Here is a 40,693-nt window from a genome sequence, read left to right as displayed (position 1 = left end):
AAAATATGTATCTAGAACCTCGTTAAATCAAGGCTATTTTCAAGTAATCATAACCTAATCTTGCTGTTTGGTACGTAGATGATATCCGCCACTATGAATTACCACTAGGAGATGCGGACAAATACTTGGACTCAAATTGAGTCAGGAGGATGTTAATGTACTCTCATGAGGAACGATTGAAAGCCGTAAAATTATATATAAAATATGAACACTCACTAGCAGCTACTATTCAAAAACTTGGATACCCTTCTCCAAAAGCTTTATATAATTGGCATCAGGAATATTGTGAAAATGGAGAACTTCGTGATTCATCTATTAGAGGTACTAAATTTACTCTAAAAGAAAAAAAGATAGCTGTTGAGCATTACTTTGAATATGGTCGGAATTATTCTCGGACAGTTCGAATGCTTGGCTATCCAGGCAGGGAAACATTAAGACAATGGTGTGAAGAATTAGCCCCAGAAGCTCGTAAAATTCGACGGAGTGCGCTAAACTATACGCAAGAGCAGAAAAAAGAGGCTGTAATCAGGCTCTTTAGCCGAAATACTTCTGCCAAAAAAATCGCAGAACAGACAGGTGTTGGTAGAAAGACGCTCTATGACTGGAAAAGTGATTTAGTCGGAAGGGATTTTCCTCTAACCATGCTAAAACAACCTATTGAACAAACGGTAGATACACTGAATTCAGAAGTCGATGATCTGCAAAAACAAGTCTACCAGTTACGAATGGAAAAAGAGATTCTTGAAAGAGCAGCTGTTCTAATAAAAAAAGAAACAGGCATTAATCCAATAAACTTAACAAATAGAGAAAAGACTATTTTGGTTAATGCCTTACGTACCAATTTTCCTTTAAAGAGCTTATTTCAACAATTAGAGCTACCAAAAAGCAGTTATTTTTATCACAGAAATCAATTAACTTTGACAGATAAATATGAAGAAAAACGTCTTTTACTAACAGAGATTTTCAATGAAAACGATGCAAGATATGGCTACCGTAGACTGCATGCAGAAATGAAAAATAAGGGTGTCCTATTGTCAGAAAAGGTTGTTAGAAGGCTGATGAGAGAAGAAAATCTTTCTGTTAGAATAGCGCGGAAAAAGAAATATAGTTCTTATGCTGGCGAGATTACACAAGCAGCCCCAAATCTTTTGCAACGAAATTTTAAGGCAGAAAAGCCGAATATGAAATGGCTGACTGATATTACAGAATTTCGCATGCCTGCTGGAAAGGTCTATTTGTCACCTATTATTGACTGTTTTGACGGAGCAGTCGTAAGTTGGACAATTAGTACTGAACCGAACGCAAAGTTAGTCAATACAATGTTCGATAACGCTGCAGAAACACTAGGAGTTAATGAGCATCCAATTATTCATTCTGATCGTGGCGCGCATTACCGATGGCCAGGATGGATAGAGCGAATAAAAACCTCCGGTTTGACACAATCCATGTCCAAGAAAGGTTGTTCTCCAGACAATTCTGCCTGTGAAGGCTTCTTTGGGCGCTTGAAGAATGAATGGTTTTACGGGGTATCCTGGAAGGACATCAGCATAGACGAATTCATGGAACGTCTAGACCATTATATTCATTGGTATAATGAAAAGAGAATCAAAATGTCATTAGGTGGAATAAGTCCTCTTCAGTATAGACGAAGTTTAGGATTAGCTGCTTAAACAGTCCAAGAAAACATCCGCATCCCCTCTTATGTGCAAAGTTCTTGCAAAACACAACAGGTTCTGTCGTATCATCTTGAAGAACAATAGCGTCTGCTGTGGGACTACAACCTCCTAGCAAAAGAGAAGTAGCAATCAAAAAGGAAAGCATATATTTCTTAACGTTCATTTCATTGCTCCCTAATAATATATACCAGTTATTTGTTTATTTTATTATGCCTATTGGATCATCTAATATAAACAAATTATGTTTTATCCATTTTAACTCTTCTTTATTTAATCCTCTTGTTTTTCCTGTTTCATAATCTAAACCTAAAAGTAATATTTCTTTAGAAAATATAAGATTCTCTCCATTAACGATTAAGCTAATCAAAAGGTTTCCTTTTTTCAGTAGCCCTTTATCATCTACCCAAGCATCAATAGAATCTGTTAATGATCTAACATCTGCTGAATCTACGTCTAAATATTTTTCAATAATAATTATATCTCTTAAATCGTTCCACTCAAATGTCCGCGAGATAACTAAATTATTTTTTATTTCTATTTTTATTGCATAAGACATTTTAAAATATCCTCCTATGCTATTTATTATCATTTAATAACCTGAATAATTCATACTTTTTCTGAAACGCTCTGGAAAAACTGTTCTAACGCTAGTTTGAGTTAATTTTATCAGCACCCTTTGGGTGTGCAAAAAGAACCCCAATCTGCTATGGTTAAAGCGACTAAACATAACCAAAGAAAGGGGTTCTCTCTATGGCAACTTTACATGAAAATCGTTTACTTTTCAATTCAAACATTACGGTATCTCACTCTGGGGGTAATTTATCCTCAGATTCCGGATTGATTTTAGTTAAGGAATTCATGCACACCATTAATTTCTCTAACATTTTGAAACAAACCCTCACTATTAACGATGATCGACTTTACTATAACCATGCTAATCATTCAATTATTGAACAAATTCTTTTTCAATTGATTGCTGGATATCAAACGGATTCCTTGGCTGACGTTTTATCAAAAGATCCCATTTTCCAGAGCCTATTAGCTAAAGAGCAACTCGCTTCACAACCCTCTATTTCTCGTTTATGGGATCGGTTAAGTCAGGAAAACATTTCCCAATTACAAGAAGTCAATCAAATCCTGATTGATAAAGTACGTACTGCTCGTAATACAACTGAAATGATTTTTGATCTAGACTCAACACATTCGGATACCTTTGGCAATCAGGAGAAATCGGATTATAATGCCCATTACCAAACGAATGGCTATCATCCACTTGTTGCCTTTGAAGGCCTGACCGGCGACTTTTTGAAAGCAGAACTTCGTTCTGGTAATGTGTACACATCCAATGGTGTTGCAGATTTTGTCCGGCCACTTTTTGACCATTACCAAGAAACCGTACCTGTATGTTCTATTCTAGTGCGTGCAGATAGTGGTTTTGCAACTCCTGAATTATATGAACTGTGTGAAAAACGTCAAAATTTTTATGTTATTCGATTGAAATCGAATCGTAACCTAGGAAAAATCGCTGAGCAATTTGTATCGATAGATGACCAGCAGGATTGGGATAAAAAAGAAGTTCATTACGCTTCTACACTCTATCAAGCGAAGAGCTGGACACATCCACGAAGAATTTGTATTAAATCTACGCGCGAAGCAACCGAATTGATTGCTCGACATGAATTTATCATAACCAATTTATCAGAGAACCTTTCTGCAGAAGCGGCCTTTCAAACCTATTCTAAAAGAGGCACCATGGAAAATTACATTAAAGAGGCCAAAAATGGATTTTATTTCGATAAAACCGACAGTCCTCGTTTTTTAGAAAATCATGCACGTATGATGGTGAGTGTACTAGCTTACAACATCGTCAATTTTATGCGTACTCTTTGTTTTACGAAAGAAACCAAAGGTTTTCAAGTTTCAACTATTCGTTTGCTCTTATTTAAAGTAGCGGGTAAACTTGTTCATTCTGGACGAAAAACCTTTTTAAAACTCAGTTCCTATCACGTTTACTATGAACTATTCCATAAAATCTTGCGGAATATTCAGCATTTCAAATGGCAGTAGCACTCACACCTAATGGAATAGTTTAAAAAAAAGGCTAATTTCAAGGGATTAGTATGCCTAAAAATCTTAATTTTCTGACAAAAAAATGAGTGACTTGGAAATTTTAAGTAAAATAAGTAAACCTATCAAACTAATGATCTGAAAGAAGTGAAAAATGCACCAATTATTAATTTTCTTAAAAGTATGAATCATTCAGGAATAATTCTAACACTCATATTTATACGTTTATGAGTATTATTTTATTAAATAAGTTGAAACAAAATGAACTAGAAAAGATTTAAGTAGTCTTTTATTTGGATTTCATCAACATCCAGTTTCTCATAAATAAATCCAATATTAGACTCTCTTAATAGTTCTAACTTTACAGGTATAAATGCTGAACCATGTTGATCAGGCAGCTTATTTTTAGTATTCTTAATTATCTTATTTGAATAGTAAGCATGATTACTTAGTATATGATTTTTTAAATCATCTGATTTAATTACTAAAGTATAGTCTGGTACAATTTTATCTTGTATGAGAGTTGATTTATTCTCATCGAATTCACTAATATTTAATTTATTGTTATAAAAAAATACTATCAAATAATCCAAATAATCCGGAATAAAATGCTTTCCTTTTTTTGCTATTTTTACATTATTTATCTTTTCAAATTCAGAAAAAATATCTAGCTGATCTTTATGATTAATACTTATTCCATCTATAAATTTGTACGCTGAGATGAAATCGACTCTTAAGTCGCCATAACTACTAAGACTTTCTGAGTATTGTACATCTATTTTAATATCATCTTTCACTAATAAATCTACACTGCTATAATCTATTTGATTATTTTTTTCGACTGCTATATTTAAATTATTTAACAGATGAATTGCCATTAATTCTGTAACCTTATTTTTATTATCGTTATAAGTATTAGCCATGGCTTGTAGCTCCTTTACTATCTACTTCAGATTAGAATATACAAAATCTACTAAGTGATCTATATTACTTGAATCTTTAACAAAGTTAGAAACATATTTTTTAGATTCAGAACTATTATTTAAAATATCAGTAATGATCTTTTTCTGATAGGATTCTTCAGCACGATTAGGTGTTAAAGCTCTATGACAAGACGGGCAAAGTTTAACTAAATTCTCCAATACATCTCCTGACTTATCTGCACCAAATGATATAACATGATGCAATTCTAAATAGTATCTGCTATTATCACGAATTTTAAAAGTACGATTCTCTATTTTATATTTATTTTTACAAGAAAAACATTCATCTGGTTGAGAAATAGTTACCAAATTAACAATTGCTTTATTTCTAGATTCTTTTGAATTTATGCTATTATCAGTTCCTAATTGATCAAAGTCTAATACTTTTCTCAGCTCAGCAATTTTTTTATTAAGTGTTTCTTTAGTTAGTTGTTTAAATAAGAATTCTTGTCCAAGTATTCTTTCTTTATAAAATAATGCTCTTTCAATGAATCCTGAAGAAAACTTTTTACTGAATGTTGATAACGATATGTTTTCTTTTTTATTTTCTAAAATATTCGCTTTATATAAGTTAATTTTTTTGAAATCTTTGTAGTATCTATTGTAAAACCATTTTAAGTTAATTCTTAATTGAGTATTTCTTTTTATTCCTTCTATAAATTCTGGCTGTAATTCTCTAAAATTAATATTTAATTGATTAATATCTTCAAGAGACATTAATATGCTTAACAAATTATCAATATAGTCTTCAGTAATATTCTTATTTAATATGTCAACAGAGTAGTATGAACGATTTAAATCTATACTACCACGTGGGATGAAAAATGAATTTATTATTATTCTTCCAAAATCACTATCTGTATAAACAAATCTTAATTGCTGGATCTTCGAATTAATTAAACTTAAAATAGAGTTTCTATCTAAACTCATATCATTATCAATAGTGGCCCTATGAGAAGATTCTCCAGTTAATTCAAATGATAAACCAGTATATTCCTTTAACAACTTATTATTCTCTTCTACGATTTTTCTATCTAATTCTATGCTCGCAAATTTAGAAGTTTTATATAAGACTTTCAAATTGAATCCGCTCTCTGTTTCATCAGATAGGTTAAAGAAAACAAAACTTAAGGTCTGTAAATTTTTACTATTCAATATATCGCTAAGTAATTTCATAAATATACCTCTTCCTCTTGTTATTTATTATTTTGAGGGTTATAATTTCAGTACCTCAAAAAAAATGCAGGAGTGATTATTTTTGTTTAAATATAAAATACTAGATTTATTTTCTGGTGCGGGTGGATTTTCTTATGGACTAGATCAATTAAAAGAATTTGAAACAGTTCTTGCAACAGACTTCAATGAAGCAGCTCTTCTTACTTTAAAAAAGAATATACCAAATGCTAAAACTATTTGTGGAGATATACTTCATTCTACACTAAAGGAAGAAATCATAACATCTGCAAAAGATTTAAATGTAAATATGATTATAGGTGGGCCACCTTGTCAAGGGTTTTCTAATAAAGGGAAAAAGTTAGGACTAAGTGATCCTAGAAATTACCTTTTTCTAGAATATTTAGATATTGTAAGACGTTTAGAACCTGAATTATTTATTATTGAAAATGTAAAAACGATGCTTACTGCTTCAGATGGTTACTTTATTCAAGAGATTAAAAAGCACATTAATGAGCTTGGTTATGTTTTAAATTATAAGGTTCTAGATAGCTCAGACTATGGTGTTCCACAAAAAAGGAAAAGAGCTATATTACTTGCTCATAAAAAACAACTCTTAAATTTTCCTTTGAAAAATGATATCTCAAATACTGTTAGAGATGCCATTTCAGATTTAGACTACTTAAATTCTGGGGAAGGAAAAGAAAATAGTCAATACTTAAGAGAAATTCGCTCACCTTATCAAGAAAAAATGAGAACAGATAGTTATGAATTGTATAATCATATAGCTACTAATCATAGTGAATTAGCTTTAAAAAAACTATCTATGATTCCACCTGAGAAAGGAAAAGAATATCTTCCCAAAGAGTACCATGGGAAACAAAAATTTAAGACTACTTGGAGCAGACTTGAGTGGGATAAGCCTAGTCCTACTATTGATACTAGATTCGATACACCATCTAATGGAAAAAATTCACATCCTTTTTTGAACAGAGCAATAACGCCTAGAGAAGCTGCTAGAATTCAAAGTTTTCCAGATACATTTAGATTCTATGGTAATAAAACGGCAATATGTACTCAAATAGGCAACGCTGTTCCCCCTTTGATGGCTAAGGCTATAGGTGAAAGTATAATTAACACATTGAGTAAAAGAAGCTCAATATTTACTGATCAATATCAATTATATAACGGAGATGCTTATAAAGTAATAGAAGAACTTATCAATAGTAAAAGAACAGTTGATCACGTAATTACTGATCCACCCTATAATATTTCTAAAAAAAATAACTTTGACACTATGAATAATGCTAAAAGAAAGGGTATTGATTTTGGAGAATGGGATAAAGAATTTGATTTATATTCTTGGATTGAACTATATTCATCAATATTAACTAAAGATGGATCTTTTATTATATTTTGTTCTTACCGATATATTAGCTATATTTGCGACGCAATGGAAGCTAATAATATAATAGTTAAAGATGTAATTAAATGGGTAAAAAGTAACCCTATGCCTAGAAATATTAATAGACGGTATGTGCAAGATACTGAATTCGCTATCTGGGGAGTTAAGAAGGGTTCGAAATGGATCTTTAATAAACCAGATAACCATCCTTATTTAAGACCTGAATTTAAGACTCCCACTGTTTTAGGAAAAGAACGTACAGCACATCCTACTCAAAAATCTTTGAATTTAATGGAAAACCTTATAAAAATACACACAAATCCTGGCCAAACGATTATAGATCCATTTATGGGTTCTGGTACGACAGGCGTAGCCAGTATTTTGCATGGTAGGAAATTCATAGGAATTGAACTTGATGAACAATATTATAATATTGCCATAGATAGAATAGAAAACAAAAAAAAAAAGATCCTTACAGACTGAGTTACTTTAAAATCATAGATTTTTTAACATAGAGAAAGAAAGGATTAATGAGCATTTTATCGCTAATTAAGCTTATTAAAACAGGTGTTAATATGAAGATTATAGAACTATTAAAAAAAGAGAATATTAAATATAAGGAAGTTGAGTACTCGAGAGAAGCTACTATTTTTAATGTTAATAATAAGCTAAATCTTGTAGTAATATATGGGAATAATAATAATTTCATGATGGAAAGAGAACTATTTTACTACCTAAATACTCATAAACTACATTATGCTATCTGTTTAGTAAATAAAATTGAAAAGCGTTTATTTCTTTTAACATTTAAAATAAAACATAATTGGCTTCTTTCAAGTTTTTCTGGAACTGATAAAGAAAGGTTACATCTTGGAAAAATTGTTTTAAATAATCCAATAAATGAAATAAATTTGGTTAATTTCTTACTAACTTATAACTAAAAAATAATACTTTATATTGTTATTGGAGAATATCTACTAAAAATAGAGATTCTCTTTTTTAGATTTAATTACTAGCTTCTAATTGCTATACCATCTTGATATAACAATTAAAATATATCATCTACTTTAGTAAGATCATCTAAATCTACTACATAACATGGTCTTCGGACATCATAGTTTACTTCATTTGAAATTTCTGGAATTCTGCTAAATTCTGCTCCACCTGTTATATGACCTATAGTGCATTCGTCAATATCAAATTTATTACTCGGTATCTTTCCATTTATAAACATTTGAACGACGTAATGAATATTAAAATCAATATTATAGTCATACTCCCGCACATTATATAAAAGATTTAGTCTATTATATCCCTTCGAGTTATAATAAGCTGATGTTTTAGTTTCTAACTTCAAATTTCCGATCTGAAAATATCTAGCATAATCAGAGCTCTCAATTTGTTGGTAGTTTATTTTTTTACTCTTCAAATATTTTTCAAAAACTAGTTCTCCTAAAACAGCTGTTAAAATCATGCTATATTTATATCCCGGTTGAGAAATAGGTTCTTCTCTAAAACTATATTTCATTCTATTTTCTGTTCTCTTTAAAGCTTCTTTCTTAAGAACCTCATCTATTACTATCACCTTAAGGACCCCCTCTTACTTTATTTTATTACAATAATTATATCATTACCTTAAAGAATACACTAGTTTACAAATATAAATATTTCTAATTGCTTCACTGTTTGATTATCCTATATTAAAAGGAGATGATTACATTGATTAAAAAAATAAAGAATTGGTTCGTGGAAGATGTTGATTTTTTATCAAAAATAGTAAGAACGATATTTATAGTAACAGTCTTAAGATTTTGGTCTATACGATTCTACAATTACTATCTCTTTATCGTATAAAATTATAGAGCTTCTATAGGTTGATCCGCTTGGTTATTTGCTTTTTACTATTTTTTATTCTTTCAAATTGTAGTTCTCAATTTTATTTATTGGTAAACACACATGAATGATAAATATTTATATTATCTGTCATTATTGAATCATTTAATCGACACTTGTATTTGACATTAAAATCTTAATAGTAACAAGACCTTGTAACTGTAGGCTATAGGTACACTTTAAATCGACAGTACATATATTTATTTAGATAGTTCAGGAGCTACAAGTTCTACTTTTATCCTATCTGGATCTTCAAAGTACACCGCGTAATGATTTCCACCTCCGGAAAATGGGTGTTGTTTTGTATAAAGAATAGGAATTCCTTTGTTTGTTAGTTTTTGAGTCATATCATCTACGTGTTGTCGTGAACTGGCATAAAAAGCTAAATGATTTAACCCTACATTTTTTCTATGGTACGAATTATCTGAAAAAGGCTCTTTTACTTGGACAAACACAATGTAAGTCTCTTCCAATTTCCAACTTTGTCCATTTTCCCATTTTTGAAAAGAATGATATCCTAAATCCTCAAGAAACCATCCCCAAAAATCAGTAGATTTTTTTAAATCAGAAACATAGAGTTCAATATGATGAAGCAATCCTTTTGACAAGAACCCCACTCCTTTTTTTATTATTTTAATACATGAAATTACATAGAATCATGTATTGTAGGTGTTTAGTTTATTTTTAAAGTCATTTACGGATAAAAGACCTTATTTTACTCTAAAAAAACGTTGGAAATTTAGCAGATTAAGGTTCTTGATTTGTACAATGCTACTTTACAGTCTTAAAAAATTATTTGAAGATTTAACAAAGGAATTAATTTCGTTAGAAAACCTTTATTTTATAAAAAAGTTAGTTTGAGATATTCTTTTAATGATGAAACCTCTAATATAGCATAGTTTTCGTGTCCATTAACATGCAATACAGGACGCTTTTTCCCATCATAAAAAGCTACATCTTCAGGTAGATCAGTCAAAGCGTCATCTCCCCAATCAAATAAGGAGTTGGAAACTTCTAATAAAATATTTTTTGTGGTTTTGTTTAATTCATAAAAGTAAATATGACCAATAATTGGACTATCTACAATCTCATTAGATAACCATTCATTAGTTGGATAAGAGTCCACTAAAAACTCAGTAAGACTTTCTATTAACCTTATTGATCTCTCACTAATCCCCACATCCTTCCTAGTAACAAAAGAAAATACTGTAGATGATTCACTAACCCAAATTAATAATCGTTTATATTTGTTTCCTTTTATATTTTTCTTTATATTCTTTTCCATTTTAAGCCGTTTTCCCCCATAAAAATAATGTCCTACAGATTTTTTCCGAGGATTAGTATGATTGTGTCTAAAGTAACCAGTTTTATTTTTAAACATGACATATTTCTTATTTACTAATGATTATATCAGAATGGAATTAATTTATTTCAATACATGAAATTGTATAAAAACGGGTATCCGGAATCCTATTCCAATAGGGTTCTTTTTTTATAGGGACCTCTAATACACGATTATGTGGTATAATAAACAAAATCATGTATCGATTTTGTGAGAGGAGAGGGCTTTTAAATGAGTTACAACGTCCAACCATTAAGAACGCAGCAAGAAATAAACGACTTTTTATTCTGTTTGAGGCGAAATAAAAACTCAGATCGGGATGTTTTTCTGTTTTTGATCGGCATTAATAGCGGTTTACGTATGTCAGACATCATTAAATTAAAGAAAAAAGACCTGATTTCCTCAAAAAATCCCCGCATTGTCGAAAAGAAAACCGGAAAAACGCGTATATTGTATTTGAGTAGTTTGCAGGACTTGATCCAAGCGTACACAAAAGACTTAGACTCAGAGAATTATTTGTTTCCAAGTACTAAAGGTGGTCATTTGGAAGTCAATACAGTCTATCAGATGTTTCAAAGAGTCGCTGCACTGCTAGGAAGAGACGATATAGGCACGCACACGCTGCGTAAGACGTTTGGCTACCACTATTACAAGAAAACTAAAGACGTAGCCACTCTGATGGAGATATTCGGTCATAGCAGCGAGAAAATCACGAAACGCTACATCGGAATCAATGAAGATGAAATCAGCGAAACGTTATTAAACTTTCGTTTAGGTTTTTAACTAGTGATTTCATCAGGAAATAAAAAAATTAGGAGCTGATAAAATGAAAAATGAAAACTATTATAAACTAATCGAAAGAGATAATACAAACCCAGAAAATCATGAACGGAGAGCTTTGTTCACTATTTTTAGTGAAAATAAAGAGCTGTATGCAAAGATTGATAACCTGTATGATTTTGAGGAACATTGGATTAAAACAGATTGTTTTGAGAAAGTCGATTTTAGTAGTGGAAATAGAAAAATGGTCGAATTAGCTTTTAATTTATATAATAATTATGATTGCTCCACACCATTAGAAATTTTTTCACTTCTTGATAATGATAATTATGAGTTAGCTATGAAAGCCGTTAACATTCGATTTAATAAGTAACTATATGACTTTTTTTAGACTGATCTATTGAACTAAAAAAGGATTATACCACTTAAAAAAACAGTATAATCCTTTTTTAGTTTAGTTGTTTTCCCTTACTAAAAGATGTCATTTAGAAGGCGATTAAATAAAAAAGTCGTTATTAATAAAACATTATCTGCCTGAATAATTCATACTTTTCCTTTAAACCTTTTAAACTGCCTAACGGTAGGCTTAAATTATAAAGTCCTTACCACCTGTTAAGTGATAAAAAAAGAACCCCTTTCTGCCATGGTTAAGGTGCTGAAACCAACCATAAGAAAGGAGTTCTCTTAATGATCAGCTTACACAAAAACATAGTAAAATTTAATTCAAATATCTGATTTTCTGCTAATAACCTCATTACTCTTCTATTATTTTGATAGAAAATTGAAATATATAAAATGACCCTAAAAAAGTTGCTTTTAGGGTCACTACAAATCCATTTTCTTGTTGTATTACTTTTGTTCTTCAAGCATTTCCAAAGCCTCTTCAAGACTCTTCCCGCTATAATTTTGAGCTTCGATCCACTGTCCAGTGAATCCTTTGGGTACAAAGGCGCCGATGATCATTCCGGGGATAACGGTCTCCACGTCATGCGGTGCTTTTTCTCCGCCCAAGTCTGTTTTGATCCAGCCGGGGTAGACGGAATTGATCATGACGTTTTTGGCTTTCAGTCTCCCAGCGTAGTCCTGGGCGAGTTTGTCCAGCGCGGCTTTTGACGCAACATAAGCCCCTAGCGCCGGCTGGTTCTTGACGACGCTGGTGGTGTTGATGATGCGTCCGAATTTTTGTTCCAGCATGCCCGGCAGTAACTTCTCTAACAGGATCATTGGAGCGATCGCGTTGATCTGATACGTCCGGACATACTCACTAGCATCCACTTGCCATTGAGGGTTCTGAAACGTTGACATGACGCCTGCATTGTTGAACAGGATGTCCACCGTTGTTTTTTCTAAAACCGTATCGGCCATTTTTCTGACTTCTTCTTCATTAGACAGTTCCGCAGCGACAGCAAAGACGTCCACACCAAGCTTTTTGATCTCTTCGACCAGTGATTCTGTATGCGCAAGATTCCGACTATGGACGATGACGTTCGCACCGTTTTTGGCCATCGCTAAAGCGGTCTCCCGTCCGATCCCTCGACTAGCTCCTGTAACAAGTGCCCATTTGTTTTTGACATCCAACATATTTGTTTCCTCCTGTAAAAGATATTTTAGTAACAAAGCGTTCGTGTCACTGGTTTCTGCCACTATAAACTAGTGACAGGATAAATACTGACTATTTAATATTAGTATACGCTTTCATAGGCGTTTGAGGCAAGGTAAGAGCTTTTTGATCTCATAAATCTCATGTAGACTTTTGAAGATATCAAAAAAGGCACGAAACCAAAAAAGAATTGATTTCGTGCCTTTTGCATATACTATTTAATCGTTAGAGACTCAAACACAACACTCTACCAAATTTCAGTGAGTGGAAATAAAATTACAAAAGCATACTCCCCATCTATTGTGGCTTATACAGGAAGCTTTACAAAGGCAGAACTAAAGTTAGATAGTTCTATTCAATCTACTTACTACTTGAAAAAAAAGGGGGGGTTATTTACAACTTCAATAAATTTAAGAGCAAAGTTATTGTCTAATAAAATTTCTATTACTTATTAATTACCCTAAATACTCAACAGTAGTTGTTCCCCAACTAAAAATATCACTTAAAATTCCATAACCGGTAAATAAATTATAGGCTATACAACAAATACATGCTACGTAAATGAACTTATGTAGTGTATTTGTTTTTTTATTTCTAAAAATTAGAATAGGAGAAGTAATTAAACCTAAAGGTGTGATTAAAAAGCCCAAAAAAGAAAGAACTAATAAAATTAACCCTTCATCTTTTTCACTTGATCCACGAATAAAAGCTAATTTTTGAACATTTTCTTCAATCTTACCTTTATTTTCTTCTATTTTTTTTTTGAGTTCTTGATTTTCTTTCAATAATTCGTCAATCGAAACTTCGTAATAGGTACTCAACTTTACTAGATTATCTAAATCAGGGTAACTATTTCCATTTTCCCATTTCGAAATAGATTGTCTTGAAATATGTAAATGATCTGCTACATTTCCTTGCGAGTACCCTTTATTCACTCTACTTTCTTTCAATCGTTCTCCTAATGCTATTTATCTTTTTCCTCCTTCTTTTTCTCTTTGTTCTATCATACCGAAAGTAAAGATCATTGACTATCAGCTATTAGTTGCTTTTTAGCACCTAATGGTTGCTAAGATGTAAACCACTGCGTTCTTTTCGTTTTATAATATTAGATAGATAATTTGATTATGAACTACTAGATTAAGAGAATGGTTATGGGAGATATTATAATGAAAAAAATAACTAAAAAAAATGGTTATCAATTTTTGTCTATCCTTATTTTTAGTGTTGCTATTTTAGCTGTGTTTACCGGAAACATTATTTTTGGGTACGTTTTAATTGTTTTAGGCTATTGTTTCCTTCGAAAGTCTGATTTAGAAGATTAAAAACACCTTATTCCTCTGTTAGCACCTAATGGTTGCTAGCATGTAAACCATTGCGTTCTTATCAATATATGTTAATTGCGAGATAATATTATTATCAATTTAAGGAGGATAGCAGGTATAAAAATCATTTAATTTATTATATACTTTAGGAGGAAAAAATTTATGTTAAACAAAAAGAAAAATTTTTTATTAGTTTTTGCAATCCTAGCTTTTGTTGTGTGGGCTTTTCCTGGTAATGTGTATGCTTCAGAGTTGTCAGAAATAGAATAAGCAAACGAAATTTTAAGAAATCCAGAAAATTATAGTGAGTATTTAAAAAATTACTCTGTAGAAGATGCTTTAAAAGCTGGAGTAGACCCCGAATATGCAGAAACTGCAAGTGAAGATGCTTTAGAACAATTAAATGAATTTCAACTACTTGATTACAATCAACAAATGGAATTTCTTGATTCTATGAAACAACCTTTTGAATCTTCTGAAGAAATAATTACAGAAAAACCTTCAGTACAACAATATCAAGCAAGAGCAGCCTCTAATTCAAGAACCGTTAGCCATACATCTACACTAAGCTCATTCGGTATAAATTGGACTACTTATAGAGTTACTGTCACTTATACTTATAATAGTACAGGAGCTTTAAAAGCAGGTACTACAAGCGGTATTGTAGTAAGAAATCTTAATCCTTTAGTAAAAACGTCAAGAACTTCTTCTTATGGATCAATATCAAATAAAAAATATAGTGGAGTAGCTACATTTAGTTATAAAATTGGACCACTTAAAGGATTGAGTGTTCAAATTGGAACTTATAATTTGAAAGTTACTGGTGGGGAAAATGGCCTAATTAGTGGTTCTGCTTGGAAAAATTAAAAGAGAAAAAGGTGATACTATGCAAAAAAAAACTGTGAAAATAATCGTAGCTGCTGTAATAATAATTATGGTAGTTTTTGCAATTATTGGAATTATGACTTTCTAATATACACGTAAAAATTTTAAATTAACATAAAACCCATTAAACAAAGAACTCCTACCATAATAAAATGGTAGGAGTTCTTTGTTTAATTATTTGGCAAAACATACTAAATTATTATAATTATTTTTTTTTGAATATACGATTAAATATGCTTATTTTCTCAGGTGAACTTTGTTCTAGTTCCATTAATTTTTTATCATGAGTTTCCAACTTTACAATAGCAATTTCTAATTGATCTGATAATTTCAGGTTACTCTCAATTAGTTGATTAATAAGCGACTCATATTGTCTGATTTTATCATCTTGAATCGGTTGCATGTCGTTAGTTGTGGCGCTCTCAAATCGGGTATCGCCACCTGATACGTCCGACACGTCATTTTCTGACAATGCTTGTTTTATTGACTTTTCAAGAGAGAAATCAGGACGTACTTTTAACGCTACTATCCGTTTCAAAACCGATACGTCGCTATTTGTATATAATCGACTATTATTACTATCACGATTGAAATAAGACTTGTTTCCGCTCGTTTTTTCAACCAAACTAGAGTATTTTCGCAAGGTTGTTACTGCAATTCCTAGCTTCTTCGCAGCGATATTAGGCGATATGTATTCTATAAAATTACTATCCTTATTCATAAATAAAACCACCTTAAATGTTGTTATAACAATAGTTTAAATGAATCTAACTAACGACACTAGTATTTAATTTTTCTTGTTTGGACTTTTCACTCTTGTATCTTTCAGATTGTGTTTCTATCTCTTTATTATTAACCCAATCATATAATGGAACCTGTACTTGTTTTTTTTCTTCAAAAATGAAACTAATTCTTTCAATTTTATTTCCTTTTTTAGCTTTTTCTTTTTTATAACTGAGACTTTTAAAGAATGGTTTTAACTCCTTAATACTTTTTTCAAGGATTCTTCTATCTATATCATACATACGATAACTTTTAGGGATATCTAATAATCGTTTAAATTCTTCAATCGAGACTGTATAGAAGCCAGTACCTTTAAATTGTTTTAATTTACGGTAAATCGTCTTTGTATAAGAACTATTAATTTCTGTAAATTCTTTTAACTCAAATTTAGTAAACATTTCAAAGTCATTTAAGAGAAATTCAAAGTCATTATTAATACCAATTTTTACAGTTTTTGTATCTGCATTGATATCAAATTTTGTGAACAATACAAAACGTTTTATTCTTGTTTCTGTACGTTCCCCATATGTAAGACCTAGCATTTTAGTATACGTTTTATCTAGATCATTCATAAAGCGTTTAACTGATGTCGGCGAATAATTGCTCAACTCTTTTAATTGTTCAAAACTAAATTCGATTTCTTGAGAGTATTTATCTTTTAACTTTGAGCATATTGAAAAAAATAAATCTAATTCATTAGGATTGAATTTTCTAAAACTTACATCGTTTAAACTATTTTCATATTTTACAATTTCATTCAACAAATATTCCGCCTTTCGAGTGTTTATTTCATTATAAACACTCGCAGACGACATGTAAATGATATGTCGTTCTTCAACAGACAAAATGTCGTCTTTACTAAGACAAAATGTCGTCTATATACAGACAAAACGTCGTCTTTACTAAGACAAAATGTCGTCTATAGTGCAGACAAAATGTCGTCTGCACTATAGCTGTATCCCTTTGAGGAGTAAGTCAAAATAGACATCTAAAACTCTTTTATCTTTAAAACTCTTTTAAAACTTTATTAAAACTAATATAAAGAAATAGCATATATACTATTCTTTAAAAATCTTTCAATATCTAAACAACAAATAATCATTAATGTTCTGACGCTCGACGGTTCGAACAATTGAAACCGGTAAGCTTCAAAAAATCAGCTTTTAGTTATTCTTTAGTTCGATCATTTTTTCTTCAGTCACTAACTCTTATTTTATGGCTTGTTGTTCCACAGAAATGTCTGCAATGGTCGATCCAACCGACATATTTGATTAAATTAAATACCCTAATAAAAGAAGTACATTGAAAGACTACTAACTAATCAAGAGCTATAAGTCTAACACGCTTTAAATGGACATATTTACACCAGTGGCGAAACTTTACGTCCCAAATCAGATAAGAACAACCCAACTCCACCAAAATGCTTAAAACAAGCAAAATACACCACATGAGTTCCATAAAAAAATAATTCCACCGACTACATCTCTACAAAGAACGAAAAGATCCAGCGAGCTAAGAGTAAATACTCTTAATCTCTTAACTACGTTAGAATTATTGATCAACTATTATCCTGCAAAAACGTTACTCTTACTTCTCAAAATCAGTATCCTTTACTAGATAAAAATAAAAACATTGCTACGCAAACTAAAAACCAGTTTATAAGGTCAAAAGAAGTCGCTGTGCTCTATTTGCAATAAACGAACGGGGTAACTACTTAAAATCTATAAATAAGCTCTAAATCTTATTTTAGCTAGAAATTAAACAAGTATAGTGCTCCCTTCGGTCGTGCAGGGCAAGCCCTACATACCCAAAAGCAGAAAAAACCAAAAAATAAAGGACTAATCAGTTAAACAGACCCTGTTAAACGTAAAAAAAGCACGTTCAACAATTTTTAAACCATTGGACACACATTTCCGTCGGTTGAGGTTTAAAGTGGCTTAGAAATGATTTAAAAGCTCTTTTTAGCTATTGCCCCTTGAATCAAGAATTACTCTCTAAAAGTTTGCGTGTACGGTAACTAAAAAACAGAGAATTACCAGAGTAAGAAAAAAGACAAAGTAATATTATCCCTGAATCAGCTTCTGAAAAAGTAACACTAAGCACCACTAGGGTAATTAAAATGTGTAGAATTCCGCCTAAAACAATTAAAGAGTTAAAATTTTTCTGTTTATTTTTAGATAGCCTTTCGAGTTGATTCAGATCAACAGGGACCACAGTGAAATAGCGTACAAAAATAGATGTATACTTCCCCATTATGATATTAAAAATACCAAACAAATACCCGAAAATAATGAATGCAGCGATAACGTAAACTATGTAATCTATCAAAAAAAAACCTCCTAAAATAGTTTGTTCTCTTGTTTAGTTTTGACTAAAAAATAAAAATTAACAAGAGGAATCATTTCTTGTAGCTAATCCCAAAATAAAAATGAGCACTTGCACATGATGAATCGTGTTGTGCCAAAACCAAAAAAAAAAGAGTTAGACAGGATCAATCCAGTTTTAAAAATTTCATTTTTATTGTGGTAAAAATCGATCCGAAATTTTAAAAATTCGTTCCACTCATGTGAAGAAAAAATCAAAAAAAAAGAAAGTTCAAAAACAGAAAAAAATTGTAGCAGAAATAAAATGAGCTTTAGGTAATTCTAGGTAAGAGCATAAAGAGATTCCGACGTCGCCCGTTTTTTCGCGGTGCTCCAAAACGTTGACGTGTCAGGCTGTGCCTGACGAATCTTAAATAAAAAAACCGACGCCTAATTCGCAAAAACAGATGTTTTTTTTGATTTTCCAAAAAGGCTTCGTATCAACGGTTACAGCGTTTCAATGTACACATTTGTACACAAATGTGTACTTAATGTGTACTTTAAGTGTACTTATGTGTACAAAATGTACACATAATGTGTACGGTTTTTGGGCTTTTTTGCTTGTGTTTTTAAACAATAAAAATAAAAAAGCATGGATCAAAAAAATAATTTGACCTCTGCTTTTTTATTTTTATTTATGTAATTATTTTAAAAAAAATTAGTCAAAGACACGCTAGATTCTTCTGTTTTTTTTCTTTTTTGAAAATAAATTTAGCACCGAAGAGATAAATAAAATAATTCCCAGTCCCATATTCCAGTTAAAAATATTTTCCTTAAATAAAATAAAATACAAGCTATTCAAAAAGATAATGACAATGCTACACACAAGAATAAAAACATAAAGTAGAGAATTTAATGTGTATTCTTTTCCAAATAATTTTATCATTTGATCCCTCCTATTTTCTGTATGATTGCTATAATAACTTAATAGATAGTTATATAAGACAGTATAAAATTCATGAAATCAATGCCTTACAACTATCTATTTAGTTTTTTTTAAGGTAATAGAGCAATAACAACACTAGAAATTAAATCAAATACGGCTCCAATTAGTTTTTTAGTAGAATAAGTCAGTTTTTTTAACATACTTTCAAAAATCCCTTCTTTTTTATACTTCTAGATACATGAAATTGCTTAAATTAGTGTATTTAGAATCTTATTAAATCAAGATTCTTTTTTTACTCTAGGAGCACTTGCTAAAACCAATCCGCCTTCTAATTCTTGATTGCTCATTACTACGATATACGATTCTAAAGGGTGTATTCCTCTTTTTACTGATTCTACTGAAGCAAAAAAAGAATTAACGTCAATACAAAGAATATCTCTTTTTGGTTGGTGTGAGTAGTCCATTTTTATCATCTTTCATACACCCTCTTTAGAATATTTTATACGCTAAACCATTTCTCAAAATTAATTTTTTTTGCATTACAAATTAAGTCTAATTCACAAAAAATTACACCTGCATTTATAGATTGAATATAAATATTATTTTCATAATATCCGTTATACAAAGTGACTACTCTCCCAACCGTGATTTTATAAGGTTGGGCGTTCTTCTTACTTAGTGAAATCTATTTTTGGATAATGGGGAAGGTTGTTATGTTTAATATTACTGGTAATTTTAAAATACAGTTACCGAGCCATATCTCCAATAACAAAGGCTACAAAAGTATAATCATAAAGTAAGGTTTGTCCATCTTTAGCCACCTCAATTGCACCTATTTATTTTATTTATCTTGATACTGTCGTTTCCCCCAGTATATCGGCTATTTTTTAATTGTTTTCGTCGTAACCTTCCGAAACAGAGGCAACTTCCTATCCCCTACTCGTTCATAGTCTCAACCAAGAAAAAATCCCAACCATTTATGTGGTTGGGATTTTAGTATACTATGCAATTGAAACATCAGAGGTATTAATTTTTCCATTCGCTATAGCCATTTAAAATAATTATATATATTACATACATGCAGGGAATAAATATAGCAAATAGGATTATCTTTATAATCCAACTTACTGTCGAAAATATAGCCCCAATAAGTATATACAGCATAAAAAAAACAAATACGGACATTATTAACAATAAAATAATTAAAATAAAATTTTTAATTATTCTATTGTTAATCTTTAAAACAGCTGATAATATTTCTTCAAAAAAAATTAAAATGAATTCCATTTAAACGCTCCTTTTAAAAGTCTATCCATCCATTATTTATATTTTTATCATTCTTGTCAATTAATTTAGCAATTGTTAATCCTGGATTAGCGATTGCTACTGCTGATTTAGAAAGTCCTTTTGCTAATACTTGATATCGTTTTATCTGGAATGAGGCACTAACTCTACTTCCGATTTGAGAAACGAGTACAGACCAACCATATTTTCTTATAAACCAACTAATTGCCCCACCTGTAACAAATGAAATGGCAACATTTAAAATTGTTCCTAATACTTTAACAGATACAATTTTTCTAGCAGCAATAACCTCTTCACCAGAAATACCATCATAAAAACGATCAAAAACAGTTTCATGATTGCTATCAATTTCTTCAATGATATTTTCAGTGGTTTCTTCTAAATCACCATAAGATTCTGTATCTGAATTAAAAAAATCCATGATTTCATTGGTTGTAGATTCTTCATCTTCACTAGTAGGGAGATCCATTTCTGCAACTGCTTGAATTATCATATTTTCAAATACTTCTTTTTGCTCCACGGTCATATTATTCACGTCAATAATTTCGTTATCATCATACTCATTAATTATTTCTTTCTCATGTTCAGTTAATTCAATTACATCGCTATCATTATCTGCAGATTTTTAAATAGTTATAAAACTGTATTTAATCTTATAATTATATATTTTAGATCTTTTAATCCTTTTGCGTGAAAAAAAATCTATGTATACGAAGCTTTACAGCGATTAAACAACTACAAAAAACTGTTTATACAGCTACTAAAAGCTGTGCCATATAGCTACAAAAAACTGTGCTATAAGTATACATTTATAGTTCAATTGTAGCTGTATTGTGTTATAATAAAGACACAGAGAAAACCAACTCGTGACGGAGTTTCTTTTCCAATAAAAAGAAAAGGCGGTTACCCTATGCTTGATACATACACCCCAAATATAACACAAAAGGTGATTTCTATGGAAGATTTATATAATAAGAAGGCAGTAGAAAGTAATGATTTAATTTCTAGTGTTGCAAAGATGGATAAAATCCCTTTAAAAATATTTGAATTAGCTGTCTCTTGTTTGGATATAGAAAATCCTCCAAAAGACAATGCGGTTCATATATCAAAAGCAACTTTATTTGATTTTTTTAAAGTGAATGATAACGATAAACATTTTCGTTTCAAAAAAGCTTTAACTAATTTACATCAGCAATCTATTTTTGAAGTAAAAGAAGAAAATGAATATGGTAAGTTAAAATATAAAATTATTTCTCCAATATCAAGTAGTGAATGGAACGATTTTGACGATAATGTGAGAATTAAGTTTACAGAAGATATTATGCCCTATTTAATTGATTTAAAGAGAAATTTCACACAATATTTAATTACCGATATTATGGAATTAAATAGTAAATACAGCGTAATATTATACAAATGGTTATCAATGTTTTATAACCAATATGAAGTGTATAAAGATAACGGACAACGCAGGGAAGATCAGTTAGAGAAACTAAAAAATCCATACATTGATTTAAAAGAACTTAGAAGAATAACTAATACTGTAGATCGCTATACTCGTTTTCCAAATTTTGAAGCTAGAGTATTAGAAACTGCAACAAAAGAAATAACTAATCATACTCACTTTAATCTTTCGTATGATAAAGTTAAATCAGGACGTGAAATTGTTGGTATTAGATTTTATATCAAAAAAGTTTCTCCAAAAGTTCCTTTACCTTACAAAGATAACAGTAAAAAAGCGCAAAAAAGTATAGCTGAAACGGAAAAAGAAGAAAATGAAATCTACGATAACGCCCTGAAAAGTAAGTATGTAATTACTTTAGTAAAAAATGATTTGATAGAATCAGTAGACATATTAGATAGACGCTTTATGGTTAGATTATCAAATACAATTTTTCCTTTATATGATACCATCCAAAAATATAAAGGATTAGATGGTGTAATTGAACATATTTCTTATGTAAAAAGCAATATGATAGACTATGATGAAAATAAAAAAAATATTATTAAGTATTTGAAAGTTTCAGCAGAAGATTATATGAAATTTATTAAAACCAACAATATATAAAAATATTTAGTCTATATTTATGAAGAAAATTAAACACCTAATTCCAGTGTTAACGAATAAAGTAAAGATATAATAATATAAACGTCCTTATTATAAGCAAAGTTAAGCAATTTATTTTTTGATTGGCTATAGTCAATTGGTTGCTAGAAATCACTCGGTAACCGCTGCGCTCCACCTTCGCAATTTTTAGCAAGATTTCCTAATCCTATTGATTAAGCAATACAACTAAGTTATTCCGCCTATATTTCTAATCAATCGTTGACAAAAGGCACTCGGAATGCTGACAGAGGGCTGATGTTTGTGGTGTTGAGCATAGTTGTACCCTAGTCTAGCTAAAATTAAGATCAGCTTACTAAGGTTACAACTATGTGGATTATGTATTTTTCTTTTTGACGTCAGGAGACGAAGCGGAGCCACTATCACATACTGTATCAGTCGGTATTGTTGTCTCAATACGTCTAAAACCCTTTTAAAATCTCCCCTAAAAGCTTTGTTTTAGACTACCAGGCTTTCAGCCTGAGATTACCGCCTCTGCCGTTAAATCGGTCGCAGTCACCATTCAGAACAATAGGAGATACAGTTACCCTATTTAGATGTTCCTAACATTCTTTATTGCAGTGGCGAATGTTTAACCTGTCTACTTAAATGCTGTCACGCACACAGCTTGGCTCCTGTGTTGGTAAAAAAAGCCTTTGTTAATCACCAATAATTAAAAATATTGGTATAATAACGGAGTAAACAGAAATGTTAGTTGTCTTGTAGATTGCCGTCTACAGGGCTTTTTTTTTATTTAATTTTATTGTTATCTTTGAATTGAATTAAATTTACTACACTATTTTTTTTTTGTAAAATCTTATTTTTAAAGCGAAATAGCCTATATAAGAATAAAAATCTACATGTAGATTTGTATACACACTACCTGTTAACGTTGATTTAATAGCTTTCATTATTGTAGATTCGTCTACTTGTAGATTTGTAGATTTGTAGATGGTTTTTACTGTTAACGTTTGACATCTTGTTATAGCATGATATATTAACAGTATGATATAAGATGTAGATTTGTAGACATTAAAGAAAAGAGGGGCTGAAATGGCTAAAGTCATAACTTATGGTAATTTTAAAGGTGGAACAGGAAAAACAACAAACAGTGCAATGATGGCATACATGTTGTCTAAATTAGGATACAAAACTCTGTTAGCTGATTTAGATCCTCAAGCAAATGCAACTTCCTTGTATTTACGTACAAAACAACGAATTACAAATGATGTTGTCACATTCAATAAAACATTAATGTCAGCAATAGCTGATGAAGATTTATCTGATATTATTATAGAAATAAAAGAAAATTTATATTTACTTCCTAGTTTTGCTGATTTCACATCTTTTCCTTTATTTTTAGAAAAAAAATTCCCTGATAGTCAATTAGGGCGAGTAACTTTTTTGAAGGGATTAATTGATAAAATTAAAGATGATTACGATTATATTCTGATAGATGTTCCGCCAACATTAAGTACATATACAGATTCAGCATTATTAGCATCAGATTACACAATTATTGTGTTACAAACTCAAGAACGTTCTTTAATTGGTGCTGAAGCTTATGTAGGCTATTTACAAGAATTGATTGATAATTATGATGCGAATTTTGATATTTTAGGTGTTCTTCCAGTATTATTAAAAAATAATTCTAAGGTAGATGAAGCAACACTTAATACTGCTAAGGAAAAATTTGGTGAAGAAAACCTCTTTAAGAATTTAGTGAAAAATATGGAACGATTAAAACGTTATGACATTATCGGAATAGTTGACTCTGATTTAGAGGGGAAACATGATATACATGACAAGAGGGTAATGGCACTTTATAAAAAAGTTACAGAAGAAATGATTAATCGGTTAGATGAAATTGAATCTCAAAAAAAAGATTAACCATCTTAAATTAATTTATAATCATATTAAATTGAAAATGAGGGTAGTTTTATGGCAGATAATTTATTAAATAAAAACAAGGGTAAACGGAATCTTTTGGAAAGAAAAGAAGAAGTAAAGCCAAAAGAAGCTTTCAATCGTTCAAGTTTATTTACAGTCGATGAATCTCAAAAAAATAGTCATAATCAAAATAAAGAAGTTCCCACTAAGAAAAATAAATTAAAAACTACAACTATTCGTTGCGCAGCAGATACCTCACATCGATTGAATGCTCTTGTTACTTCTTTTAGTTTAGATAGTGTTAATGAATTGTTAGATATCTTGTTAGATAATTACGAAGCTTCTTTAACTAATGATGAAAGAAGAGAAATTAAAACATTAATAGAAGTTTATCAACGGAAATCTATGAAGTAAATATTCTAAAATACTAAATTTTTTAGAAAAGTTAGGAGGTTGCTAAATGAATACATTTTTCAAATCTATAACTAGTGACTATTTTGAAGATATCCTAGTACGATTAGCTCATCATTCAGCAGGAATTGAAGGAAACACTATTTCTTTACCAGCTACCGTTTCTATTATTGTAAATGGAACTTTACCAACCGGTTCGGGTGCCACAGTTAGAGAATTTTATGAAATTGAAAATCATAAGCACGCGTTTGATCACATGATCACTCATTTAATAAACGGAGATCAGCTTTCTGTTAATCTAATCAAAGAGATACATGGTGACTTAACGGATCGATTGCAATACGATAAAGGGCAATTTAAAAAGAATGAAAATATGATTTTAGGTGCTGAATTTCAAACATCTTCTCCTACAGAAACACCTATGTTAATCACTCAACTAGTTGATAATTTAAACTATCGATTAGAACAGGTTCAAACAAATGAAGATAAGCTAATAGCTATTTTAGATACTCATATTCAATTTGAACGGATTCATCCATTCTCAGATGGAACTGGCCGAACTGGCCGAATGATAATGAACTATTCTTTACTACAAGAAGGATTCCCTCCTTTAATTATTGAAAAAGGAACAAAGTCACAGTATGTTGAACTATTAGCGACTCAAGACGTTGATTCTTTCTTATCTTTTGCTACAAATACTTTAGAAAAAGAAACTAAACGAATGATCGCGTTTCAAAATATGGAACAAGAAAAAATAAAAGAAATTGAAGAATAGAGCTTTTTAAGCTATTATTCTTCAATTTCTTTTATTTTAGTGCTTCTCAGAAGCTTTTTAAGAACATTTCAAATTTTTTAGTACATAAGTGTGTATAGTATGTTTGGTTTAGATTAATTAAAGGATAAGAGCATGTCCAAAAACAAGTGTTTTTGGGAACTTTTTTTTGTAGAAAAGAAAACAATCAAAAAACCTTACATAATCAACTTTCCTCGCATTACCAAAATAAATGTCCATAATCATTACCAAATACCCTTACATTTATAAACGTTAATGGTATAATAAAAAAGAGTTTTATTGTACAAACTAATCTATGAATTTATTTCAATATATTATATAGAAGGAATAGTGTTAAGGAGTGAAATGATGAAAATTGCTTATGCTAGAGTATCGACAGACAAACAAGAACTTCATCGTCAACTAGATGCTTTAGAAAAAGTTGGTTACGATAAACTTATACAAGAAAAATTTACCGGTACGCAAAAGAAGCGCGCAGGATTAGATACCTTATTTAATAGCGTCCGATCTGGGGATACCGTTATTATTGAATCGATTAGTCGCTTAGGTAGGAAAACACTAGATATCCTTTCTACTGTTGAAGAGCTAAAAGAACAAGGAGTAGAAGTTGTATCGTTGAAAGAAAACCTAGATACTTCTACTCCAACTGGCCAGGCCATGTTTCAGATGATGGCAGTGATTGCTCAATTAGAACGAGATTTGACTGTACAACGTGTAAATGAAGGTTTAGCCTCTGCTAAAGCACGTGGTGTGAAGCTAGGTAGACCGACAATGGATAAACAAAAGGTAAAAGATGCTTTAGGCTTATATGATTCTGGACGATATTCAGTTAAAGACATTATTCGAATTACTGGTATCTCTCAAGGATCCTTATACAGAAAGATAAAGGAGAGAGAATACAAACAACTTTTATCTGACATTAAAGACAGAGTAAAAGAAACTGAAGATTAGTAACTCAAGAGCTCTAATCTTCAGTTTCTCAGTTTGAAATACTTATTTCTAATTAACTTAAATAAATTTAATCAACTTAATGCTTTTTATCTTGGTGTTGTTTTAAAGTTTTTCCTGCTTTTGATTTTGCTGGTTTACTACTCTTTTTTGAAACTAAAGTTTCCCCCGCTTTTCCAACTTTTCCACCGGTATGTTTTACCATATTTTATCCCTCCTTTATAATTTAATAATAACGTACTAATTTTGAATAAAATAAATTCACTTAAATCTATCCAATTTCATTATTTTTTCTAGACCTAAAGTCTTTAAGTTTCATGACTACCTGAGATTCATTATTATTTTTGAAGAGAGCTTCGTTAACTCCACAAACTCGAGCTAGCATCGTATTTGTTAAGTAGAGATTATACTCTTCAGCAAGTTTTACTGGTATCTCATGACCCTGTAAAACATTCTCGTCAATTAATAGATGAATTGATTGCTTAAAACTAACTGGGATAGTGCGTTTTTTTTCTAAATCAAATGGTTCTGGATTTCGCCATCCTCTATAGTTCATTTGCTTATATAATTTAGTTTGTTGTTCTATATTTATAATATTTAAATCATATGCTCTTTTAATCATCGCAGCCATTGAAACGTTCCAAACTTTTTTTAAATTATAGTATGTTTCGATGTTATTAACATCATTTCGTATCAAACTCTTTCGAAAAGCATTCTCAGGTAGCAAAAAACATGAAGCAAATTTATTAGCTTGAGTTTCCATTTCCCTGTATTCTTCTTTATCTAGTTCTTGCGGATTGAGATCTTGATGTAAAACCCAGTGACCTATTTCATGAGCGATACTAAATTGTCGTCTGTAAAAAGAACTACTTTCTCCTGTTGTAATTACGAAGTATTCATTATCATTTATTTTATTCATGCTACTAAAAGCATCTATTTTTTCTTCATTGTATTCTGAATTTATCACTGAAAACCCCATTAACTCAGCAGTTTCAATAATATCTAGTATCGGATTTTCGTTTAGTACCATATCTTGACGAACTTTTTTAGATACCAATTCTATATCATTTATATCTGAATATTCTTCCCTATTTTTCAATTTAGGAAATTCAATATATTGACTTAAAAAATCTCGAACAATAACTGTATATTTGATAGATATTTCAGCAGGTTGCTTAGATTTGAGCGTAGATGTTAGCCGTGATCGAAAAAAAGTACCCTCTGTTTCGTATTCAAATGAATCATGTGTGTAAAAAAACTCGCGGGGATATCCTAGTATGTCATATAATTGAAGAGAATTTTCAAAATTTGGAGCTGTTTTCCCTGTTTCATATTTAGAAACCGACTGTTTAGTAATCTCCAAACGCTCAGCTAATGATGTAATGGTCATTTTATTATAAAGACGAGCTTCTTTTAATCGTTTTCCATTAAATATCTTTTTCATTATTTTAACCTCTTTTATATAATCCTAGATTCTTTTTAAACGAACAATATTTTTTTTCTGTTTTAAAGGAGTACTACTTTCGTTTTCTCCACTATCTATTCCATCTGAATTAATATCAACCTGATAATTGCTATCTAGTAGATAGGTATAATCTTTTTGCCAAATTAACTCTTGATTAGCATTAAACGAAAGAGCCTCTATGGAAGGAATAAACCCATCATCGAAAGAAAAAATGAATACATTAGAAGGAGTCAAATTATAAATATTTTTTGCCATCCTTAATAAATTATCATCTTGTGCATAAATTTTATCGAAAAGTTCAAGTTGTTCAGTAAGAGGAGTCATTTCTTTTATAGTAGGATCAATTCCTAGTAAATTAGCCAACTTAATGTAATGCGTCATATCGTCACTTTTCATTACTTCGTTTAACCTTTTCTTTTTGACACAAATGTACAGTTGAGTACTTGAAAGATTATATAATACAACAAACTCCCAGCCTCTTTTGATCTTAATCGGTTTTAAAAAATTGCTTGAGAGTTTAAGTAATTCATTGTATCGCAAATCCCAATTTGCAAAACCTTTACTATTATCAACACCAGTAGCATTTTCATTCCCTATTGATTTTAAATGTAACTCTATTGATTCATCATCTTTTGACGTTAAGATAGAAGCTATGGTTTTAATTGTTTCTTCACTCATATCGATTGTTTTCACTATTTAATCTCCAATCTTAATATAACCTTATTTTAGACTTTTATATCATAAAAGTCAACCAAATTAAACATTTTCATACATAAGTAACTTGTCTATATTTTCATCTTTATGAAAATATAGGAATTATAAAGAAAAATTTTATAATAATATTAGAATATTCTACATTAAATATTTAAAACCCACTATCTATTCCTAGTCAGATAGTGGGTTTTATTATTTGAATTTCTAGATTATTTCTAAAATAATAGCCAGAGATAATATATATAATTGAAACTTGTACTTTTCTTATTCTCCAACCATACCGTCACCATCATTATCGCGCATATATATATACAACCAATGATCTTTCTTAATTGGCATGGAAAATCCAGCCTCTGTTGCTTCTTTGATGGTCACCATTCCATTATTATTTGTATCTATGATATCCGCCACCATAAATTACCAGCAGGAGATGCGGACAAATACTTGGACTCAAATTGAGTCAGGAGGATGTTAATGTACTCTCATGAGGAACGATTGAAAGCCGTAAAATTATATATAAAATATGAACACTCACTAGCAGCTACTATTCAAAAACTTGGATACCCTTCTCCAAAAGCTTTATATAATTGGCATCAGGAATATTGTGAAAATGGAGAACTTCGTGATTCATCTATTAGAGGTACTAAATTTACTCTAAAAGAAAAAAAGATAGCTGTTGAGCATTACTTTGAATATGGTCGGAATTATTCTCGGACAGTTCGAATGCTTGGCTATCCAGGCAGGGAAACATTAAGACAATGGTGTGAAGAATTAGCCCCAGAAGCTCGTAAAATTCGACGGAGTGCGCTAAACTATACGCAAGAGCAGAAAAAAGAGGCTGTAATCAGGCTCTTTAGCCGAAATACTTCTGCCAAAAAAATCGCAGAACAGACAGGTGTTGGTAGAAAGACGCTCTATGACTGGAAAAGTGATTTAGTCGGAAGGGATTTTCCTCTAACCATGCTAAAACAACCTATTGAACAAACGGTAGATACACTGAATTCAGAAGTCGATGATCTGCAAAAACAAGTCTACCAGTTACGAATGGAAAAAGAGATTCTTGAAAGAGCAGCTGTTCTAATAAAAAAAGAAACAGGCATTAATCCAATAAACTTAACAAATAGAGAAAAGACTATTTTGGTTAATGCCTTACGTACCAATTTTCCTTTAAAGAGCTTATTTCAACAATTAGAGCTACCAAAAAGCAGTTATTTTTATCACAGAAATCAATTAACTTTGACAGATAAATATGAAGAAAAACGTCTTTTACTAACAGAGATTTTCAATGAAAACGATGCAAGATATGGCTACCGTAGACTGCATGCAGAAATGAAAAATAAGGGTGTCCTATTGTCAGAAAAGGTTGTTAGAAGGCTGATGAGAGAAGAAAATCTTTCTGTTAGAATAGCGCGGAAAAAGAAATATAGTTCTTATGCTGGCGAGATTACACAAGCAGCCCCAAATCTTTTGCAACGAAATTTTAAGGCAGAAAAGCCGAATATGAAATGGCTGACTGATATTACAGAATTTCGCATGCCTGCTGGAAAGGTCTATTTGTCACCTATTATTGACTGTTTTGACGGAGCAGTCGTAAGTTGGACAATTAGTACTGAACCGAACGCAAAGTTAGTCAATACAATGTTCGATAACGCTGCAGAAACACTAGGAGTTAATGAGCATCCAATTATTCATTCTGATCGTGGCGCGCATTACCGATGGCCAGGATGGATAGAGCGAATAAAAACCTCCGGTTTGACACAATCCATGTCCAAGAAAGGTTGTTCTCCAGACAATTCTGCCTGTGAAGGCTTCTTTGGGCGCTTGAAGAATGAATGGTTTTACGGGGTATCCTGGAAGGACATCAGCATAGACGAATTCATGGAACGTCTAGACCATTATATTCATTGGTATAATGAAAAGAGAATCAAAATGTCATTAGGTGGAATAAGTCCTCTTCAGTATAGACGAAGTTTAGGATTAGCTGCTTAAACAGTCCAAGAAAACATCCGCATCCCCTCTTATGTGCAAAGTTCTTGCAAAACACAACAGGTTCTGTCGTATCATCTTGAAGAACAATAGCGTCTGCTGTGGGACTACAACCTCCTAGCAAAAGAGAAGTAGCAATCAAAAAGGAAAGCATATATTTCTTAACGTTCATTTCATTGCTCCCTAATAATATATACCAGTTATTTGTTTATTTTATTATGCCTATTGGATCATCTAATATAAACAAATTATGTTTTATCCATTTTAACTCTTCTTTATTTAATCCTCTTGTTTTTCCTGTTTCATAATCTAAACCTAAAAGTAATATTTCTTTAGAAAATATAAGATTCTCTCCATTAACGATTAAGCTAATCAAAAGGTTTCCTTTTTTCAGTAGCCCTTTATCATCTACCCAAGCATCAATAGAATCTGTTAATGATCTAACATCTGCTGAATCTACGTCTAAATATTTTTCAATAATAATTATATCTCTTAAATCGTTCCACTCAAATGTCCGCGAGATAACTAAATTATTTTTTATTTCTATTTTTATTGCATAAGACATTTTAAAATATCCTCCTATGCTATTTATTATCATTTAATAACCTGAATAATTCATACTTTTTCTGAAACGCTCTGGAAAAACTGTTCTAACGCTAGTTTGAGTTAATTTTATCAGCACCCTTTGGGTGTGCAAAAAGAACCCCAATCTGCTATGGTTAAAGCGACTAAACATAACCAAAGAAAGGGGTTCTCTCTATGGCAACTTTACATGAAAATCGTTTACTTTTCAATTCAAACATTACGGTATCTCACTCTGGGGGTAATTTATCCTCAGATTCCGGATTGATTTTAGTTAAGGAATTCATGCACACCATTAATTTCTCTAACATTTTGAAACAAACCCTCACTATTAACGATGATCGACTTTACTATAACCATGCTAATCATTCAATTATTGAACAAATTCTTTTTCAATTGATTGCTGGATATCAAACGGATTCCTTGGCTGACGTTTTATCAAAAGATCCCATTTTCCAGAGCCTATTAGCTAAAGAGCAACTCGCTTCACAACCCTCTATTTCTCGTTTATGGGATCGGTTAAGTCAGGAAAACATTTCCCAATTACAAGAAGTCAATCAAATCCTGATTGATAAAGTACGTACTGCTCGTAATACAACTGAAATGATTTTTGATCTAGACTCAACACATTCGGATACCTTTGGCAATCAGGAGAAATCGGATTATAATGCCCATTACCAAACGAATGGCTATCATCCACTTGTTGCCTTTGAAGGCCTGACCGGCGACTTTTTGAAAGCAGAACTTCGTTCTGGTAATGTGTACACATCCAATGGTGTTGCAGATTTTGTCCGGCCACTTTTTGACCATTACCAAGAAACCGTACCTGTATGTTCTATTCTAGTGCGTGCAGATAGTGGTTTTGCAACTCCTGAATTATATGAACTGTGTGAAAAACGTCAAAATTTTTATGTTATTCGATTGAAATCGAATCGTAACCTAGGAAAAATCGCTGAGCAATTTGTATCGATAGATGACCAGCAGGATTGGGATAAAAAAGAAGTTCATTACGCTTCTACACTCTATCAAGCGAAGAGCTGGACACATCCACGAAGAATTTGTATTAAATCTACGCGCGAAGCAACCGAATTGATTGCTCGACATGAATTTATCATAACCAATTTATCAGAGAACCTTTCTGCAGAAGCGGCCTTTCAAACCTATTCTAAAAGAGGCACCATGGAAAATTACATTAAAGAGGCCAAAAATGGATTTTATTTCGATAAAACCGACAGTCCTCGTTTTTTAGAAAATCATGCACGTATGATGGTGAGTGTACTAGCTTACAACATCGTCAATTTTATGCGTACTCTTTGTTTTACGAAAGAAACCAAAGGTTTTCAAGTTTCAACTATTCGTTTGCTCTTATTTAAAGTAGCGGGTAAACTTGTTCATTCTGGACGAAAAACCTTTTTAAAACTCAGTTCCTATCACGTTTACTATGAACTATTCCATAAAATCTTGCGGAATATTCAGCATTTCAAATGGCAGTAGCACTCACACCTAATGGAATAGTTTAAAAAAAAGGCTAATTTCAAGGGATTAGTATGCCTAAAAATCTTAATTTTCTGACAAAAAAATGAGTGACTTGGAAATTTTAAGTAAAATAAGTAAACCTATCAAACTAATGATCTGAAAGAAGTGAAAAATGCACCAATTATTAATTTTCTTAAAAGTATGAATCATTCAGGAATAATTCTAACACTCATATTTATACGTTTATGAGTATTATTTTATTAAATAAGTTGAAACAAAATGAACTAGAAAAGATTTAAGTAGTCTTTTATTTGGATTTCATCAACATCCAGTTTCTCATAAATAAATCCAATATTAGACTCTCTTAATAGTTCTAACTTTACAGGTATAAATGCTGAACCATGTTGATCAGGCAGCTTATTTTTAGTATTCTTAATTATCTTATTTGAATAGTAAGCATGATTACTTAGTATATGATTTTTTAAATCATCTGATTTAATTACTAAAGTATAGTCTGGTACAATTTTATCTTGTATGAGAGTTGATTTATTCTCATCGAATTCACTAATATTTAATTTATTGTTATAAAAAAATACTATCAAATAATCCAAATAATCCGGAATAAAATGCTTTCCTTTTTTTGCTATTTTTACATTATTTATCTTTTCAAATTCAGAAAAAATATCTAGCTGATCTTTATGATTAATACTTATTCCATCTATAAATTTGTACGCTGAGATGAAATCGACTCTTAAGTCGCCATAACTACTAAGACTTTCTGAGTATTGTACATCTATTTTAATATCATCTTTCACTAATAAATCTACACTGCTATAATCTATTTGATTATTTTTTTCGACTGCTATATTTAAATTATTTAACAGATGAATTGCCATTAATTCTGTAACCTTATTTTTATTATCGTTATAAGTATTAGCCATGGCTTGTAGCTCCTTTACTATCTACTTCAGATTAGAATATACAAAATCTACTAAGTGATCTATATTACTTGAATCTTTAACAAAGTTAGAAACATATTTTTTAGATTCAGAACTATTATTTAAAATATCAGTAATGATCTTTTTCTGATAGGATTCTTCAGCACGATTAGGTGTTAAAGCTCTATGACAAGACGGGCAAAGTTTAACTAAATTCTCCAATACATCTCCTGACTTATCTGCACCAAATGATATAACATGATGCAATTCTAAATAGTATCTGCTATTATCACGAATTTTAAAAGTACGATTCTCTATTTTATATTTATTTTTACAAGAAAAACATTCATCTGGTTGAGAAATAGTTACCAAATTAACAATTGCTTTATTTCTAGATTCTTTTGAATTTATGCTATTATCAGTTCCTAATTGATCAAAGTCTAATACTTTTCTCAGCTCAGCAATTTTTTTATTAAGTGTTTCTTTAGTTAGTTGTTTAAATAAGAATTCTTGTCCAAGTATTCTTTCTTTATAAAATAATGCTCTTTCAATGAATCCTGAAGAAAACTTTTTACTGAATGTTGATAACGATATGTTTTCTTTTTTATTTTCTAAAATATTCGCTTTATATAAGTTAATTTTTTTGAAATCTTTGTAGTATCTATTGTAAAACCATTTTAAGTTAATTCTTAATTGAGTATTTCTTTTTATTCCTTCTATAAATTCTGGCTGTAATTCTCTAAAATTAATATTTAATTGATTAATATCTTCAAGAGACATTAATATGCTTAACAAATTATCAATATAGTCTTCAGTAATATTCTTATTTAATATGTCAACAGAGTAGTATGAACGATTTAAATCTATACTACCACGTGGGATGAAAAATGAATTTATTATTATTCTTCCAAAATCACTATCTGTATAAACAAATCTTAATTGCTGGATCTTCGAATTAATTAAACTTAAAATAGAGTTTCTATCTAAACTCATATCATTATCAATAGTGGCCCTATGAGAAGATTCTCCAGTTAATTCAAATGATAAACCAGTATATTCCTTTAACAACTTATTATTCTCTTCTACGATTTTTCTATCTAATTCTATGCTCGCAAATTTAGAAGTTTTATATAAGACTTTCAAATTGAATCCGCTCTCTGTTTCATCAGATAGGTTAAAGAAAACAAAACTTAAGGTCTGTAAATTTTTACTATTCAATATATCGCTAAGTAATTTCATAAATATACCTCTTCCTCTTGTTATTTATTATTTTGAGGGTTATAATTTCAGTACCTCAAAAAAAATGCAGGAGTGATTATTTTTGTTTAAATATAAAATACTAGATTTATTTTCTGGTGCGGGTGGATTTTCTTATGGACTAGATCAATTAAAAGAATTTGAAACAGTTCTTGCAACAGACTTCAATGAAGCAGCTCTTCTTACTTTAAAAAAGAATATACCAAATGCTAAAACTATTTGTGGAGATATACTTCATTCTACACTAAAGGAAGAAATCATAACATCTGCAAAAGATTTAAATGTAAATATGATTATAGGTGGGCCACCTTGTCAAGGGTTTTCTAATAAAGGGAAAAAGTTAGGACTAAGTGATCCTAGAAATTACCTTTTTCTAGAATATTTAGATATTGTAAGACGTTTAGAACCTGAATTATTTATTATTGAAAATGTAAAAACGATGCTTACTGCTTCAGATGGTTACTTTATTCAAGAGATTAAAAAGCACATTAATGAGCTTGGTTATGTTTTAAATTATAAGGTTCTAGATAGCTCAGACTATGGTGTTCCACAAAAAAGGAAAAGAGCTATATTACTTGCTCATAAAAAACAACTCTTAAATTTTCCTTTGAAAAATGATATCTCAAATACTGTTAGAGATGCCATTTCAGATTTAGACTACTTAAATTCTGGGGAAGGAAAAGAAAATAGTCAATACTTAAGAGAAATTCGCTCACCTTATCAAGAAAAAATGAGAACAGATAGTTATGAATTGTATAATCATATAGCTACTAATCATAGTGAATTAGCTTTAAAAAAACTATCTATGATTCCACCTGAGAAAGGAAAAGAATATCTTCCCAAAGAGTACCATGGGAAACAAAAATTTAAGACTACTTGGAGCAGACTTGAGTGGGATAAGCCTAGTCCTACTATTGATACTAGATTCGATACACCATCTAATGGAAAAAATTCACATCCTTTTTTGAACAGAGCAATAACGCCTAGAGAAGCTGCTAGAATTCAAAGTTTTCCAGATACATTTAGATTCTATGGTAATAAAACGGCAATATGTACTCAAATAGGCAACGCTGTTCCCCCTTTGATGGCTAAGGCTATAGGTGAAAGTATAATTAACACATTGAGTAAAAGAAGCTCAATATTTACTGATCAATATCAATTATATAACGGAGATGCTTATAAAGTAATAGAAGAACTTATCAATAGTAAAAGAACAGTTGATCACGTAATTACTGATCCACCCTATAATATTTCTAAAAAAAATAACTTTGACACTATGAATAATGCTAAAAGAAAGGGTATTGATTTTGGAGAATGGGATAAAGAATTTGATTTATATTCTTGGATTGAACTATATTCATCAATATTAACTAAAGATGGATCTTTTATTATATTTTGTTCTTACCGATATATTAGCTATATTTGCGACGCAATGGAAGCTAATAATATAATAGTTAAAGATGTAATTAAATGGGTAAAAAGTAACCCTATGCCTAGAAATATTAATAGACGGTATGTGCAAGATACTGAATTCGCTATCTGGGGAGTTAAGAAGGGTTCGAAATGGATCTTTAATAAACCAGATAACCATCCTTATTTAAGACCTGAATTTAAGACTCCCACTGTTTTAGGAAAAGAACGTACAGCACATCCTACTCAAAAATCTTTGAATTTAATGGAAAACCTTATAAAAATACACACAAATCCTGGCCAAACGATTATAGATCCATTTATGGGTTCTGGTACGACAGGCGTAGCCAGTATTTTGCATGGTAGGAAATTCATAGGAATTGAACTTGATGAACAATATTATAATATTGCCATAGATAGAATAGAAAACAAAAAAAAAAAGATCCTTACAGACTGAGTTACTTTAAAATCATAGATTTTTTAACATAGAGAAAGAAAGGATTAATGAGCATTTTATCGCTAATTAAGCTTATTAAAACAGGTGTTAATATGAAGATTATAGAACTATTAAAAAAAGAGAATATTAAATATAAGGAAGTTGAGTACTCGAGAGAAGCTACTATTTTTAATGTTAATAATAAGCTAAATCTTGTAGTAATATATGGGAATAATAATAATTTCATGATGGAAAGAGAACTATTTTACTACCTAAATACTCATAAACTACATTATGCTATCTGTTTAGTAAATAAAATTGAAAAGCGTTTATTTCTTTTAACATTTAAAATAAAACATAATTGGCTTCTTTCAAGTTTTTCTGGAACTGATAAAGAAAGGTTACATCTTGGAAAAATTGTTTTAAATAATCCAATAAATGAAATAAATTTGGTTAATTTCTTACTAACTTATAACTAAAAAATAATACTTTATATTGTTATTGGAGAATATCTACTAAAAATAGAGATTCTCTTTTTTAGATTTAATTACTAGCTTCTAATTGCTATACCATCTTGATATAACAATTAAAATATATCATCTACTTTAGTAAGATCATCTAAATCTACTACATAACATGGTCTTCGGACATCATAGTTTACTTCATTTGAAATTTCTGGAATTCTGCTAAATTCTGCTCCACCTGTTATATGACCTATAGTGCATTCGTCAATATCAAATTTATTACTCGGTATCTTTCCATTTATAAACATTTGAACGACGTAATGAATATTAAAATCAATATTATAGTCATACTCCCGCACATTATATAAAAGATTTAGTCTATTATATCCCTTCGAGTTATAATAAGCTGATGTTTTAGTTTCTAACTTCAAATTTCCGATCTGAAAATATCTAGCATAATCAGAGCTCTCAATTTGTTGGTAGTTTATTTTTTTACTCTTCAAATATTTTTCAAAAACTAGTTCTCCTAAAACAGCTGTTAAAATCATGCTATATTTATATCCCGGTTGAGAAATAGGTTCTTCTCTAAAACTATATTTCATTCTATTTTCTGTTCTCTTTAAAGCTTCTTTCTTAAGAACCTCATCTATTACTATCACCTTAAGGACCCCCTCTTACTTTATTTTATTACAATAATTATATCATTACCTTAAAGAATACACTAGTTTACAAATATAAATATTTCTAATTGCTTCACTGTTTGATTATCCTATATTAAAAGGAGATGATTACATTGATTAAAAAAATAAAGAATTGGTTCGTGGAAGATGTTGATTTTTTATCAAAAATAGTAAGAACGATATTTATAGTAACAGTCTTAAGATTTTGGTCTATACGATTCTACAATTACTATCTCTTTATCGTATAAAATTATAGAGCTTCTATAGGTTGATCCGCTTGGTTATTTGCTTTTTACTATTTTTTATTCTTTCAAATTGTAGTTCTCAATTTTATTTATTGGTAAACACACATGAATGATAAATATTTATATTATCTGTCATTATTGAATCATTTAATCGACACTTGTATTTGACATTAAAATCTTAATAGTAACAAGACCTTGTAACTGTAGGCTATAGGTACACTTTAAATCGACAGTACATATATTTATTTAGATAGTTCAGGAGCTACAAGTTCTACTTTTATCCTATCTGGATCTTCAAAGTACACCGCGTAATGATTTCCACCTCCGGAAAATGGGTGTTGTTTTGTATAAAGAATAGGAATTCCTTTGTTTGTTAGTTTTTGAGTCATATCATCTACGTGTTGTCGTGAACTGGCATAAAAAGCTAAATGATTTAACCCTACATTTTTTCTATGGTACGAATTATCTGAAAAAGGCTCTTTTACTTGGACAAACACAATGTAAGTCTCTTCCAATTTCCAACTTTGTCCATTTTCCCATTTTTGAAAAGAATGATATCCTAAATCCTCAAGAAACCATCCCCAAAAATCAGTAGATTTTTTTAAATCAGAAACATAGAGTTCAATATGATGAAGCAATCCTTTTGACAAGAACCCCACTCCTTTTTTTATTATTTTAATACATGAAATTACATAGAATCATGTATTGTAGGTGTTTAGTTTATTTTTAAAGTCATTTACGGATAAAAGACCTTATTTTACTCTAAAAAAACGTTGGAAATTTAGCAGATTAAGGTTCTTGATTTGTACAATGCTACTTTACAGTCTTAAAAAATTATTTGAAGATTTAACAAAGGAATTAATTTCGTTAGAAAACCTTTATTTTATAAAAAAGTTAGTTTGAGATATTCTTTTAATGATGAAACCTCTAATATAGCATAGTTTTCGTGTCCATTAACATGCAATACAGGACGCTTTTTCCCATCATAAAAAGCTACATCTTCAGGTAGATCAGTCAAAGCGTCATCTCCCCAATCAAATAAGGAGTTGGAAACTTCTAATAAAATATTTTTTGTGGTTTTGTTTAATTCATAAAAGTAAATATGACCAATAATTGGACTATCTACAATCTCATTAGATAACCATTCATTAGTTGGATAAGAGTCCACTAAAAACTCAGTAAGACTTTCTATTAACCTTATTGATCTCTCACTAATCCCCACATCCTTCCTAGTAACAAAAGAAAATACTGTAGATGATTCACTAACCCAAATTAATAATCGTTTATATTTGTTTCCTTTTATATTTTTCTTTATATTCTTTTCCATTTTAAGCCGTTTTCCCCCATAAAAATAATGTCCTACAGATTTTTTCCGAGGATTAGTATGATTGTGTCTAAAGTAACCAGTTTTATTTTTAAACATGACATATTTCTTATTTACTAATGATTATATCAGAATGGAATTAATTTATTTCAATACATGAAATTGTATAAAAACGGGTATCCGGAATCCTATTCCAATAGGGTTCTTTTTTTATAGGGACCTCTAATACACGATTATGTGGTATAATAAACAAAATCATGTATCGATTTTGTGAGAGGAGAGGGCTTTTAAATGAGTTACAACGTCCAACCATTAAGAACGCAGCAAGAAATAAACGACTTTTTATTCTGTTTGAGGCGAAATAAAAACTCAGATCGGGATGTTTTTCTGTTTTTGATCGGCATTAATAGCGGTTTACGTATGTCAGACATCATTAAATTAAAGAAAAAAGACCTGATTTCCTCAAAAAATCCCCGCATTGTCGAAAAGAAAACCGGAAAAACGCGTATATTGTATTTGAGTAGTTTGCAGGACTTGATCCAAGCGTACACAAAAGACTTAGACTCAGAGAATTATTTGTTTCCAAGTACTAAAGGTGGTCATTTGGAAGTCAATACAGTCTATCAGATGTTTCAAAGAGTCGCTGCACTGCTAGGAAGAGACGATATAGGCACGCACACGCTGCGTAAGACGTTTGGCTACCACTATTACAAGAAAACTAAAGACGTAGCCACTCTGATGGGAGATATTCGGTCATAGCAGCGAGAAAATCACGAAACGCTACATCGGAATCAATGAAGATGAAATCAGCGAAACGTTATTAAACTTTCGTTTAGGTTTTTTAACTAGTGATTTCATCAGGAAATAAAAAAATTAGGAGCTGATAAAATGAAAATGAAAACTATTATAAACTAATCGAAAGAGATAATACAAACCCAGAAAATCATGAACGGAGAGCTTTGTTCACTATTTTAGTGAAAATAAAGAGCTGTATGCAAAGATTGATAACCTGTATGATTTTGAGGAACATTGGATTAAAACAGATTGTTTTGAGAAAGTCGATTTTAGTAGTGGAAATAGAAAAATGGTCGAATTAGCTTTTAATTT

42 protein-coding genes and 2 pseudogenes are annotated in these 40,693 nt (G+C 30.6%); 20 read left to right on the top strand and 24 right to left on the bottom strand.

The window, feature by feature from the left end:
- Window positions 1–155 precede the first annotated feature (155 nt).
- Entirely contained in the window at window positions 156–1,670 is a 1,515-nt protein-coding gene (locus tag BR50_RS00630) for an IS3 family transposase (RefSeq protein ID WP_034545103.1), read from the top strand.
- 205 nt (window positions 1,671–1,875) lie between these two features.
- On the opposite strand, the gene BR50_RS00625 is transcribed toward BR50_RS00630, so the two are convergent.
- Window positions 1,876–2,232, bottom strand: a complete 357-nt coding sequence (locus tag BR50_RS00625) for a hypothetical protein (protein ID WP_034545101.1) — start codon at window positions 2,230–2,232, stop codon at window positions 1,876–1,878.
- 194 nt (window positions 2,233–2,426) lie between these two features.
- Here BR50_RS00625 and BR50_RS00620 point away from each other — a divergent pair, with 194 nt between their 5' ends.
- The gene (locus BR50_RS00620) at window positions 2,427–3,743 is read left to right on the top strand and encodes an IS1380 family transposase (RefSeq protein ID WP_034545099.1); all 1,317 of its coding nucleotides are present in this window, start codon (window positions 2,427–2,429) and stop codon (window positions 3,741–3,743) included.
- A 266-nt stretch (window positions 3,744–4,009) separates the two neighbouring features.
- On the opposite strand, the gene BR50_RS00615 is transcribed toward BR50_RS00620, so the two are convergent.
- Window positions 4,010–4,666 (bottom strand): hypothetical protein, encoded by a 657-nt coding sequence (locus tag BR50_RS00615; protein WP_034545097.1) that lies wholly within the window; start codon window positions 4,664–4,666, stop codon window positions 4,010–4,012.
- Between the two features lie 21 nt (window positions 4,667–4,687).
- The gene (locus BR50_RS00610) at window positions 4,688–5,902 is read right to left on the bottom strand and encodes an HNH endonuclease signature motif containing protein (RefSeq protein WP_034545095.1); all 1,215 of its coding nucleotides are present in this window, start codon (window positions 5,900–5,902) and stop codon (window positions 4,688–4,690) included.
- An 82-nt stretch (window positions 5,903–5,984) separates the two neighbouring features.
- On the opposite strand from BR50_RS00610, the gene BR50_RS12945 reads away from it, so the two are divergent.
- Both BR50_RS12945 and BR50_RS00600 read left to right on the top strand, forming a co-directional pair.
- Window positions 5,985–7,787, top strand: a complete 1,803-nt coding sequence (locus BR50_RS12945; RefSeq protein ID WP_081884459.1) for a DNA cytosine methyltransferase — start codon at window positions 5,985–5,987, stop codon at window positions 7,785–7,787.
- Window positions 7,788–7,834: 47 nt separating this feature from the next.
- The gene (locus BR50_RS00600) at window positions 7,835–8,245 is read left to right on the top strand and encodes a hypothetical protein (RefSeq protein ID WP_034545093.1); all 411 of its coding nucleotides are present in this window, start codon (window positions 7,835–7,837) and stop codon (window positions 8,243–8,245) included.
- 107 nt (window positions 8,246–8,352) lie between these two features.
- Here the strand turns inward: BR50_RS00600 and BR50_RS00595 are convergent, their stop codons facing one another.
- The 3 genes from BR50_RS00595 to BR50_RS00585 all read right to left on the bottom strand — a co-directional run bounded on the left by BR50_RS00595 (window position 8,353) and on the right by BR50_RS00585 (window position 10,482).
- Window positions 8,353–8,889: a hypothetical protein gene (locus BR50_RS00595; RefSeq protein WP_034545091.1), complete on the bottom strand. Its 537-nt coding sequence runs from the start codon at window positions 8,887–8,889 to the stop codon at window positions 8,353–8,355.
- A 508-nt stretch (window positions 8,890–9,397) separates the two neighbouring features.
- The gene (locus tag BR50_RS00590; RefSeq protein WP_034545089.1) at window positions 9,398–9,805 is read right to left on the bottom strand and encodes a VOC family protein; all 408 of its coding nucleotides are present in this window, start codon (window positions 9,803–9,805) and stop codon (window positions 9,398–9,400) included.
- Window positions 9,806–10,038: 233 nt separating this feature from the next.
- On the bottom strand, window positions 10,039–10,482 hold the full coding sequence (locus BR50_RS00585) for a hypothetical protein (protein ID WP_143298392.1): 444 nt from the start codon (window positions 10,480–10,482) through the stop codon (window positions 10,039–10,041).
- A gap of 288 nt (window positions 10,483–10,770) precedes the next feature.
- On the opposite strand from BR50_RS00585, the gene BR50_RS00580 reads away from it, so the two are divergent.
- Entirely contained in the window at window positions 10,771–11,322 is a 552-nt protein-coding gene (locus tag BR50_RS00580) for a tyrosine-type recombinase/integrase (protein ID WP_034545132.1), read from the top strand.
- A gap of 43 nt (window positions 11,323–11,365) precedes the next feature.
- Complete coding sequence (locus BR50_RS00575) at window positions 11,366–11,692, top strand: DUF6075 family protein (protein ID WP_034545046.1); 327 nt, start codon at window positions 11,366–11,368, stop codon at window positions 11,690–11,692.
- A 476-nt stretch (window positions 11,693–12,168) separates the two neighbouring features.
- On the opposite strand, the gene BR50_RS00570 is transcribed toward BR50_RS00575, so the two are convergent.
- Complete coding sequence (locus BR50_RS00570) at window positions 12,169–12,900, bottom strand: SDR family NAD(P)-dependent oxidoreductase (protein ID WP_034545130.1); 732 nt, start codon at window positions 12,898–12,900, stop codon at window positions 12,169–12,171.
- Window positions 12,901–13,128: 228 nt separating this feature from the next.
- Between BR50_RS00570 and BR50_RS13095 the strand changes: the two genes are divergently transcribed.
- Window positions 13,129–13,374 (top strand): DUF5626 family protein, encoded by a 246-nt coding sequence (locus tag BR50_RS13095; protein WP_428829194.1) that lies wholly within the window; start codon window positions 13,129–13,131, stop codon window positions 13,372–13,374.
- On the opposite strand, the gene BR50_RS00565 is transcribed toward BR50_RS13095, so the two are convergent.
- A complete protein-coding gene (locus BR50_RS00565; RefSeq protein ID WP_034545129.1) occupies window positions 13,375–13,887 on the bottom strand; it encodes a helix-turn-helix domain-containing protein in 513 nt (170 codons plus the stop codon). It abuts the gene before it with no gap.
- A gap of 198 nt (window positions 13,888–14,085) precedes the next feature.
- On the opposite strand from BR50_RS00565, the gene BR50_RS12850 reads away from it, so the two are divergent.
- Window positions 14,086–14,241, top strand: a complete 156-nt coding sequence (locus BR50_RS12850; RefSeq protein WP_170206171.1) for a hypothetical protein — start codon at window positions 14,086–14,088, stop codon at window positions 14,239–14,241.
- Window positions 14,242–14,694: 453 nt separating this feature from the next.
- A complete protein-coding gene (locus BR50_RS00560; protein ID WP_034545128.1) occupies window positions 14,695–15,108 on the top strand; it encodes a hypothetical protein in 414 nt (137 codons plus the stop codon).
- Window positions 15,109–15,331: 223 nt separating this feature from the next.
- On the opposite strand, the gene BR50_RS12370 is transcribed toward BR50_RS00560, so the two are convergent.
- The 6 genes from BR50_RS12370 to BR50_RS00525 form a co-directional block, all read right to left on the bottom strand.
- Window positions 15,332–15,847, bottom strand: coding sequence for a helix-turn-helix domain-containing protein (locus BR50_RS12370; protein WP_051905692.1), 516 nt, complete (start codon window positions 15,845–15,847; stop codon window positions 15,332–15,334).
- A 46-nt stretch (window positions 15,848–15,893) separates the two neighbouring features.
- The gene (locus BR50_RS00550) at window positions 15,894–16,670 is read right to left on the bottom strand and encodes a replication initiation protein (protein ID WP_051905691.1); all 777 of its coding nucleotides are present in this window, start codon (window positions 16,668–16,670) and stop codon (window positions 15,894–15,896) included.
- 1,219 nt (window positions 16,671–17,889) lie between these two features.
- The gene (locus tag BR50_RS00545; RefSeq protein ID WP_034545124.1) at window positions 17,890–18,237 is read right to left on the bottom strand and encodes a hypothetical protein; all 348 of its coding nucleotides are present in this window, start codon (window positions 18,235–18,237) and stop codon (window positions 17,890–17,892) included.
- A 708-nt stretch (window positions 18,238–18,945) separates the two neighbouring features.
- A complete protein-coding gene (locus BR50_RS00540; protein ID WP_034545121.1) occupies window positions 18,946–19,158 on the bottom strand; it encodes a hypothetical protein in 213 nt (70 codons plus the stop codon).
- Between the two features lie 278 nt (window positions 19,159–19,436).
- On the bottom strand, window positions 19,437–19,622 hold the full coding sequence (locus BR50_RS00535; RefSeq protein WP_143062527.1) for a hypothetical protein: 186 nt from the start codon (window positions 19,620–19,622) through the stop codon (window positions 19,437–19,439).
- Window positions 19,623–20,458: 836 nt separating this feature from the next.
- Window positions 20,459–20,983: a hypothetical protein gene (locus BR50_RS00525; protein ID WP_143298393.1), complete on the bottom strand. Its 525-nt coding sequence runs from the start codon at window positions 20,981–20,983 to the stop codon at window positions 20,459–20,461.
- Window positions 20,984–21,373: 390 nt separating this feature from the next.
- Here BR50_RS00525 and BR50_RS00520 point away from each other — a divergent pair, with 390 nt between their 5' ends.
- From BR50_RS00520 to BR50_RS00500, 5 genes are all read left to right on the top strand, one after another.
- Window positions 21,374–22,531, top strand: coding sequence for a RepB family plasmid replication initiator protein (locus tag BR50_RS00520; protein ID WP_034545116.1), 1,158 nt, complete (start codon window positions 21,374–21,376; stop codon window positions 22,529–22,531).
- Between the two features lie 1,089 nt (window positions 22,532–23,620).
- On the top strand, window positions 23,621–24,457 hold the full coding sequence (locus BR50_RS00515) for a ParA family protein (protein WP_034545115.1): 837 nt from the start codon (window positions 23,621–23,623) through the stop codon (window positions 24,455–24,457).
- Window positions 24,458–24,508: 51 nt separating this feature from the next.
- Window positions 24,509–24,871, top strand: a complete 363-nt coding sequence (locus BR50_RS00510; RefSeq protein ID WP_034545113.1) for a hypothetical protein — start codon at window positions 24,509–24,511, stop codon at window positions 24,869–24,871.
- 46 nt (window positions 24,872–24,917) lie between these two features.
- Complete coding sequence (locus BR50_RS00505; protein WP_034545111.1) at window positions 24,918–25,643, top strand: Fic family protein; 726 nt, start codon at window positions 24,918–24,920, stop codon at window positions 25,641–25,643.
- Window positions 25,644–26,009: 366 nt separating this feature from the next.
- A complete protein-coding gene (locus tag BR50_RS00500; RefSeq protein ID WP_034545109.1) occupies window positions 26,010–26,612 on the top strand; it encodes a recombinase family protein in 603 nt (200 codons plus the stop codon).
- 76 nt (window positions 26,613–26,688) lie between these two features.
- Here the strand turns inward: BR50_RS00500 and BR50_RS13030 are convergent, their stop codons facing one another.
- From BR50_RS13030 to BR50_RS12690, 4 genes are all read right to left on the bottom strand, one after another.
- The gene (locus BR50_RS13030) at window positions 26,689–26,814 is read right to left on the bottom strand and encodes a hypothetical protein (protein WP_281247058.1); all 126 of its coding nucleotides are present in this window, start codon (window positions 26,812–26,814) and stop codon (window positions 26,689–26,691) included.
- Window positions 26,815–26,880: 66 nt separating this feature from the next.
- Complete coding sequence (locus BR50_RS00495) at window positions 26,881–28,053, bottom strand: XRE family transcriptional regulator (RefSeq protein ID WP_034545107.1); 1,173 nt, start codon at window positions 28,051–28,053, stop codon at window positions 26,881–26,883.
- A 24-nt stretch (window positions 28,054–28,077) separates the two neighbouring features.
- Complete coding sequence (locus tag BR50_RS00490; protein ID WP_034545105.1) at window positions 28,078–28,767, bottom strand: DUF5986 family protein; 690 nt, start codon at window positions 28,765–28,767, stop codon at window positions 28,078–28,080.
- A 285-nt stretch (window positions 28,768–29,052) separates the two neighbouring features.
- Entirely contained in the window at window positions 29,053–29,199 is a 147-nt protein-coding gene (locus BR50_RS12690) for a hypothetical protein (protein ID WP_156097495.1), read from the bottom strand.
- Between the two features lie 63 nt (window positions 29,200–29,262).
- Here BR50_RS12690 and BR50_RS00485 point away from each other — a divergent pair, with 63 nt between their 5' ends.
- Complete coding sequence (locus BR50_RS00485; protein ID WP_034545103.1) at window positions 29,263–30,777, top strand: IS3 family transposase; 1,515 nt, start codon at window positions 29,263–29,265, stop codon at window positions 30,775–30,777.
- Window positions 30,778–30,982: 205 nt separating this feature from the next.
- Here BR50_RS00485 and BR50_RS00480 read toward each other — a convergent pair whose 3' ends face one another.
- Window positions 30,983–31,339 (bottom strand): hypothetical protein, encoded by a 357-nt coding sequence (locus tag BR50_RS00480; protein WP_034545101.1) that lies wholly within the window; start codon window positions 31,337–31,339, stop codon window positions 30,983–30,985.
- 194 nt (window positions 31,340–31,533) lie between these two features.
- Between BR50_RS00480 and BR50_RS00475 the strand changes: the two genes are divergently transcribed.
- The gene (locus tag BR50_RS00475; protein ID WP_034545099.1) at window positions 31,534–32,850 is read left to right on the top strand and encodes an IS1380 family transposase; all 1,317 of its coding nucleotides are present in this window, start codon (window positions 31,534–31,536) and stop codon (window positions 32,848–32,850) included.
- 266 nt (window positions 32,851–33,116) lie between these two features.
- Here BR50_RS00475 and BR50_RS00470 read toward each other — a convergent pair whose 3' ends face one another.
- Both BR50_RS00470 and BR50_RS00465 read right to left on the bottom strand, forming a co-directional pair.
- Window positions 33,117–33,773, bottom strand: a complete 657-nt coding sequence (locus tag BR50_RS00470; protein WP_034545097.1) for a hypothetical protein — start codon at window positions 33,771–33,773, stop codon at window positions 33,117–33,119.
- Between the two features lie 21 nt (window positions 33,774–33,794).
- Complete coding sequence (locus BR50_RS00465) at window positions 33,795–35,009, bottom strand: HNH endonuclease signature motif containing protein (RefSeq protein ID WP_034545095.1); 1,215 nt, start codon at window positions 35,007–35,009, stop codon at window positions 33,795–33,797.
- Window positions 35,010–35,091: 82 nt separating this feature from the next.
- Here BR50_RS00465 and BR50_RS12940 point away from each other — a divergent pair, with 82 nt between their 5' ends.
- Window positions 35,092–36,894, top strand: a complete 1,803-nt coding sequence (locus tag BR50_RS12940) for a DNA cytosine methyltransferase (RefSeq protein ID WP_081884459.1) — start codon at window positions 35,092–35,094, stop codon at window positions 36,892–36,894.
- Between the two features lie 47 nt (window positions 36,895–36,941).
- The gene (locus tag BR50_RS00450; RefSeq protein ID WP_034545093.1) at window positions 36,942–37,352 is read left to right on the top strand and encodes a hypothetical protein; all 411 of its coding nucleotides are present in this window, start codon (window positions 36,942–36,944) and stop codon (window positions 37,350–37,352) included.
- Window positions 37,353–37,459: 107 nt separating this feature from the next.
- On the opposite strand, the gene BR50_RS00445 is transcribed toward BR50_RS00450, so the two are convergent.
- The 3 genes from BR50_RS00445 to BR50_RS00435 form a co-directional block, all read right to left on the bottom strand.
- The gene (locus BR50_RS00445) at window positions 37,460–37,996 is read right to left on the bottom strand and encodes a hypothetical protein (protein WP_034545091.1); all 537 of its coding nucleotides are present in this window, start codon (window positions 37,994–37,996) and stop codon (window positions 37,460–37,462) included.
- A 508-nt stretch (window positions 37,997–38,504) separates the two neighbouring features.
- Window positions 38,505–38,912, bottom strand: coding sequence for a VOC family protein (locus tag BR50_RS00440; RefSeq protein ID WP_034545089.1), 408 nt, complete (start codon window positions 38,910–38,912; stop codon window positions 38,505–38,507).
- Window positions 38,913–39,145: 233 nt separating this feature from the next.
- Window positions 39,146–39,589: a hypothetical protein gene (locus BR50_RS00435; RefSeq protein ID WP_143298392.1), complete on the bottom strand. Its 444-nt coding sequence runs from the start codon at window positions 39,587–39,589 to the stop codon at window positions 39,146–39,148.
- Window positions 39,590–39,877: 288 nt separating this feature from the next.
- On the opposite strand from BR50_RS00435, the pseudogene BR50_RS00430 reads away from it, so the two are divergent.
- Window positions 39,878–40,454, top strand: a pseudogene (locus BR50_RS00430) (tyrosine-type recombinase/integrase).
- Window positions 40,455–40,553: 99 nt separating this feature from the next.
- Window positions 40,554–40,693, top strand: a pseudogene (locus tag BR50_RS13090) (DUF6075 family protein); the annotation flags it as partial.

Source organism: Carnobacterium alterfunditum DSM 5972 (assembly GCF_000744115.1).
GTDB classification, from domain to species: Bacteria; Bacillota; Bacilli; order Lactobacillales; family Carnobacteriaceae; genus Carnobacterium_B; species Carnobacterium_B alterfunditum.
This window is presented reverse-complemented; position numbering and strand designations above follow the sequence as displayed.

Bases quoted from the DNA above. Each gene is read 5' to 3' on its own strand.
- BR50_RS00485 (WP_034545103.1), top strand. From the start codon at position 29,263: ATGTACTCTCATGAGGAACGATTGAAAGCCGTAAAATTATATATAAAA.
- BR50_RS00495 (WP_034545107.1), bottom strand. From the start codon at position 28,053: ATGAAAAAGATATTTAATGGAAAACGATTAAAAGAAGCTCGTCTTTAT.
- BR50_RS13030 (WP_281247058.1), bottom strand. From the start codon at position 26,814: ATGGTAAAACATACCGGTGGAAAAGTTGGAAAAGCGGGGGAAACTTTA.
- BR50_RS00610 (WP_034545095.1), bottom strand. From the start codon at position 5,902: ATGAAATTACTTAGCGATATATTGAATAGTAAAAATTTACAGACCTTA.
- BR50_RS00505 (WP_034545111.1), top strand. From the start codon at position 24,918: ATGAATACATTTTTCAAATCTATAACTAGTGACTATTTTGAAGATATC.
- BR50_RS00570 (WP_034545130.1), bottom strand. From the start codon at position 12,900: ATGTTGGATGTCAAAAACAAATGGGCACTTGTTACAGGAGCTAGTCGA.
- BR50_RS00435 (WP_143298392.1), bottom strand. From the start codon at position 39,589: ATGGAAAAGAATATAAAGAAAAATATAAAAGGAAACAAATATAAACGA.
- BR50_RS00450 (WP_034545093.1), top strand. From the start codon at position 36,942: ATGAGCATTTTATCGCTAATTAAGCTTATTAAAACAGGTGTTAATATG.
- BR50_RS00510 (WP_034545113.1), top strand. From the start codon at position 24,509: ATGGCAGATAATTTATTAAATAAAAACAAGGGTAAACGGAATCTTTTG.
- BR50_RS00500 (WP_034545109.1), top strand. From the start codon at position 26,010: ATGAAAATTGCTTATGCTAGAGTATCGACAGACAAACAAGAACTTCAT.
- BR50_RS00465 (WP_034545095.1), bottom strand. From the start codon at position 35,009: ATGAAATTACTTAGCGATATATTGAATAGTAAAAATTTACAGACCTTA.
- BR50_RS00600 (WP_034545093.1), top strand. From the start codon at position 7,835: ATGAGCATTTTATCGCTAATTAAGCTTATTAAAACAGGTGTTAATATG.
- BR50_RS00470 (WP_034545097.1), bottom strand. From the start codon at position 33,773: ATGGCTAATACTTATAACGATAATAAAAATAAGGTTACAGAATTAATG.
- BR50_RS00580 (WP_034545132.1), top strand. From the start codon at position 10,771: ATGAGTTACAACGTCCAACCATTAAGAACGCAGCAAGAAATAAACGAC.
- BR50_RS00480 (WP_034545101.1), bottom strand. From the start codon at position 31,339: ATGTCTTATGCAATAAAAATAGAAATAAAAAATAATTTAGTTATCTCG.
- BR50_RS00630 (WP_034545103.1), top strand. From the start codon at position 156: ATGTACTCTCATGAGGAACGATTGAAAGCCGTAAAATTATATATAAAA.
- BR50_RS00515 (WP_034545115.1), top strand. From the start codon at position 23,621: ATGGCTAAAGTCATAACTTATGGTAATTTTAAAGGTGGAACAGGAAAA.
- BR50_RS12370 (WP_051905692.1), bottom strand. From the start codon at position 15,847: ATGAATAAGGATAGTAATTTTATAGAATACATATCGCCTAATATCGCT.
- BR50_RS00615 (WP_034545097.1), bottom strand. From the start codon at position 4,666: ATGGCTAATACTTATAACGATAATAAAAATAAGGTTACAGAATTAATG.
- BR50_RS00560 (WP_034545128.1), top strand. From the start codon at position 14,695: ATGAAACAACCTTTTGAATCTTCTGAAGAAATAATTACAGAAAAACCT.
- BR50_RS00520 (WP_034545116.1), top strand. From the start codon at position 21,374: ATGCTTGATACATACACCCCAAATATAACACAAAAGGTGATTTCTATG.
- BR50_RS00540 (WP_034545121.1), bottom strand. From the start codon at position 19,158: ATGATAAAATTATTTGGAAAAGAATACACATTAAATTCTCTACTTTAT.
- BR50_RS00585 (WP_143298392.1), bottom strand. From the start codon at position 10,482: ATGGAAAAGAATATAAAGAAAAATATAAAAGGAAACAAATATAAACGA.
- BR50_RS00625 (WP_034545101.1), bottom strand. From the start codon at position 2,232: ATGTCTTATGCAATAAAAATAGAAATAAAAAATAATTTAGTTATCTCG.
- BR50_RS00620 (WP_034545099.1), top strand. From the start codon at position 2,427: ATGGCAACTTTACATGAAAATCGTTTACTTTTCAATTCAAACATTACG.
- BR50_RS00575 (WP_034545046.1), top strand. From the start codon at position 11,366: ATGAAAAATGAAAACTATTATAAACTAATCGAAAGAGATAATACAAAC.
- BR50_RS12850 (WP_170206171.1), top strand. From the start codon at position 14,086: ATGAAAAAAATAACTAAAAAAAATGGTTATCAATTTTTGTCTATCCTT.
- BR50_RS00535 (WP_143062527.1), bottom strand. From the start codon at position 19,622: ATGGACTACTCACACCAACCAAAAAGAGATATTCTTTGTATTGACGTT.
- BR50_RS00475 (WP_034545099.1), top strand. From the start codon at position 31,534: ATGGCAACTTTACATGAAAATCGTTTACTTTTCAATTCAAACATTACG.